This is a genomic window from Flavobacterium sp. ASV13 (assembly GCF_000745775.1).
Lineage (GTDB): Bacteria > Bacteroidota > Bacteroidia > Flavobacteriales > Flavobacteriaceae > Flavobacterium.
In genome coordinates this window covers 1-57,671 of the sequence record NZ_KN050752.1, presented here as the reverse complement: position 1 = coordinate 57,671, position 57,671 = coordinate 1, and the positions used below count along the sequence as shown (strand labels likewise).

Here is a 57,671-nt window from a genome sequence, read left to right as displayed (position 1 = left end):
TTTTAGAAAATATACATTTCATAAAACCACGATACGGCAACCATTCTTTTTTGTCATATAGCACCGCTTTATCTAAATAAGGCATTCCAATTTCGTACTTTTTACATTTAAAATATGGCATCGCTTTCTGTTGCCACAAATAAGCAACCGTACTGTCTTTTTTCAAACCTTGGTCTAAACAATCTTGCCATTCAGTCATTTCAATAATATAATTATGTTGTTCAGCACATTTCGTCAAATATGTGGCGATAATCGCGTCTTGTGCCTTATTAGTAGAAACTTGCCCAAATGACAAAAAAGTAAAAAGGAAACTAAATCCAAGAATAGTGTTTTTCAAAATTGTGGTTTTTATGTTTATTTATTTCGAAAGAAAATCACCCTAAATAACGATTTTATAAATGGAATTTTAGGACATTTCAAGATTACTTTAAAATCTTCAATTAAAGAAGTTTCTTCATCTAAAAATTTAAAAATCAAAGCTGGATTTCCTTTTTTGAATAAGGAAGAAAAAATAGAGCATCCCAATTCGTTATTCCGATACAGAATATCTAAAAGCAGTAAATCATAAAACCAAAAACGGCTTCTTTTATGAAAATCCTTCATTTTCAAACTTTCGTTTTGAAGAAATTCAATCAATTGTGAAGATTTTTTATCCGAGTTTCTAAAAGTATAACCCGTACTCGCTTTTGTCCAACCGCCGGCAGTTCCAATATTTAAAACTTTTTTGGTATTCTTTTTCCAAAAAGGATAACTTGTCATTGGTATGCTTCCTTGCTCTTTTTCTATAATTTCAAATTGATTTATTCCGAGTTTCTCCAAATAAAGTTGAATCTCATTTTCATATTCTTCTTTCGAAAGAAATTTTTCTGAGAACAAAGTATATTCCACTAAAGCTTCGGATTTTGAAGTTGGCAAAACATACATAAATCTTGTATTACCTTTTTGTTCTACCGAAAAATCCATGAAAGTGGCTTGTTCCGGATTGAAAATCTCAATTTCCGTTTTCACAAACCAACCCAAAAAATGTTGTTGCAAAACAGGATATTTCGTTTGACTTTCGGCGAAAGCCTTTGTATAAATACTGTTGAATAAATAATTACAAGTATATCTATTTTCTTCTGTTCCAACAAAAACATGAGTTTCGAGTTCATTGATATCGGTTACTTTTTCATTTAGAAAAGTAATATTCGGCTGATTTGAAATCTTCTCAAAAACGAAATTATAAAAATCTAAACCATTGATTTTATTGTATGAATAAGGTTTTAGCTCTAAATCACGTTTGAAATTTTCATTGGCAAACAGAGCCGAATCCCATTTTTTGGAGATAATCGAATTCCAAATGGATTGTTCTTTTTCCCAAAAACTCCAAGTTCTGTCATTGGTTTTCTTTGAATCTTTATCGAGCAATAAAATTGACTTATCTGAGAATTTGCCCGATAAAACCATTTTATAAACGGTCATTAAAGAAGCCAATCCTGTGCCGGTAAAAATGTAATCGAAATGTTTGATTTGTGAAGAATTCATTCTCAAAAATAAGGAATTTTATTTTTCCAGTTTTTCTAAAAGAATTTTAAAATCATTTGCACTCAAATAGATATTATATTGAAAAATGATTTCGTTTTTCTCATTCAAAACACATAAAGTCGGATATGTAATTTGATTATTAATTGTTCCGAGTTGTAAAGCCAGTTCATGAACGCCGACATTATTTCCGGAAGGCTGAAATTTAAAAACGTGATTATTAAACGAAATATCTCGTTTTTCCTCGGCATTAAAATCAATGAAATAGAAATCAGAATTTAATTTTTGAATGATTTCCTGATTTTTGAATGTTGTCGCTTTCATTCTTTGGCAAAACTGACACCAATCGGTATGGATGAAAACGATTATTTTTCGTTTTTGAATTTGCTGTAAGCGATCAATTTCTTCAAAAGAATTGCTTTTCAGCTGACAGAAACCTGTTGCTGAAATCCCGAAGAAGAAGATTAATAGAAATAGCTTTTTCATTTTGTTTTGTTTTTTCTGCCACTGATTGCACAGATTAAAAGGATTTTTTTTACTCGCACTAAACTGGACTGAAGTCCAGCTCTACAATATGAATCGAGCCAATGGCTCTTTAAGTTCCAGCGGAACGAACTATTTTGTAGGGCTGGACTTCAGTCCAGTTTAAATGTGAATTGCATTATTTTATTTACCTCAAAGTATATCGCAATCCCAAAAACCCACGAATAGTTTGATTTTGCCCATAAACATAAGTCGTGTCAAAAGTCAAACCATACGGATTATCAGGCGTTACCAAAACTTTTCCGGCCGAATCGTATTGTACATTTTTATCAAAAGGATCATTTGTTCTCGAAATCAAAAACGGATTCTTTTGCATTGGTGTAAAATTCAGCAAATTTTTGATTCCGCCATAAAGTTCAAAATTCTTCCAACCCGTAAAGGTAAACTGAATATTCTGAATACTGTACCAAGGCGAATTCGGACTTCGCGGATCTGTTTCGCTCAGCAAAGGCAATTTCATCGGACTGTAAACATTTCCGGTATAATCAATTCCTAAATTCCACGGCTGTATTTTGTATGAAACACTCCAGGTTGCCGTAAAATTCTCCGTCAGAAAAGGTCTTTCAGCAATTCCGTTTTGAACATTTTTATTGTTTAAAACCGTTGCTCCGACAATAAACTTTAATCCGGAAGGAAAATTAAGATCAACATTCGTACTAATTCCCTGACTCAAAGCATATCCGTCGATATTATCATAAATAATCTTGTTTGGATCACTTTCGTAGTCTGAAATGATTTTGTTGCTAAAACGGGTATAAAAAGCCGTTGTTTCGATGCCCATAAAAGTTCCGTTACCAAAATTAATTTTCTGAATATAATTCAGATTCACATTTACAGATTGTTCCGGTTTCAAATCATTCGCAATTATAACATCTCTGGAACCTGTTAGCGCAGCGTGATCTTCGGTAAATAAATTCACCACCCGAAATCCGGTTCCGGCATTTAATCTGAAAATCGTGTTTTCATTGGCTTTGAATCTATACGCAAATCTTGGCGTAAAAATAGAACCGTGAATCGAATTGTAATCATAACGCATTCCAAGCAAAACCTGGCTTTTTGGAGAAAATGTAATTTCGTCTTGAATAAAAATTCCAGGAAGCCAAGTACTTTCGGCTTCTTTGGTTGCCGTTGTGTTGTCGTCATAATAAGAATATCGGCTGGCGATTCCGGCCAATAAATCATTTCGACCTATTTTTTTATCCCAAGTCAATTGCAGAAAACCAATTTTCTGATTCGCGATATACGAAGTCGTTCCGTAACGGCTGTCTTGATAATGCACATTTCCAGAGAACGAAAGCATCAATTTTTCTTCAAATGGCAACTGATAACTTCCAATTAATTCGGCTCTTTTGGTGTAAATACTTTCGCCGTAGATTTCATCGCCTCCGCGGAATTTCTTTTCCCAGTGCACATCTCCGCCCCAACGATCTTCGTACATTCCGCGTACCGCGACCGTAAAAAGCCGATTGTTATTTCGCAGAAAACTCCATTTATTAAAAACCGAAATTCGGTCAGAAAGTGTCACATCCGTAAAATTGTCTTTGTCTTTATCTATAACCTGATTGTAATTGAAATAATTCAATCCCAAAAGTGCGTTGGTTTTTTTCCCGACATTAAACTTCATTCCCAAATCAAGATTGTTTTCGAAATAAGTCGTCGTAAAATAATCCGCAGAAAACATTGGAGCGTTTGTTGGATTTTTAGTTATAATGTTGATCAAACCGCCAACCGCTTCACTTCCGTAAAGAGACGAAGCTGGACCTTTTACGATTTCAATTCTTTCGACCAAAGAATTCGGAATTCCGGATAAACCATAAACTGTCGAAAGACTGCTGACAATTGGCATTCCGTCAATTAAAATCAAAGTATAAGGACCTTCCAATCCGTTAATATGAATATCGCCCGTGTTGCAGACACCGCAATTCAACTGAGGCCGAACGCCATTCACATTTTGTAACGCATCGTAAATACTTGGCGTCGGATTTTTTTTGAAGAAAACCGGCGAATAAACCTCAACCGGAACGGCACTTTCTAAACGTTTTACAGGTTTTAAAGTTCCGGAAACTACAACTTCATTCAATTCATTTTGGTCTTCGGTCAATTCAAAATCAAGATTGAGATTTTGATTTTCTAAAACCGAAATTTTTTGAGTTATTGGTTTGAATCCAGTCGAGGTCACATGAATTTTATAATTTCCTTTTGGAACATTTTCTAATTTATAAAATCCAACTGAATCGGTTTGAGTTTTAAAGTTTGTATTTAATAAACTGACATTAATTTCCTGTCCACTAGGAATTAATCCGTCAATTTTTCCCGATATATTTTGCGAATAAAGGCGTGTAGCAGAAATTATTAATATTGTCAAAAATAAATATTTCATTCTTATAAAATTAAATTTAGACAAAACTAAAAATTAAATTCGACAAATATTGTTTCTAATTACAATAATTTTAAACGGATTGAATTCAATGTATTAGATTTTTGTTTTTAATAGGTATAAAAACAAAGTCACAAGGTTGTTTTTATTAAATGTTTGAATTATTTAATCTCGCAAAGACGCGAAGTCGCAAAGAGAAATTAAACCATATAAGCTATATAAGATAATTTAAGCTTGTTTTAAAATGAACTTATATAGCTTATATGGTTTAGAAAAAAAACTTTGCGACTTCGCGACTTTGCGAGAAATTTTCAGCGCATTGCTAAAAATCTTCATCAATAAGATCTTTATTTATAACCGCTCCGGCGAAGGAACCAGTAGAAACCGCAATAGCAACAGATCGCATTTGCGTTGTGCAATCGCCACTAGCATAAATTCCTGGAATATTTGTTTTTTGCATCGCATCGACTTTTACGAAACCTTGCTCGTTTATATCGCAACCCAAATCGGCTGGCAACGAGCAATGTTGCTCAAATGGTGGTTTGCTATAAATCGCCTTCACTTCTATTTTTTCTTTATTTCTGAAAATAATATTTGAAACATATCCGTCTTTATGTTCAAACGAATCTATTTCATCTTCAAAAATTGAAATACCTTTTTTATTCAGAATTTGAGTTTGTTCCAAAGTCAAAGTCGATTTTCCATTTGTGCATAATCGCAAATCTTTTGTCCAGTTTGAGATTAATTTTGCGTATTCAAAAGCCATTTCGCCATTGGCAATGATCGCTGTTTTCTCGTTTTTCACTTCATAACCATGACAATACGGGCAATGCAAAACCGAAATTCCCCAGCAATCTGCAAAACCATTTATATCTGGAAACAAATCTTTGACGCCACTTGCAAACAAGATTTTTCTGGAATTAAAAACTTCACCAGATTCGGTTGAAACTTCAAATCCATTTTCTTTTTTGATTGCTTTTACTGCAAGACCGTTATAAAAATGAATTGTTTTATAAAGATCAACTTGTAATTTGGCTTTCGCCGAAATAACAGCAGGCTTTTCACCATCTTGTGTAATAAAATTATGAGAATGCGGCGTTTGTCTGTTGCAAGGCAAACCGCTGTCAATAATCAAAACCTGACGAAGCGAACGTCCTAAACTCATAGAAGCTGAAAGTCCGCTATAGCTTCCGCCAATGATAATCACTTCAAAATCCTTCTGTTTCATTTTGATCGTTTTTAATGATTTTGTTTTTTGTGCAAATTGTAATTCAATAAATGTCCAATGATCATTCCGATTCCTCCGAAGTAAATTAGATCAAGATGCATTTCAAATATTATTTCACTCAAAATACTGATCCAAATTAAACTCATCGAAACAACCAAAATTGAAGACACTAAAAGCGACGATTTTTTCATAATTTTGATTATTGCAAATAAACCAAAAGAAGCAAAAATCAAATCGATTATTGGGTTATGAATTAGCCCTAAAGGAAGGATTGTTAGAACAGGAAAAATCAAACAATGAACGAGGCAAAATGTCGCGCTTGAAATTCCTAAAATATCGTAAAAAGATGTTGTCGTTTTCTTCATATTTTGTAGATTTGCTTAATGCAATTTAGTTGCAAATATATCGCAATTTTATCAATTGCAATATTGTTGCGATAAAATTTTTAATTTAATAAAATGAAAACTACACGTAACACTACAGCAAAGACGGCCGTTTTAGAGGTTTTTGAAAAATCCAGAACCGCGCTCTCACACACCGAAATTCAAAAACAATTGAACGACGTATGCGATCGCGTCACCATTTATAGAATCCTCGACCGTCTGGTTAACGACGATATCGTGCACAAAATTTCGAACCTTGACGGAACGGTAAAATATGCAAAATGCAATCATTCTAACCAGCGTGTCCACATACATAATCATGCTCATTTTAGCTGTGAAAACTGTCATGAAATTACGTGTCTCGAAAATGTAAAACCAAGTTACATTATGCCTCATAATTATAAAGTGAAGGAGATTAATTTTACCTTATCAGGATTATGCCCAAATTGTTTAAATTCTAACATCTAAGTTTTAGACTCGCCTAAAAATATTGTTCAGCGAATATAATTTTTACCTATATTTGTTAAAACAACATTTTTTAAAATGACCAAATCTTTAGAAGAAGTAAACCAATCGGTTGCTACAGAACATAAAAAAACAGGATTCAGGAAAATATTAGCCTTTTTAGGCCCCGCATACTTAGTCAGCGTTGGTTATATGGATCCAGGAAACTGGGCAACAGATATCGCCGGCGGAAGTCAGTTTGGTTATACGCTTGTCTGGGTTTTATTGATGAGCAACTTAATGGCTTTGCTTTTGCAAAGTTTAAGCGCCCGCCTTGGAATCGTAACACAACGCGATTTGGCGCAAGCTTCGAGAGAAACTTACTCTAAATACATCAACTACATTCTATACTTTCTGGCGGAAATTGCCATTGCCGCCTGTGATTTGGCAGAAGTTCTCGGAATGGCGATCGGAATTAATCTTTTGTTCGGAATTCCGCTTCTTGAAGGTGTTTTAATTACCGTTCTGGATACTTTCCTTCTTTTATTCTTAATCAATAAAGGAATTCGCAAAATGGAAGCGTTTATAATTGTTTTGGTCGCAATTATTGGGTTTTCTTTTATTTTCGAAATGATTTTTGCACAACCCGAAGTTCCAAAAATCCTTGCCGGACTTATTCCTTCTATCCCAAATTCGGCTGCTTTATATATTGCAATCGGGATTATTGGTGCAACGGTAATGCCTCACAATCTTTATCTACATTCTTCTTTGGTGCAAACCAGAAAATTTGACCGAACTCCAGCGGGTATTAAACAGGCCTTAAAATACAATTTTATAGATTCAACTATTGCGCTAAACCTGGCATTCTTTGTTAATGCTGCCATCTTAATTCTCGCGGCCGCAACCTTTCACAAAAACGGAATGTTTGAAGTTGCAGAGATTCAGGATGCTCACAAATTTCTTGAACCTTTATTAGGAAACAAATGGGCTCCTCGACTATTTGCAATTGCTTTGATCGCTGCAGGACAAAGTTCAACCGTCACCGGAACACTTGCAGGACAAATTGTAATGGAAGGATATTTACATTTAAGAATTCAGCCTTGGGTCCGTCGAATTATAACACGTTTAATTGCAATTGTTCCCGCTTTAATCGTGATTTACATTTATGGCGAAAGCGTAACGGGAAAATTGTTGATTTTAAGCCAGGTTATTCTGAGCCTTCAATTGGGATTTGCGATTATTCCGCTTATTCATTTTGTGAGCGACAAATCAAAAATGAATGGTTTTCATATTTCAAAAACCACGCAGATCGTTTCTTGGATTATTGCCGCAATCATTGTTTCTTTAAACGCAAAATTAGTTTACGACGAAATTACTTCATGGCTTGAAAGTTCAAACCATCCAACAGTACTTTGGCTAACTGTTGTTCCGCTTGCTTTTGCTTTTGCTGGATTATTGCTTTATATCGTTTTCAAACCTTTTATTGCAAAAGCCAAAGCAAAAACTGTCAATCATTCTCCGCATAATCTAAAACTTCAGTTTACACCAAAAGAAAGCCAAAGCATTAAAAATATTGCGGTTTCTGTCGATTTTTCTAAAGCTGATGAAGCAGCGTTAAACAAAGCTTTTGAATTAGGAGGAAGTGACGCTAAATACACGCTTATTCATATTGTCGAAACTGTTGGCGCTTTAATGTACGGTGTGCATGTACACGACCATGAAACCACAGTTGATGAAAAGCTCCTTTTAGAATACAAAAAAATGCTTTCAGAAAAAGGATTCAATATTGAAACCGAACTTGGTTTTGGAAAACCCAACAAAGTAATTCCGAAAATAATAAACGAAGGCAACTTTGATATTTTAGTAATGGGAACCCACGGCCACACAGGATTAAAAGATATTCTTTTTGGCACAACCGTAGACAAATTGAGACATAAAATTTCAATACCTTTGTTGATTGTTAAATGAAGTTGCTGAGATGCTAAGGTTCTAAGATTCTAAGGTTTTTTACAAAAATCTTAAAAGAAAACTTAGAACCTTAGCATCTTAGAACCTTAGAACCTCAAAAGAAATGACTTTTTCAGAAGAAAACTACTTAAAATCGATATATCACCTTACAGCAGCTTTGGAAACTGAAGTCAGCACGAATGCTATAGCTGAAATCATGGAAACTAAAGCTTCCTCTGTAACTGATATGCTTAAAAAGCTGGCAGAAAAAGATTTGGTAAACTATAAAAAATACCAAGGCGTTTCTTTGACGGAAAACGGAAAACTAGCGGCCAAAATGATTGTTAGAAAACACCGTTTATGGGAAGTGTTTTTAGTTGAAAAACTAAATTTCAGCTGGGATGAAGTTCACGATATTGCTGAACAATTGGAACACATCAAATCAGAACAATTGATTAATCGTTTAGATGATTTTCTGGGAAATCCTACTGAAGATCCACACGGCGACCCGATTCCAGATGCGAATGGCCGAATCATTAAAATTGAAAAACAGCTTTTATCTGAATTAGAAGAAAACCAAACCGGTGTTTGTGTTGGTGTTAAAGACACTTCATCAGAATTTTTGAAATATCTGGACAAACAAGGAATTGCTTTGGGCTCTAAAATCGAATTTCTATCTAAAGAATCTTTTGATTTATCGGTAAAAATTAAGGTTGATGGAAGGGAATTATCTATTTCAAATAAAATTGCCTCTAATTTGTTTGTGAAGCTGGTTTAATTATAGAAAATAAAAAAGAGCCAAAACTGTTTTAAAATAGTTTTGGCTCTTTTTTTATTCATTTTGCCTTCTAAACAATTCCTTTCTCAATCATCTCCAGCATAACCGGCGATGCATTTTTAAATGTCGGCGGCTGTTCAATAATACTTCCTGCGTTCTTTTTATTTACTTTGAAAGTAAGATCGTTTTCTGTTGTAAAAAGTAAAGCAGTCAAAAAAGGATTTTTTATATAAGTACCAAGAATCAATAAAGCTTCATCTAAAGTATGAATGCTTTCAATTTCTTCTGTTTTATATCGAGTCGTCAGGGAAATTGAGAATGTGTTATCTTCATTCAAAACCAATCTGAAATAGATGTTTTTGATTTCGGTATCACCCATAGTTTTGGCCAAAGTTAATTTTGCGAAAGTTCCGGCTTGAATACTTTCTTTAACTCGTTCACAAAAAAGGGCAAATATTGGTTCGTACATTTTTTTTAAGGTGCTAAGGTTCTGAGATGCTGAGTGACTAAGGTTTTACAATCTTTGTCTCTAATTTTAACCGCAAAGGTCGCAAAGATTTACGCAAGGTTCGCTAAGTTTTTAAATTTTCTTGTGTGCTTTGCGTAATCCCTTGCGACCTTTGCGGTTAAGAAAAATTATTTTCCTGTAAATTCAGCTTTACGTTTTTCTAAAAATGCTGTGGTTCCTTCTTTAAAATCCTGCGTTCCGAAACATTTTCCGAAAGATTTTATTTCCGTATCAAAACCGTTTTTGCCATCTTCGAAATTAGCATTGATTGCTTTTATGGCTTTTGCAATAGCAAACGGTGCATTTTTTATGATTTTTTGAGCAATTACAGTTGTAAACAACAATAATTCTGCTTGTGGCACAACATAATTTACTAAACCGTATTGTTTTGCTTCTTCTGCAGAAATCATCGCCGCTGTCATTATCATTTCCATTGCACGGCCTTTTCCAACTAATTGTGGCAAACGCTGTGTTCCTCCGTAACCTGGAATCAATCCTAAAGTAACTTCTGGCAATCCCATTTTTGCATTATCTGAAGCGACTCTAAAATGACAAGCCATTGCTAATTCTAATCCGCCTCCAAGCGCGAAACCATTTACGGCTGCAATAACAGGTTTTTTAAGGTTTTCGATAAAATCGAACAAAGTTTCCTGACCTTCGGCCGCTAATTGCGCACCTTCAACAACAGTATAATTTGCAAATTCTGAAATATCAGCTCCAGCAACAAAAGCTTTTTCGCCACTTCCGGTTAAAATTATAGCGCGAACTTCTTCATTTTTACTTAATAATTTGATTGCTTTACTCAAATCGCTAATTGTTTCCTTATTTAAAGCATTCAGTTTTGCTGGTCTGTTAATCGTAATGGTTGCAACTCTCTCCTCTATTGCAACTAAAATATTTTCGTAATTCATGACGCTGATTTTATGAGTTTGTAATAGGCAAAGAAACTCTAAAAGTGGTTCCTTTTCCGTATGTTGATTCAAAGGTAATTGTTCCTTTATAATTTTCTATGATGTTTTTGATAATTCCGAGACCAAGTCCCATTCCGCTGGTTTTGGTGGTGAATTTTGGTTCGAAAATTCGGCCAATATCTTGTTTTTGAATTCCGATTCCGTTGTCTTTCACGGCGATTTCAACATTGTTGTTTCTTCTTTTTACCGTAACAACAATTGATTTTTGAAACTGACTTTCAGAAATTGCCTGAGTTGCATTTTTAACCAAATTGGTAATCACACGAATTAATTGTGTACGATCCATGGTAGAAATGATTTCTTCTTCATCACTTTCAAAAGAAATATAATCTTCATTGAAAATATCCAAAGCTAATTCAACAACCTCAACAACATTCAAGGTTTCGTTTTGCTGTGCCGGCATCGAAGCAAAGTTCGAAAATGCTGAAGCGACAGCCGTCATCGTATCAATCTGCTGAATTAAGGTTTCGGAATAATCATTCATCTTCTGTTTAACGTCAGGAGCGCTTGGATCAAATTTTCTTTGAAAACTCTGCACTGTTAAACGCATTGGCGTAAGCGGATTTTTAATTTCGTGCGCGACTTGTTTCGCCATTTCGCGCCAGGCTTCTTCACGTTCGCTTTGCGCTAATTTAATCGCACTCGTTTCGAGTTTATCCACCATTCCGTTATACGCTTTAATCAGGAAATTGACTTCTTTGCTATTGGCTTCCAGAACAATTTTTTCGTTTTTCTGATCCAGATTGGTTTCTTCCAAACGATCTGAAATCGTTTTTAACGATTTTGTAATGTAAGTGGAAAGGAAATATGCTAATCCAAAAGCTACAATCAGCATAAAAGAATAGACCTGACTTAAGCGAATTAAGAAGGTATTCAACTCATTATCATAATAACCGTCATCTTCTAAATAAGGAAGATTTAGAATTCCGAGTGGTTTGAATTTTTCGTCTTTAATTAAACTGTATGAAGATCGGTTTTTAACTCCGTCTATAGTTTTAATGTCTACAAATCGTTTTTCAATCGAAGAACGGACCAATTTCAAAATATATTCCGGAATTGGAGGCGGTGCTTTATCTACAGCAAAAGACTCTTTTGAAGATTTTAAAAGTTTTCCGTCAAGACTGTAAATATTGATTTCGATTTTATGAATCTGAGCTAATTCGTGGATTTTATCTTTAAAAATCAAATCCAGATTTTGGGTTTTTAGTGGATAAGTTGTAGTCGAAAGCACATAATTGATATGTTCTTTTACCGCATTTTCTTTTCGTTCTAAACGTTCCTGATGATATTCTTTTGCTTCAGTCTTAAACTGAATAATCGAAATCGAAGCCAATAAAAAAGATGCCACAACAATCAATACAATCATCGACAGGAAAATCCTGGTACGAAGCGATAGCATTGACATTTTGAAGTTGTTTAGCATAGTTTTTGTTTTGTTTGTTTCAGGTTTCAAGTTTCAGGTTCGTCGCGGTTGGCAACTTGAAACCTGAAACTTGAAACTAAAAAAACTATTTCTTCTCACGAATACGTTTGTAAAAACGGAATCCCAACATAATTAAAACCGAAAATAAAACAATTCCGATTACACCGAAAATCCAGTTGATGGCGCTTTTTAAAACTACTAAAAAGACAACGGCAAATAAAATAATCGTTGCACCTTCATTCCACAAACGCATAAAATTATTGGAATATTTTACCTCATCATTTTGCAATTGTTTAAAAATCTGATGGCATTTTCCGTGATATAAATATAAAAGAAAAACGAAACACAATTTTACATGCATCCACGGCATTTTGATCCAAATATGACCAGCGTCTGTAAAAAACAGCATCCAGAAAGCAAAAATACTTGCCAAAACCGCCGACGGCCATGTAATAATGTACCACAAACGATAGGCCATTATTTTGTATTGCGCCTGAAGAATTTCTTTTTCGGGCGAAAGTTTTTCATTTGCTTCGATTTGGTAAACAAACAAACGCACAATATAAAACAACCCCGCAAACCAAGTAATTACAAAAATTAAGTGCAGTGATTTTAGATAGTTATAATATTCCATAAAGTCTTTTTTCTTTACTCTTGCCTCTTTCTTCTATTTAGCCCAATCATTAATCCAGTTAGAAACCGTCTGGCACCATTCATCATCATCATTCAAACATGGAATTGCCAAGAACTCTTCGCCACCTTTTCCTTCAAAATCTTCTTTGGCGCGCATGGCGATTTCTTCTAAAGTTTCTAAACAATCTGAAACGAAAGCTGGTGTTACAACTGCTAATTTCTTGATTCCTTTTGCAGGCATGTTATCAATTTCAACATCTGTATAAGGTTCTAACCATTTGTCTCCCGCTAAACGCGATTGAAATGTCAGACTGTATTTATCTTCGGGAAGTCCCAATAATTTCACAACTTGTCTTGTTGTTTCGTAACATTGGTGACGGTAGCAGAATTCATGCGCCGGAGATGGCGTGTTACAGCAAGAACCGTCAATTTTACAATGCGATTTTGTTACGTCGGTTTTGCGAATATGACGTTCTGGAATTCCGTGGTAAGAAAACAATAAATGATCGTAATCAAAACCAACTAAATGTTTCTGAATAGAATCAGCCAAATTCTTTATATAATCCGGTTTATTGTAAAATGCCGGAACATCTGTAAATTTCATGTGAGGGAATTTCTTCTTGCGAATTTCTTCGGCCTTTACTAAAATAGTTAAAGTTGAAGCCATCGCATATTGCGGATATAATGGAAAAAGCATTACATCTGTAACTCCTTTATCGCTCAATTCTTGAAGTCCTTTTTCTATTGTCATGCTTCCGTAACGCATCGCTAAAGAAACTGGAACATTTACAAGAGGCTGAACCTTTTTCTGCATTCTTTCAGACAATACTACTAAAGGAGAACCTTCATCCCACCAAATTTTTGCGTAAGCGTGTGCCGATTCTTCTGGTCTTTTTCTTAAAATAACACCACGAACCAATAATGCTCTCAATAAATACGGAACGTCGATCACGTATTTATCCATTAAAAATTCATCTAAATAAGGTTTTACATCTTTTGGAGTTGGACTTTCTGGAGACCCAAGATTTACTAATAATACGCCTTTCATGTTTTTTGCTTTTGGCTTTAAGTGCTAGACTTTAAGCTTTTTATTTGTTTTTAAAATTTCGTCAAAAGTATGATTTGAAACTTTTTAGAAATATGATAATTATTACTTTTTAATTATTGTAGAATATTTAAAATCGATTTGGATAATTCGTGAAATTTTTCACGCAGATTTACACAGATTTAAGCAGATTAAATTCGTGAATTGCTTCGCCTGTTCGCTATCGCTCGGGTCGTGGCTAAAAAAAACTTACACATTCGCATTAATCGACATCAAATACTTCTTTGGAGTTGTGGCAAACTTTTTCTTGAACGCCGCAATAAAATGACTTCCGGTACTGTAGCCAATTTTAAGACCAACTTCGTTTACATTATAAGAACCGCTGTCTAAAAGTTTTCGAGCAAAATCCATTTTGTAATCGAAAAGGAAACCGTAAACCGTGTCACCATAAATTTGTTTGAAACCCATTTTAAGTTTCTTCAAATTCAAACCAATTTCATCTGCCAATTCTTGTAATCCTGGCGGTTCGGCCATATTGGCGATAATGATTTCTTTTGCTCTTCGGATTTTTAGCACGTTGTCTTCATCAATTAAAAACGGACATTGTTCTGCGTTTGGATCTTCGGTTCTATTAAAATATAAACTCAATAATTCATATCCTTTTCCTTTATAATAAAGGTTTTTTATAGATGGATGAAGATTATAATGAAACAACTGACTCAAAACAATCGCCATTGACGGACTGATATTTCCTTCGTTATAATACTTTTTGTCCTTATTATCAGGACTTAAAAACGTAATATAATCGGCTTCAGCAGAAAATAACGCGTGAAATTTTTTGATCGAAACAATTACCGAAATCACCCACGAGTTTGGGGCCAATTCTAAATTAAGCGGTAATTCTTTCTGTGGATTGTATAAAAGCAACGATTTTTCTTCCTTTAAATCCAAAGCATAAGAACCTTGATTGAACAAGAATTTAGCATTGCCTTTTATCCCGAAGTGGAACTGTATCAGACCAGTACCTATTTCATGCTGCGCATAAAATGGCTCTAAACTGTCATTTTGAAAACGGATCAGCGTAAAGTCGTCTTCAATTTTTATAACTTCTTGAGAACTCATAGCGATATTTTTTTTTTACTAAAATCAAAACTAACGCAAAATCTTATTTAGAATCACTCTAAACTAATCACTTGAAATGAGTTGATTTTGCTACAAAAATAGTCCTTTTTACTCAAAAACACCTATTTAGGTTCAAAAAAACATACAGCGACATAAAAAGTACTTTTAGCGTTATTTTTATCGATGGTATAGTAATAATTTTGTTGCACTTTTATGAAAGTGAATTTATGGAAAACAATAACGTACCGAAACACCTTTATTTTTACTCAGTTGGTCTGAGTTATAAAAAAGCTGATGCTGAGGTCAGAGGTCAATTTAGTTTGGATGCAGTTGCGAAGACTCGTTTACTGGAACAAGCTAAAAACGAAGGAATAGAAAGTTTATTAGTTACTTCAACCTGCAACAGAACCGAAATTTACGGTTTTGCAGAACATCCATTTCAATTAATAAAATTGATTTGCGATAATAGCAACGGCTCTGTTGACGCTTTTCAAAGAGTTGGTTTCGTTTACAAAAATCAGGAAGCAATCAATCACTTATTTCGTGTAGGAACTGGTTTAGACAGTCAGATTTTAGGTGATTTCGAAATTATATCCCAAATTAAAACGTCTTTTATCCATTCAAAATCTTTAGGTCTGGCGAATGCTTTTTTGGAAAGATTAGTGAATGCGGTAATTCAGGCTAGCAAAAGAATTAAAACGGAAACAGAAATCAGTTCTGGTGCTACTTCGGTTTCTTTTGCATCGGTACAATATATTCTAAAAAATGTTGAAGATATCAGCAACAAAAATATTTTACTTTTTGGAACTGGAAAAATCGGAAGAAATACTTGTGAAAATTTAGTAAAACATACTAAAAATGAACATATTACTTTAATCAACAGAACGAAAGACAAAGCTGAGAAATTGGCCGGAAAATTAAATCTGATTGTTAAAGATTATTCTGAATTACACTTAGAACTTCAAAAAGCCGATGTTGTCGTTGTAGCAACAGGCGCACAAAACCCAACAGTTGACAAAGCAATCTTGAATCTTAAAAAACCTTTGTTAATTCTGGATTTATCTATTCCAAAAAACGTTCATGAAAATGTTGAGGAATTAGAAGGTGTAACGTTGATTCACATGGATTATTTGTCGCAATTGACAGATGAAACTTTGGAAAACAGAAAATTACACATTCCGGCAGCTGAAGCCATCATAGAGGAAATCAAAGAAGAATTTGTTATTTGGATGAAAGGCAGAAAATTTGCTCCAACAATTAATGCCTTAAAAGAAAAACTAAACGCGATCAAAGCTTCGGAATTGGATTTCCAAAGCAAAAAAATCGCTGATTTTAATGAAGAACAAGCTGAAATCATCAGTAATAGAATCATTCAGAAAATCACTACTCATTTTGCAAATCATTTAAAAGACGACGATACCATGGTCGATGAAAGCATCGAATGGATCGAGAAAGTCTTCAAAATAAAAGCATCTTAAATTTTACCATTAAGGCATTAAGAGAATTAAGTCAATCTTTGTCGAAGAAAATTAAGCCAAGCTATTTTTGAACACGAAGCTTAATTAACTTAATCTCTTAATAGTAAAAACAATAATACGTTCTATGACAAAAAAAGAGGTTACGCAATTGGCTTATGAAATTACAGGTTTTGCTATAAAAGTGCACAAAGCTTTGGGACCTGGACTTTTAGAAAGCATATATGAGAAGTGCCTTAAATATGAATTAGAACGAAACGGATATGATGTAAAACAACAATTATCTGTTAAAATCGATTATTACGATCTTGAATTTGAATCTGATTTACGAATCGATTTACTAGTCAATGACTGTGTTGTTGTTGAATTAAAAGCAATAGAAAACCTATTGCCGATTCACGAAGCACAATTATTGACATATATGAAATTATTACAAAGACCTCAAGGACTATTAATAAATTTCAACACAACAAACATTACAAAATCAATGAAACCTCTTGTGAATGATTATTTCACAAGATTAATAGATTAAATAAAATTTTGAACCATTAAGATATTAAGAAAGTTAAGCTTAATATTCTCTGACAAAGAAAAGCTTAATAACCTTAATATCTTAATGGTAAAAAAGAAAAAAAATGGCTGAAAAAACAATCAGAATTGGAACTCGCGATAGCGAATTAGCACTTTGGCAGGCACATACTGTCGAGAAAAAACTAAACGATTTAGGTTATAAAACTTCAATTGTTGCAGTTAAATCTCAAGGCGATATTATTCTCGATAAACCACTTTACGAACTCGGAATTACAGGAATTTTCACAAAAACCTTAGATATTGCTATGATTAACGGTGATATTGATATTGCCGTGCATTCGATGAAAGACGTTCCGACTGCTTTACCAAAAGGAATTGTTCAGGCTGCGGTTTTGGAAAGAGCCAATGTTTTAGACATTTTAGTACTTAAAGGCAATCCTGATTTCGCGAACCCAAGTACGATTGCGACAGGAAGTTTACGTCGCCAGGCGCTTTGGTACAATAAATATCCAAATCATACGGTGGTTGATTTACGTGGAAACGTGAATACGCGCATGCAAAAATTACAGGATAATGATTGGGACGGAGCTGTTTTTGCGGCAGCAGGTTTGGAAAGAATCAACTTAAAACCTGAAAATTATATCAATTTAGATTGGATGATTCCCGCGCCGGCTCAAGGAGCAATGCTTGTTGTGGCAATGGAAAATGACAATTACACTTTAGATGCACTTTCGCAATTAAACCATATTGAAACTGAAATTTGTACTTACATTGAGCGTCAGTTTTTGAGAACTTTAGAAGGCGGATGTACAGCACCAATTGGAGCTTTGGTAACGTATAATGAAGACGAAGATACTTTACATTTTCAAGGTGTTTTACTTTCTGTTGATGGAAAACAAAAATTGGAAATCAACAAAACGGTTGATATTTCAGAATGGAAAAAATTAGGCTTCAACTCTGCTCAGGAAATTTTGAATAATGGAGGAACGGAATTAATGCAGAAAATCAAAGAATCCCTGAAGAAATAATGGCAAATCCAGTTCAAATAGTATCTACTAAAATATTATCACCTCTTCATAAGCAAGAGTTGATGAAATATGGCGTCGAAGTAATCGAAGCCGATTTCATCAAAACTGAAAACAAAGCTTTCGAATTAAAAGACCTCAACGAAAGTTTAATTTTTACAAGTCAGAATGCTGTTCATAGTGTTTTATCAGATCCAAAATCAGAAGAGCTAAAAAAGAAAAACGTGTACTGCGTTGGACTTAAAACCAAAACTTTATTGACAGATAACGGATTTAATGTTGTGGCTTACACAGGTTATGCATCTGATTTGGCAGAAATTATCACTTTAATTTATGGAAATGAAAGTTATACTTTTTTCAGCGGGAATTTAAGAAGAGATACTTTGCCAGAAGCTTTAAAAGAAAACGGAATTAAATTCAATGAAATTCAGGTTTATGAAACTACGCTTCAGCCTCAGAAAATAAAAGCAAATCCTGAAGCGATTTTGTTTTTTAGTCCGTCTGGAGTTAAAAGTTATCTGAAAGACAATACTATAAACAAACAAATCTGCTTTTGTATTGGCGAAACCACCGCAGAAGCTTTATCAAAAATCACAAAAAATATCATCATCGCAGATCAGCCTACAATTGAAGACGTGATCGAAGATGTAATTCAAGAATACAAATAAAAAACCTTTGCAACTTTGTCACTTTGCGACTTTGCAACTAAAATAAAAACTCATGTTAAAAAACGACCTATTTTTAAAAGCATTAAAAGGAGAAACAGTTCAGCGTCCGCCGGTTTGGATGATGCGTCAGGCAGGAAGATATTTACCTGAATTTAGAGAACTGCGTGATAAATATGATTTTTTTACGCGTTGCGAAACTCCAGAATTAGCTGCTGAAATTACAGTTCAGCCAATTCGCAGAATTGCTCCGGATGCTGCCATTTTATTTTCGGATATTTTAGTTGTACCGCGTGCAATGGGAATTCACGTAGAATTGAAAGATAATTTGGGTCCGATTATTCCAGATCCAATTCGTACAATGGAGCAAGTAAATCAGGTTTTTGTTCCAGATGTAAATGAAACTTTAGGTTACGTTTTCGATGCTGTGAAATTGACTAAAGAAATGTTGAATGATGAGGTTCCGTTAATTGGTTTCGCAGGTTCGCCTTGGACAATTTTCTGTTATGCTGTTGAAGGAAAAGGTTCTAAAAGTTTTGATACTGCAAAAGGATTCTGCTTTTCAAACCCAGTTGCGGCGCATACTTTATTGCAAAAAATCACAGATACAACAATTTTATACTTAAAAGAAAAAGTAAAATCAGGAGTAAATGCCGTTCAGATTTTTGATTCTTGGGGAGGAATGCTTTCTCCTGTTGATTATCAGGAATTTTCATGGAAATACATCAACCAGATTGTTGACGCATTAGCTGAAATTACTCCAGTTATTGTTTTCGGAAAAGGCTGTTGGTTTGCTCTTGGCGATATGGGTAAAAGTAAAGCTTCTGCATTAGGAGTTGATTGGACTTGTTCGGCTAGAAATGCTCGTTATTTGTCTGGTGGAAATATTACTTTGCAAGGAAACTTTGATCCGTCAAGATTGCTTTCTCCAATTCCGACTATCAAGAAAATGGTTCACGAAATGATCGACGAGTTTGGAAAAGATAAATATATCGTAAATTTAGGTCACGGAATTTTACCAAATATCCCTGTAGATCACGCAAAAGCGTTTATTGACGCGGTTAAGGAATACGGAAATTAAGTATCCCGTTTCGATTGGCATTCCTGCAAGGTTTTCAAAACCTTGTAGGTCTAAAAGTTATTTTTAAATTTACAGTAAAAACCTACAGTAGATTATAAAAGAATGAAACTTGAAGTATTGCAAAAAGATTGTTACTATCATATTTATAATCGAGGAATTAATGGAACAAATATTTTTGAAAATGATGCTAATAAACTTTATTTCTTAAACCAATTAGCAAAATATTTGGAGGATAAAATTTCCATTTTTGCTTATTGTTTGATGAACAATCATTTTCACTTGGTTATTCGATTAAATACTGAAGAAAAAGACGTTACACAAGCATTTTCAAACTTATTTAATTCTTATGCAAAGGCGTTTAATAAATATACCAACAGAACAGGAAGTTTATTCGAAAAGCACTTTAAAAGAATAAATTTAAAAGATGAAAATTATTTAAAACGATTGATTGTTTATGTTCATTTAAATCCGAGACATCATTTTGATTTAGATTTTGAAGACTTTAAGTTTTCGTCTTTTCGAGCTTTTGTAACTAATCGGGAAACAAAAATAGAACGAGATGAAGTTTTGACTTTATTTGGAGATTTCGAAAATTTCATCTTTTGTCATAATCAGAAAAATGAGTTTCTAAATGAAACTTATACTTTTGAATAATTCAGGTCTATCCTGCAAGGTTTCCAAAACCTTGTAGGCTTATATTTTTATAATATCGGAATTTAAAATATAATAAGAAATACCTACAAGGTTTTGGAAACCTTGCAGGAAAACTAAAAAACATGCTCAACAAAGGTTTAAGAGACGAAGAAAAAATCAGAATTGATAACGTTCTTAAAACGTTACGAACTCTCATTTTTGTACCTTATCCTTTGAATGCTTTACAAAAAACGGAAATTGAAAATCAACTCAAAGAATTCGGATTAAACCTTAAAAATTTAATTGATTTTTCGAATGAAGATTTAATTACTTTCTTGATTCGTTTTTCCTTTGATTGGGAGCAATTAGAACAATTTGCCGATATTTTAGTCGAATTTTCTAAAACTGAAAACTATAATTTAGATAATAAGGCTTTGGCCGTTTATCAATATATTCAGGCAGAAAGCAAAGTTTTTTCTTTCGGAATCAATACTAAAATTGCTTCTCTAAAAAACAAATAAAAATGAGTTTTACAGATTGGAAAACAGACCGAATTGAAAATATTCTTCCTAAAGAGTTTTATAAACTGATTGATAAGAATAAAAATCACATTGGAAAAACTTTCCCTGTAACGCTAGCTAATTCTGACTCACCAGAAAAAGCAGAAAATTTTATCTCCGTTAATAAAGACAAGGAAAGAAATAGTGAAGGATATTATTTCTTCGCCCGAGATATAAAAACAAATAATCTAATTGGTTATTTGTGTGTAAAAACTATTGATTACCGCATTTCAAAATGTGAATTAGGTTATTTTATTGACGAAGATTTTCAAGGAAAAGGAATTACATCCAAAATGGTTTCTGATGCACTTGATTTTTGTTTCAATGAATTGAAAATGAACAAAGTTTTTATATGTACTTCAGAAGTAAACATAGCAAGCCAGCGAATTGCATTAAAACATAATTTTAAACAAGAAGGAATTTTAAGAGACGAATTTAGAAACGGTGATGGCACCTTACAGAACACCGTTTACTTCGGATTACTTAAATCAGAATATAATTTACAATGAAAGACAAATTTTACGCATACATACAACAATTACAAGACCAAATCTGCGCTGGACTAGAAGCTGTTGACGGAACAACGAAATTCCGTGAAGATCTTTGGAAACGTCCGGAAGGCGGCGGCGGAAGAACACGTGTTATTGAAAACGGAAATGTTTTCGAAAAAGGTGGTGTAAACATTTCTGCCGTTCATGGAAAACTTCCAGAAACGATGCAAAAGATGTTTAATGTTGGCGAAGCCGATTTTTTTGCGTGCGGATTAAGTTTGGTTTTACATCCAAAAAACCCAATGACTCCAACAGTTCACGCGAATTGGCGTTATTTTGAAATGTATGACGAATCTGGAAAAGTAATCGAACAATGGTTTGGTGGCGGACAAGATTTAACGCCTTATTATTTGTTTGAAGAAGATGCGAAACATTTTCATCAAACTTGTAAAACGGCTTGCGACAAACACAATCCCGAGTTTTATCCGAAATACAAAAAACAGTGTGATTCGTATTTCTGGAATGCACATAGAAATGAAGCTCGAGGAATTGGAGGTTTATTTTTTGATTATTGCAAAGCAAATGAATCAATGTCAATGGAAAATTGGTATAACTTTGTAACTGAGGTTGGTAATAGTTTCCTTGAAGCTTATGTTCCAATTGTAGAAAGAAGAAAAAATTTAGCATATACGCCAGAAAACAGAAACTGGCAGGAAATCCGTCGTGGCCGTTATGTCGAGTTTAATCTGGTTCATGACAAAGGAACTTTATTCGGATTAAAAACGAATGGAAGAATCGAAAGTATTTTAATGAGTTTGCCTCCGCATGTGCAATGGGTTTACGATCATCATGCAGAAGCAGGAAGCGAAGAAGAGAAATTGGTAAATGTGTTAGAAAACCCACGCGAATGGATGTAAAACTGATTTATATAGCGTTTTTTGCAAGTGTTTTTGGGTGTTTCGCTCAAAATGACACTTTGCAAAATCCCTATTTTAAATCCTATAATGATAAAATTACGGCCAGTGTTTATTATTTAGACACTTCAAATAGTTTTCAGATTACATCAGATAATCAGGATCCGAAGATATATTTTGATCTTATTCCCAATCGCAAAGAGCAAATCGGTTTTAGTTTAAATTACAAGATTATTGATATTACGATTGGTTTTGCTCCGAAATTTCTTGGTGGAAATACGGGAGATTCCCATTCTAAAAATTTTAATTTCAACACCCGTTTTTATTATAAAAAATGGATGCAGTCCTTAACTTTTATCAATCAAAAAGGGTTTTATGTCAGTGATGATAATTTTACTGCACAAATGCCCAATATGCGAAGTACAAAAATTGGCGGATCGACTTCCTATGTTTTTAATGACAAATTCTCATTTAAAGCATTGGTAAACCAAAACGAATGGCAAACCAAAAGTTCCGGAAGTTTTATTCCGAATTTTTCTTTTTATTACACGAACATAGACCTAAATACGCCCGATACAACACCTGGAGATATTTACGGATTTACTTTAACGCCTTCTTACTTTTATAATTTTGTAATAAGTGATCGCGTTTTAATTGGAGCAGGGATTGGTTTGGGTGCCGGAATTAATGATGTTGACGGAGATACCTCAGCGTTATATCAAGCCGATCTAAATTTAAAATTAGCTTATAATCAAGATCGTTTCTTTGCTTTTGCCAGTCTCAATGCGGTAACCTTTGATCAGGACGAAAAAGTAGATCCGAGATTGAATGATAATATTGTGACTTTAAAAATTTCTGCAGGTTATCGATTTGATCCTCCAAAAAAGATAAAAGAAGTATACGACAAGGCAAATGAGAAAATAGGTCTTTAAAAAGGCTTCAAAATAGCAAAAACAAGCATAAGCAGGGATTTCTAATAATTAAAAATCATTATTATGGAAAAGACAGATGTAAAAACGGCACAATTAAATCGTATGCATTCCGGAAAAGGCTTTATCGCCGCACTTGATCAAAGTGGCGGAAGTACTCCAAAAGCTTTAGCACAATATGGTGTACAGGAAAGCAGTTACACGAATGATGAAGAAATGTACACACTTGTTCATGAAATGCGAACAAGAATTATAAAGAGTCCAGCTTTCGACAGTCAATATATTCTCGGGGCAATTTTGTTCGAAAATACAATGGACCGCAAAATCGACGGACAATGGACGGCTGATTATTTATGGGAAAAGAAAAACATCGTTCCGTTTCTAAAAGTAGACAAAGGACTTGCTGATCTTTCAAACGGAGTTCAAATCATGAAGCCGATTTCTAATTTAGATGAATTACTGACAAGAGCTGTAGAACGAAATGTTTTTGGAACTAAAATGCGTTCAGTAATTAAAGAAGCAAATCCAGCCGGAATTCGAGAGGTTGTTGAACAACAATTTGCAGTTGGTTTACAAATTTTCGAAAAAGGATTAATTCCGATTATCGAACCGGAAGTTGATATTTATAGTTCAGATAAAGAAAAATCAGAAGAAATCTTAAAAGAAGAAATCTTAAAAGCACTTAACAAACTTGATAAAGATGTAAAAGTGATGCTGAAGCTTTCGATTCCAACCGTGAATAATTTCTATAGTGATTTAATGGCTGACTCACATGTAGTTCGTGTCGTTGCGCTATCAGGAGGTTATTCTCGTGATGAGGCCAATGAAAAGTTGTCACAAAATCACGGATTGATTGCCAGTTTCTCAAGAGCATTATCGGAAGGACTTTCAGCCGGACAATCTGATACCGATTTTAATAACGAGTTAAGTAGCACAATTAAAGAAATTTACAAAGCTTCAATTACATAAAAGCTTTAGAAAATAAAACACAAAAAATGAATATTTTCAGGATAAAACCTGAAACTTTAAACTTTAAACAAATTAAAATGTTCCCATTACAAAGAAACCGCCGTTTAAGAACTAATGAATCTATTCGTTCTTTAGTTCGCGAAACAAGTTTAAGTCCGCAGGATTTTATGCTTCCAATGTTTGTTGCCGAAGGAAAAGACATAAAATCTGCCATTCCATCAATGCCTGGAATTTATCGTCATTCGTTGGATAACACAATCAAAGAAGTAAAAGAAGCTTGGGATTTAGGAATCAAAGCGGTAAATATTTACGTAAAAGTAAGCGACAATTTAAAAGACAATAAAGGTACCGAGGCTTGGAATAAAGATGGTTTGATGCAACAAACAATCCGTGCAATTAAAGATGCAGTTCCGGAAATGATTGTAATGCCTGATGTGGCTTTAGATCCGTATTCCATTTATGGTCACGACGGAATTATCGAAAACGGTCAATTAATCAACGATGCAACTGTTGACGCCTTAACAAGAATGAGTTTAAGCCATGCTGAAGCCGGAGCCGATTTTGTAGCGCCAAGCGACATGATGGACGGACGAGTTTTGGCAATTAGAAAAGCTTTGGAACAAAACGGCCATCATAATGTTGGCATTATGAGTTACAGTGCAAAATATGCTTCTGCATTTTACGGACCGTTCCGAGATGCGTTAGATTCTGCTCCGGTAGATTCACAAAATATCCCAAAAGACAAGAAGACGTATCAAATGGATTATGCGAATAGAATTGAAGGAATTCGCGAAGCATTATTAGACGTTGAAGAAGGTGCAGACATCGTAATGGTAAAACCGGGAATGGCTTATTTGGATATCGTTCGTGAGGTAAAAAATGCCGTTCATGTGCCAGTTGCGGTTTACCAAGTATCTGGTGAGTACGCAATGGTAAAGGCCGCAGCAGAAAGAGGGTGGCTTGATCATGATAAAATTATGATAGAGCAACTTTATTGCATTAAGCGTGCGGGGGCTAGTATTATCTCAACTTATTTTGCAAAAGAAGCTGCAGTAATTTTAAATAAATAAAATGAAAAAAGCAGTATTCTTAGCAGCCGTTTTAGCATTTGCTTCATGCAAAAAAGAGAGTCAGGAACCTTTCGGAAAGTCATCTGAAAGTACAACAGAAACTTCTTCCGAAGGCGAATCGGCGAAAGCCACAACTCCAGTTGATTTAGGAAAAGAAATTTTTGAAGGAAGAGGAAATTGCACTTCTTGTCATCAGCCTGATCAAAAAGTTATTGGTCCAAGCATTCAGGAAATAGCAAAAATTTACAAAGACAAAAAAGGTGACATTGCCACTTTCTTAAAAGGAAACGCAGATCCAATTGTTGATCCGAGTCAATTTGCTGTAATGCAGACTAATTTTGCAGTAACCAAAGAAATGTCTGATGAGGAATTAAAAGCTATAGAAGCTTATATTTACAGTTATTCAAAATAACTTGATCTTATCATAAAATGAAAAACGACGCTTATTATAGCGTCGTTTTTTATTTATACAGTTTTTCGCAAAAGTTAAATCTTGAAGTTAATTGATACTGATGACATACTGTTGTCACAACTCGGATTTAATTTTGGGTCATCAACCAATAAATTTAAACATAATGTACAATCAAGAATTCAATGTAATCGGGATTTCAATTAGAACAACAAATGAAAATGGGCAATCAGCAAAAGATATTCCGGCACTTTGGAACAATTTTTTATCAGAATCCATTGCAGAGAAAATTCCAAACAAAATTTCGCAAGATATCATTTGCATTTATACCGATTACGAAAAAGATCACACTAGACCTTATACCACAATTTTAGGCTGTGTGGTAGACAATCTGAATAGTATTCCCGAAGAAATGACGGGAATAACAATTCCAAATTCTAACTATGAAAAATTCACACCAAAAGGGAATTTGGCAGATGGAATTGTCTATAACGAATGGCTAAAAATCTGGGAATTAAATCTGGGACGAACTTTTACGAGCGATTTTGAAGTTTATGGTGCAAAAGCTCAAAATCCTGAAAATGCTGAGGTTGACATTTATATTGCTATTAAATAATAAAAAAAAACGGCGCTGATTCAGCGCCGTTTTAATATTTATAAGATTACCAGATTTTAACCCTTTTCTCTGGTTCAAGATACATAGCATCTCCTGGTTTAATTCCGAAAGCTTGGTAAAAAGCATCTAAGTTTTTAATTGGCACAACCGCTCTGTACATTCCTGGAGAGTGCGGATCTGTTTTAACTTGGCTCTTAATTGCTTCATCTCTAGATTTTGTTCTCCAAACAGTAGCCCAAGAAATAAAGAAACGCTGTTCTGGAGTAAATCCGTCAATTAATCCTGGATTTCCGTTTGCTTTCAAATATAATTGTAAACCATCGTAAGCAGCATTTGTTCCTCCTAAATCTCCAATGTTTTCACCCAAAGTAAATTTACCATCAACGTGAATTCCTGGCAATGGCTCTAAAGCACTGTATTGCGCAGCAAGATCTCCTCCAAGAGCAGTAAATTGCTTTAAATCATCAGCTGTCCACCAGTCAACTAAATTTCCATCTGCATTGTAACGAGCACCAGAATCATCAAAACCGTGAGAGATTTCATGTCCAATAACTGCTCCAATTCCACCATAATTTACAGCAGCATCAGCTTGGTAATTGTAGAAAGGTGGCTGTAAAATCGCCGCTGGGAAAACAATCTCGTTATAAGATGGGTTGAAATAAGCATTAACTGTTTGCGGAGACATACCCCACTCTGTTTTATCAACTGGTTTTCCAAGTTTAGATAAATTGTCGGCGTAAGCCCATTTTGAAATATTTTTCATATTATCAAAATACGTTCCGCCTTCTTTAACATCTTTAAGCTCTAATTTTGAATAATCTTTCCATTTGTCTGGATATCCAATTTTAACCGTTAATTTTTTTAATTTTTCAATAGCTTTAACTTTAGTTTCAGCAGACATCCAAGGCAACGCATTGATTCTGTTTTCATAAGCCAACATTACATTAGCAATCATGTCTTTTGCTTTTGCTTTTGCTTCAGCAGGGAATAATTTCTCTACATAAAGTTTTCCTAAAGCTTCACCAGTTGCTCCGTTGATTACTTGCAAAGCAACTTCCTCACGTGGACGTTGTTTTAAAGCTCCAGTTAATGTTTTTCCGTAGAAATCAAAGTTTGCATTTTCGATATCTGTAGTCAAAGTTGAAGCAGCTCTGTTTAATAAAGACCATTTTAAATACTCTTTCCAAGCTTCTACTTTCTTTTCAGTAAAAGTCTTTTCTAAAGCGATCATGTAACGAGGCTGTGCCACATTTACAGTATCTAATTTTGCCATTCCAATTCCTGTGAAATATTTTTCCCATTGAATTGATGGTGTATTCTTTTTCAAATCAGCAACAGCTGTCGGATTGTATTGTTTTCTTCTGTCTCTTCTTTCAACACGATCCAATCTTGGAGCAGACATTTCAACCTCTAGAGCCAAAATTTGTTTTGCACTTTCTTTTGCTTTAGCAGGAGATTCTCCAATGTACTGCATCATACGAGCAACGTGAACTTCGTATTTTTCACGTTTTTCTTTAGAATCTTTATCATCTGAATTGTAGTAATCTTTATCAGATAGACCAAGAGTTCCAGGCCCTAAAGTCACAGAATTTTTATTACTGTTTTTTGCATCAGCACTAACATATACTCCAAAGAAACCTGATCCGCCAGAAAGTTGCATTTCAGTAATGTAGTTTTGAAGATCCGAAACATTTTTAATAGCGTCGATTTTCTTCAAATAAGGCTGAAGTTGTGTAACTCCTCTTTTATTTCTTCCAACAGTATCCATGATAGTGTTAAATAAAGCGATTGCTTTACCTTGGTCAGTATTTGATTTATACTTCGGGTTTTTCGAAGCTTCTTTCAAAATAGCAAGTGAATTCTCGTCTGTCTTTTGACGCAATTCATTAAAACTTCCCCATGAATTTCTATCACTAGGAATTTCAGTTTTGTCTAACCAAGCTCCGTTTACATAACGAAAAAAGTCCTGGCTTGGACTTACTTTGGTATCCATATTGGCAATATTGATACCTGGTTCTTTTGGTTTTGCATCTTGAGCTTGAACTGCTGTTATCGTTAACATTGCAGAAACTACACAAAACATTGGTTTAGTAAGCTTTTTAATCATTATAATTTATTGTTTTAGTATATATACAAACATATTGTTATTATTTTGAATACTATGTTAAAATTTTCCAATAATTAAAACTCTTCTTTAATATTAAATTTCCGAATAGAATACAGCTAAAAATTTCATCAATAATTTGTGAGATTTATACTCAATTTTTGGAATTGTTTTTGGAATATTTGTCAAAAGAAAAATCATCAAAGTGAAAGCAAAAATTCAGAATGCAGTTTCAGGAAAAGTTGACGCAATTGGACTTCCAATTTTAGCTTTATGCTGGGTAAGTTTTGGTTGGGGAACAACCTGGCTTGCATCAAAAGAAGGTGTAAAACATATGCCAGCACTTCAACTGGCCATGATTCGTCAGTTTTTAGCCGGACTAATCTATGTTGGTTATTTTATTTTGAAAAAAGAACCTTGGCCAAAAGGCAAACAGTGGATAACCATTTTGATTCTTGCCTTCTTGAATTTTGTTTGCAGCAATGGTTTAAGTACTTGGGGTGTGAAATACATCAGCAGCGGACTTGGTGCAATAATCAGTGCTATTTTTCCAATTTGGATTATCATTATTAACTTTTTCAATGGCGAAAGAGTTGCAAAACTTGCCATAACAGGAATTTTAATCAGTTTTGGTGGTATCTGTATTATTTTCATTGATCATTTAACTGACTTTTTCAAACCCGATTTTCAATTCGGAATCCTTTTGACGGTTATTTCAACCATCACATGGGCGTTTGGAATTTTGTTTATTAAGAAGAAAGCAGCAAGCTTTAATCCTTATTTCAGTTTAGGTCTTCAAATGTTGATTTCTAGTTTCATACTTTACGGAATTACTGAGCCTTTGGAGATGAATATTTCGCTTGCCAAAATTCCAACCACTTCATGGTGGGCAATTGGCTATCTTGTAATCATTGGTTCCGTATTAACTTTCATTGCTTTCATCTATACACTGCAGCATCTTCCAACAGAAATCAGCAGTATTTATGTTTACATTAATCCGATTATAGCTATGGTTTTAGGCTTTTTTATTTTTGGAGAAATGCTGACACAAGCTATAATTATTGGCAGTGTGGTTACTTTGTCAGGAATATATCTCGTGAACAAATCCATCCGAAAAAACAAAGCTTAAATGAAATTCTAATAAGCTGTTAAAAAGCTTTAAGAGTAAGTATTTTAAAATGCTCTTTTTGTATTTTTGCGCCAAATTATTTTTATGAAATCGCTTCTATATAAATACCGCAAATTCTTTATTGTTTTAATTGTATTTTCGGTTGTTACGATATCCTTATTTTATTCGGCTTTAAAACCACAAAAAACACTTCCAATTTACAATCCGTCTGATGTAAATCCAGAATTAGTTGACAGTACGATTCAATATAAAAGCAAATATCACACAATTGCTGATTTTTCGTTCGTAAACCAAAATGGCGATACGATCACTCAAAAAAATTACGAAGGAAAAATCTATGTTGCCGATTTCTTTTTTACAACTTGCGGTTCTATTTGTCCAAAAATGTCAACCAATTTAGTTGATGTTCAGAAAGCAGTTTTAAACAACCCAAAAGTAATGCTGCTTTCACACACGGTATTTCCTGAAGTCGACAGCGTTTCAGTTTTAAAAGAATATGCCATAAAATATGGTGTTGTAGACAGCAAATGGAATTTGGTTACCGGCGACAAAAAAGAGATTTACACAATGGCCAGAAAATCTTATTTAGCAGTGAAACTTGGCCGACCAGATCAATTGTATGATATGGTTCATACGGAGAATTTCGTTTTGGTTGATCAAAAAAGACGTGTTCGCGGTTTTTATGATGGAACTAACAAAGAAGAAATCAAACGTCTTTTAGAAGACATCGATTTCTTGTGTAAAGAGTAAAATCCCTTAATTTTAGAAAGATTTAGCATATTCAAAAGTGTTAAATACCTTGAAATAAAGAATTATTGCCTACTTTTGCAATCTAAACTCAATCTAAATAAGCTTGCAAAATACAATTCACACTCTGAAAAAAGGCGAGAAAGCCATTATCAAAGATTTTGATATCGATCTTATTCCTCTAAAATTATTAGAAATGGGTTGTTTGCCGGGAAGTGAAGTCGAATTATTACAAATTGCTCCTTTTGGAGATCCATTATATTTAGATATTAACGGTTCGCACGTTGCGATTCGTATCGAAACAGCTCGTGAAATTGAAGTTGAACTTATCAAAAGCAATTTATAATGAGTGTTCAAAATATTAATGTTGCCCTTATCGGAAATCCAAATACGGGAAAAACCTCGGTTTTCAATCAACTGACTGGTTTAAATCAGCAAGTTGGGAATTATCCCGGAATTACGGTTGAGAAAAAAATGGGATTTTGCAAACTTCCCCATAACATCAAAGCCAATATTTTAGACTTACCAGGAACGTATAGTTTGAATGCCAGTTCAATGGACGAAAGCGTAGTTATTGAACTTTTGCTAAATAAAAACGACAAATTATATCCGGATGTTGCCGTTGTGGTGACAGATGTCGAAAATCTGAAAAGAAATTTACTGATTTACACTCAAATAAAAGACCTTGAAATTCCGACGATTTTAGTGATAAACATGTCCGATCGTATGGAAAGAAAAGGAATTTCATTAGATATTCCGTTTTTAGAAGAAAAATTAAAAACTAAAATTGCTCTCGTAAGTTCTCGAAAAGGTTTAGGAATTGATGCTTTAAAGGAATTAATTGTTTCGTACAAAACCATTCCGCATGAACCTTGCCTTAACGCTTCGGTAATTGACGAAGAATATTTCAAAAAACTCCAACACGCATTTCCGAATCAATTGTTGTACAAACTTTGGCTTGTAATTACACAGGATGTCAATTTTTCGAATTTGGACAGAAATGAAATCAGAAGCACTTTTACCAAATCACATTCTGAATTAAAACGTCTTCAGCAAAAAGAAACTATCAAACGTTATCAGTTTATCAACGACGTTTTAAAAGAAGGATTAAAAGTCGATGCATCAATGGCAAAAGACATTCGTGCAAAACTGGATCGCGTTTTAACGCACAAAGTTTGGGGCTACGTTATTTTCTTTGCGATTTTATTTTTGATTTTCCAATCGATATTCAGCTGGTCAACTATTCCTATGGATTTCATTGACAGCACTTTTGCATCTTTAAGCGCTTGGGCTGCCGAAACATTACCAAGTGGCATTTTAACCGATTTACTTTCGCAGGGAATTATTCCGGGAATTGGCGGCGTTATTATTTTTATTCCACAAATTGCCTTTTTATTCTTGTTCATTTCAATTTTAGAAGAAAGCGGTTATATGAGCCGTGTTGTTTTTTTAATGGATAAAATAATGCGCAAGTTTGGGCTTTCAGGAAAAAGTGTTGTGCCTTTGATTTCAGGAACAGCCTGTGCCATTCCGGCAATTATGGCAACCCGAAATATTGAAAACTGGAAAGAACGTCTTATTACAATCTTGGTAACGCCATTCACAACTTGTTCAGCAAGATTACCTGTTTATGCTATTATTATTTCGCTGGTAATTCCGAGTACACGCGTTTTTGGAATATTGAATCTTCAAGGATTAACCTTAATGTTTCTCTATATTCTTGGATTTGCAACTGCAATTCTATCCGCTTATATTTTGAATAAAGTTTTGAAATTAGAATCAAAAACGTATTTCGTAGTCGAAATGCCAAGTTATAAATTACCTCTTTTTAAAAATGTCGGAATCAATGTTGTGGAGAAAACCAAAGCATTTATTGTGGGCGCCGGGAAAATCATTTTAGCCATTTCTGTTATTTTATGGTTTTTGGCTTCTTATGGTCCAGGAAAAGATTTTAATGAAGCCGAAAGCATTGTGAAAGAAAAATTTGCAGAAACTACACTAAACGAAGTTCAGTTTGAAAATGAAGTCGCTTCGCAAAAACTAGAGAACTCTTATATCGGACTAATGGGAAGAGCAATCGAGCCAGCAATTGCGCCTTTAGGCTACGATTGGAAAATCGGGATTGCATTAATCAGTTCATTTGCAGCGAGAGAAGTTTTTGTTGGAACACTTGCCACCATCTACAGCGTTGGTGATACGGACAACGAATCGACTATAAAAAGCAAAATGCAACAGGAAATTCATCCTGAAACAGGTCAAAAAGTATTTAATTTTGCAACCGGAATTTCATTATTGCTGTTTTATGCCTTTGCAATGCAGTGTGCAAGTACATTAGCCATTACAAAAAAAGAAACCAACTCGTGGAAATGGCCGGCAATGCAACTGGTATTTATGAGTGGACTTGCCTATTTTACTGCTTTAATCGCATATCAACTATTAAAATAAAGCGTCATGATTCAAGAAATTATAGCTTTCGCCATATTAGGATTTGCCATTGCATTTCTTATTAAGAAATTCTTCTGGAACTCTAAAAAGAAAAAAGACTGCGGAGATGGAAATTGTGGATGTTCTTAAAAAAGATAATGACATCCTAACATTCTAGAGAAATTTCAAAAAGCTTCACGAGATTAAAATTCTTTGTGAAGCTTTTTTGTTTTTCATAAAGCTTTTCTAAAATAAAAAATGTCTTATTTTAATGATTTTAAAGCTTTTAGTGTGCATTTATAATGAATGGTAAATTTATTTTTACATCAATAAAACTACATTAAAATGACAAACTTTGAAAAAGAAGAAATTGTAAGAGACAACAGAGTTGCTAGATTATTATGGTTTTCTTTTGGATTTTTGTGCGCTTTCGGGATAATGTGCCTTTTAAAATTCAAATTATAAATCAATATTAAAAGTTCTTGTAATTAAAATAGAATCTCATTTAAAACAAAAAAGCAACTTCAGAATTTGAAGTTGCTTTTTTGTTTATTTGAAATGAATTCTCTCTCGAAAACTATTTTACTCCTTCCCACTCGGCATAAAATTGGGCTAGAAAGGTTTCCATAAAATAATGTCTTTGAGCTGCAATTTCTTTGCCTTTTTCCGTATTCATTTTGTCTTTCAAAAGTAAAAGCTTTTCGTAGAAATGATTAATAGTTGGAGCATTGTTCTTTTTATATTCCTCTTTTGTCATGTTAGTTATTGGAGCAATTTCAGGATTGTATAAAGCTCTGTTTTTAAATCCGCCATAATTAAACGCTCTCGCAACGCCAATAGCTCCTATTGCATCCAAACGATCCGCATCTTGAACAATATCTAATTCGACAGAAGAAAACTTCTTTTCAAAATTTCCGCCTTTATAAGAGATATTTTCAATAATATTTACAACATGCTGAATTATGTCTTCTGAAACATTTTCTGTTTCTAAAAACGCACGTGCTGTCTTTGGACCAATGGTTTCGTCGCCGTTATGAAATTTGCTATCGGCAATATCATGCAATAAAGCACCAAGCTGTACAATTGTAATATCACAATCTGTATCTTTTGCAATTAGCAAAGCATTTTTATAAACACGTTCAATATGAAACCAATCATGTCCGCCTTCAGCATCGTTTAATTTTTCTTTTACAAAAGCAATTGTTTTGTTTATTAAGGATGTATTCATAAGTGCATTTTGAAATTTTTGAGCCCTTTTAAAGCCTTTTGTTTTATTCGAGATAAACTGCTTTAATAAGATCTTAATTGGTATTTTATAAAAAATGTTGATTGCAAAAAGCTGGTAAGCCTCTAACAATCAACATATGTTTTATGTTTTATTTTAAATCGCAACTTTGTTGCAATTAATAAAATCTACATTAAAAACTTTAAAATTAAAGTCTAGCTGGCTCTACCCATTTGAAGATATGACCTTCAGCAGGAATTACCAATCTTTCAGAAATTTTAGCCATACGTCCTGGTAATTTCATTAGATAATCACGCGCTTTTTCGGCTTCATCAGTCAAATTAGAAATTTTATCAATTTCCCATTTAGTGATCAATTTTTGCATAATGTCAACGTAATCATTTGCAGTGTAAACACCAATACGTTGCGCTGAATCTGAAAACTGCTCAAATGCAGAGCTGATTTTTTGACCAGATTCTCTTAAAAAGTGCGCTGGCATAACGATTTTTTGCTTCATCATGTATTGAAAAGCAAGCATCATTTCGCTTGGATCAACCTGAAAAATTCTAGTAACAAACTCGCTGTATGCATGATGATGACGCATTTCGTCGCCCGCAATCATTTTACACATTTTAGACAACTTGTTATCACCAAATTTCTTCGCCATCTGTGCTACTCTATTATGCGATACGTAAGTTGCTAATTCCTGAAAACTAGTGTACACAAAATTTTTGTATGGGTCAGTTCCAGTTCCAATATCAAACCCGTCGTTGATTAAATGCTGTGTTGTCATTTCGATTTCACGCATGTTCACACGACCAGACAAATACAAGTATTTATTTAAAAGATCTCCGTGGCGATTTTCTTCTCCAGTCCATTGTCTGATCCATTTTGACCATCCATTTCCGCCGTTTTCAATCTGATCTATTCCTTCTACATCCATTAACCATGATTCATACGTAGGCAAAGCTTCCTCAGTGATGGTATCACCAACAAGCGTAACCCAGAAATCATATGGTAATTCTTTAGCAATTTCACGCAATTCTTTAACCTCTTCAAAGAAATTTTCTCCTTCAGAATTAGGCAAGAAATCTGACGGCTGCCAAATTTTTTCCACTGGAATTAAATACTGTTCAACGAAGCTATCCACGTTTTTTTCCAAAAACTGCATTACTTCTAATCTAATGTTTTTTATAGACATTACTTATTTTTGATTTGGGATTTAAGTTTCAGCACTTTGGCTAAAAACAAAAATCTATTTATACTCGTTTACTCCTTCTACAACTGCCTTTTCAGTCAAAGCCATTAATTCGGCAAAATCATAATCTTTTACCGCCATTGCTTTGTGAGCTGTAAAAGTCAGATTGTTTCCTAAACCTACAGGAAACATTCCATAGCGAACCATTTTCCATGAATTATTAATACTCACCGGCACAACATAAGCTGATGGTGCGTATTTACATAAGATTTTTAAACCGCTTTGGGCAAATTCTTTAGGCTTTCCAGTCTTGCTGCGGGTTCCTTCCGGAAAAATAACTGCCGATCTGGTATTTTTTTCGATATATTCAGACAAGCCTTTGATTACAGGAATAGCTTGTTTAGGGTCTTTACGGTCAATAAGCACTGATCCACCATGTTTCAAATTGAAAGAAACACTTGGAATACCGCTTCCTAACTCTTTCTTACTTACAAATTTACAATGAAAACGTCTAAAGTACCAAATCATTGTAACGATATCGTACATACTTTGGTGATTGGCAACAAAAATAATTGGAACTCCTGTCGGAATATCTTCTACTCCCGTCACTTTATACGTTGTTCCAACAAGATTTGTACATCTTAAAAGCCAAAAGTTCAAATAATCCACACTTTTTTTGTGCGCCTGATATCCAAAAACATTTAAGCAAAACCATTGTATCGGATGAAAAACCACCAAACACAATCCAAAACATAAATAGTAAATAACAGATATTGGGTACGAAATTATCTTTTGCATGCCTGAAAAATTAATTGCCAAAAGTAGTAAATATATTTTTAGCCTTATAAAAATTGAAAACAATAACTGTTTTTCTCGTTTAATTGTACCTTTGCCGTAAAATTTGCAAATTTTTTCTGAACTAAATGAGCTTTACTTACCCTAAAAATGAACGCTTAAAAAGCAAAACGACAATTGGATTACTATTTTCTGAAGGGAAATCGGTGTCAAAATATCCGCTCCGTTTGGTTTATCGTGAAGCGGAAGAAAATTCAGAAGAAAAAATCAAACTTGGTGTTTCGGTTTCTAAGAAATATTTCAAAAAAGCCGTTGACCGAAATTACTTCAAAAGAGTGTTGCGAGAAACGTATCGATTGAACAAGCATTTGCTTTTGGATCAATTGAATCAGCCGTATTCCATCATGTTTTTTTATCAGACAAAAGACAAATTATCGTATCAGGAAATCAACACCAAAACGATTCAGTTATTTGAGAAATTTTTGCTTCAAATCAATAAAACTCCAGATTCTGAACAGAAAATCGAATCGTAAATTTCAAAACATAAGATTATTAATCAAATTAGACAAAAAAATCGTAGTTTTAGCTCTAAATTGAAATTTTATGCGTCATATTTTCATTTTATCTTTTTTGTTTCTAATTCTTTTTGGATGTAGTAAATCTTCGGATTCTGCAGAAGAAAATTATGCTATTCAAACTGTACAAATGCCTGCAAAAGCAGAAAATGTTGCTTATGACAAAAAGCTAAGTCCGAACGATGCTCCACCGCCACCTCCGCCTCCAATCAAGGAAAAAATCGAACAAAAAATAATAAAAGAAGCGACTTTAAAATTTGAAACCGATAATTTAGAAAATTCTTTCAGTCAAATTCAGCAAGCTGTTGCGAATAGTAAAGCTAGAATCATAAACGATTCTGAAGGAAAAGACTTTGGATCTATTTTTAGAAATCTTACTGTAAAAGTACCAAGCCAGAATTTTGACCGTTTTATAAGTGATATTTCTAAAGGTGTTTCTTATTTTGAGGTTAAAAATATCTCCGCCGAAGACGTTACAGAACAATACATTGATCTGACTTCCAGATTGAAAACAAAGAAAAAACTTGAGGAACGTTATCTTGAAATTTTAAAAAAAGCGAACAAAGTCAGTGAAATTTTAGAAATTGAAGAACAAATCTCAACAATTCGCGAAGAAATTGAATCTAAAGAAGGTCAACTAAAATATCTGGAAAGCAGAGTTTCTGAAAGTACTGTTACCATTGAATTTTACAAAACAATTGCCGAAAAAGAAGGCATCAAAATATCTTACGGTTCCAAACTATGGGAAGCAATTAAATCAGGATTTTTTACTTTATCCGATTTATTACTTTCGTTATTAAGTGCTTGGCCGTTTGTCATATTATTTTGTTTGTTTGCCTATTTTATTAGAAGAAGATTAAAAAGAAGAAAAAAAGCATAATCATGTACCCATATTTAAAAAAGAAGTTCGTCATACCAACCGTTGCGGCGGGATTATTATTTATTGGAACCAGTTTCAAAGAAGATTTTTTTGAAATTGCGAAACAAATAGAAATCTTCACGACTTTATTCAAGGCCGTTAATACAAATTATGTTGACGAAACCAATCCGGGCGATTTGATGGACAAAGCCATTAAAAGCATGTTGGGAAGTTTGGATCCTTACACCGTTTACTTTAACGAACAGGATGTTGTGAATTTCAAAATCAACAATACTGGGGAATATACTGGAATTGGCGCTTTGATTTCCAGAAAAAAAGACCGTTTGATTGTTCGCGAACCGTACAAAAATTATCCAGCAGACAAAGCGGGATTAAAAGCGGGCGACGAAATTATTCAAATTGGTGATGTTTTGATAGCAGATTATAAAGATGATGCTTCTCAATTAATGAAGGGAACCAAGAATACCAAAATCCAAATCAAATACCTTCGTCAGGGAAAAACCAATACAACAGAATTGGTTTTGGATGAAGTTGATATTAAATCGGTTCCGTTTTACGGAAAAATTGATAACAAAACAGGTTACATTGTTCTTTCTCACTTTAGCAGAAAAGCTGCTGCTGAAGTAAAAGACGCTTTGGAGAAATTAAAAGCAGATGGAGCAACTCAAATTGTATTAGATTTAAGAGGAAATCCGGGAGGTTTATTAAACGAAGCGATTGATATCTGTAATTTATTTGTTCCGAAAAACGAAGTGATTGTTACAACAAAATCAAGAATTGAAAAACACAATAACACCTATAAAACGACTAAAGAACCAGTAGATACTGAAATTCCACTAGCAATTTTGGTTAATGGAAGAAGTGCATCCGCATCTGAAATTGTTTCCGGAGCATTACAGGATTTGGATCGTGCCGTGATTTTAGGAAGCCGCAGTTTTGGTAAAGGATTGGTTCAACGTTCTGTTGATCTGACTTACGGAACACAATTGAAAGTTACTATTTCCCGCTACTACACTCCTTCAGGACGTTGTATTCAGGCTTTAGATTATGCGCATAAAGACAAAAATGGTGTTGCTCAAAGAACGGAAGCAAAAAACTTTAACGCTTTTAAAACCAGAAAAGGAAGAACGGTTTATGATGGCGGAGGTGTTTTGCCTGACATTGAATTGGACGAAACCAAAATGAGTCCGATAACGAGTGCATTATTGAAAAACGACGGTATTTTTGACTATGCAACGACTTATTATTATAAAAACCCAAATCTTGGCGATAAAATTCCGGTTCTGACTGATGCTGACTATGCAGGTTTCAAACAATATTTAAAAACCAATAAAATCAGTTTTGACACCGAAACTGAAGTTGCTTTGAAGAATACACTAGCAGCAGCAAAAAATGAAAAAATCGACGAAACAATTGCTCCTGAATACCAACAATTACTGGCAGCATTAGAAAAAAGTGAAACTACACTTTTAGACAAAAACCAAAAGGAAATCAGAAATTTAATTCAGGAAGAACTCATCAAAAGATATCAATATCAAGAAGGTTTATATCAATTTTATTTAAAAAACAATTCAGAAATTAAGAAAGCGGTCAGCGTTTTAAATAATCAAACTGAGTACAAAACGATTTTAAAAATGTAAAAATGAAATGAAACTTTGTTTAGCCCTATTTCTGTTTATTATTTACAATTTATCGGCACAGCAAAAACCTATCAAAACCATCTATTTTGAGTTTGACAAATATGATCTAACTCCTCTACAAACCGAAGTTGTAATTAATTTCATTAAAAGTATTGACACGGCAAAAGTCGAGTCAATACAAATCTACGGATACTGCGATGATCGCGGTACAGACGAATATAATTTTAGATTATCGAACAATCGTGCCAATACGATTCAAAATCTGTTGACATCTGCAGGATTCAATCAAAGCAAAATTGTAATTCTAGAAGGAAAAGGCCGTATTGTAGTACGACCTGATACTGTCGAAAACCTTCATGAAACCCGCACCCGAAATCGACGGGTTGATTTGATAGTAGTAAAACGAAACAGTTTTGGAAAAGGCATTTACACTTCTTTTAAAGACAATTTAAAAGTTGGCGACAAAATCTATTTAGAAAGTATATTATTCGATATTGGAAGTTCAGTATTAACCTCAACTTCAAAAAAAGAATTGGACAAAATTGCTGAGAAACTTCTTCATCAAAAAAGTATACAATTTGAAATAAGAGGTCACGTTTGCTGCACACCCGATTTATACGAAGACGGAATTGACAAAGCCACCAAAGAAAGAAGACTTTCATGGAACCGCGCCAAAACCGTTTTTAATTATCTAAGCTCTAAAAAAGTATCTAAAAACCGAATGACTTATCAAGGTTGCGGCAATAAATATCCGCTAGGAAAAGGAGATAAATATGACCGTAGAGTTGAGTTTTTGATTACGAAGATTTAAATCGTTTAAATAAAAAAAAACTTCATTTTACTTAAAGTAATACTTTAAAAAAAACTGTTATTAAATTATTTTTTAGATAATTATAAAAACATTTTATCGAAAAAATAATTAACGCAACTTTTTTGCATTAAATGTTTTTGCGCTAAAATTCTTAACCACGAATCATTTCAATATGTTCAATATCATCTTCTAAATACATTTCGCTAGTTTGTACAAATCCGTGACTTTCGTAGAACTTTTTAAGATAAAGCTGAGCACCAATTGTAATTTGATCTTTGCCAAAATTTTGTTTAATAGCTTTAATTGACTCACGCATTAAATCATGTCCCCATTTTCTATCACGATAATTGGCATCGACAACTACTCGCCCAATCGATGCATTATCAAAACTGATTCCGGCATCAAATAAACGCGTGTAAGCAACAATTTTGCCATCAAATTCACCAATTAAATGCAAACCTTTCTTGTCTTTGCCGTCAAGGTCCAAATAAACGCAGTTTTGCTCCACTACAAAGATTTCACTTCGTAGTTTTAGTAAATCATATAGTTCGTTAACCGTTAATGCCTCAAAAGGCTTTATTTTCCATTTTAATTCCATTATCCATTATTGTTGTAGTCGAAAAGACGAAATTAGTTTAAAAAAAGAAATTCCAATCACAAACTGTAATTGGAATTTCTTTAAATGAGAAAATATCGTTTTATTTCTTCTTCGAAATAATTTCCATGCTTTTATATTCGGCACCGTTTTTCATATCATACATTTCGAATTTTCTAGTTGTCGGATCAACAATAGTATAAACTTCACGATAGGGAGTTTTTTTCCCCTTTACAGGATCTACAGTTTCTCCTTTTAATTCGATTGTTTTTGAGCTTTCGTCATATTTACCATAAGCCACCATCATTCCGGTTCCCATATTGTCAATAAAAGTATTCGTAAATTCTTTAGTGGCATTATTATATGCTAATGTTCCTTTTCCTTCAAAAGGAGCTCCCATAATAGTACCTTTATAATCAGTTTCTTGATAACGCCCGCCGAAAAGCATTTTTACGGTTGCTATTGAAGTTGCTTTTTCAGGTTTCCCATTTGGTTCATACCAAAAAGTCATATCACAAGTCCATGTTCCAACTTCCTCTGTCATTATTTTATGAGGCTCTCCGGGAGTTGCATACGCTTGCCATGCTTTTATCTGGGTTGCAGAATCTACAGGTGCTTCAGCTTCAGTAATTGGTTCTTCGGTTTTAATACTGTCTGAATCCTTTGTTGTTACTGTTTCTGTTTTTACTTCTTTTTTACAAGAAATAAAACTTAATATCAATATTACTAATATTCCGGCTACATTTTTCATAAGTATTTGTTTTTATGTTTGTTACAAACAAATTTAATGAAAAACATTTAGTTTCAAGTTTCAGGTTTCAGGTTTCACTAAACGAAAAGCTTAATTTTAACACACAGATAGAACATGAAACCTGAAACTTGAAACCAAAAAAACTACTTTTTATCAATCTTAACTGATTTAATAATCGCTTCTAAGTCCAACATTAAATCGCGTTCCTGATTGGAAGGCGAATAACAAAAACCTTCAATCACTAAAATCCGATTATATTTTTCATCAATAATGGCGTAATTAATAAAAGGTCCGGCCATAAAATCATTTCTCATTTCCCAGCTTCCTTTCGTTTCATAGGCTTTTTTTCCGTCCAAAAGTGTTGATGTAAAATAAGGTGCATAAGCTTCACCGGTAATCATTCGGGTATTTGGTTCTCTACCCTTTATGTATGCACCGACAGAGTCTCGCATTTTTATAATATCACCAACTATATTTGATTTTTTAAAGGATCGAAGCGGAACCTGATAAACAAGCAAACTTGTATTACCGCTTATAATGTTCTTCTTAAGCCAAATAAAATTCTTTTTATGAAGCATGTATTCGTAACCAACAGGAATTTCAAGCGTGGCATGGAATTTATTTTTGATAATAGCCTGATTTAGTAATGATTTGCTATTATCCTGTTGAATTTTTTCAATTTCAGCATCACGGATAATTTTTATCATTTGAGCTGAATTCAATTCAATACTGCAAATAATATCATCTACTGATTTTCCGTAAATACGAAAAGTATTGTGTGGGAGTTTTTTGCTTCGAATGATTTCGAACTTGTCGGTTGCTGCTTTTTTAACAACAATTATACTTCTACTATCGGTAACAAAACCTTCGAGTAAGCGTGCTGGATATTGATTGATTGTAAAGAGAGGCTCTTCCTGAGTCAATCCCCAAACAGGAGAAGCAAATTTATTTCTGATGGTGTCGCCAACCTCACCGTACCACAACTGGTCATCTATGATAACCGAAATTGTGTTAGTTTTACCTGATACAGGTTGGGATTGTTTATCGTTTTTAAGACATGAGATCAATAAAAACGGCACTAATAGAAATAAAAAAAGGGTTTTATTCATTTTTTTAATTTATGAAATAAAACCCAAATTTAGATGATTTTTTTATTATCCGTTTATTTTAAGTTTCATTCCGGGTTTAATATCTCCATCTTTAATACCATTCCATTTTTTAATATCTGAAATTGTAACTCCAGGATATTTTTTAGAAATGCTGTAAAGAGAATCTCCTTTTTTAACGTAATAATCTTCACTGATTTTTTTAGATGCTGCACCTTTTTTGAACGATTCAATAGAAATATTCGACGCGATAGCAGTATTTACATTTGCAGTTTCTTCAATTGCAGGAACTTCTTTAGAAATCACTAAAGTTTTTCCTAAACCAATATTGTTTGAAGTAAGACCATTAAGTTCTTTTAACTCCGCAATAGTCGTACCGAATTTTTTTGCAATGCTTCCTAAATTATCTCCAGCCGCTACAACATATTCCTGTGGTGTAGCAACTTTTTCTTTATCATCAGCAGCTGCAATTGCTTCTTCAGACTTTTTCTCTACAGCAGGAATTACTTTTACATCTTTTGAAATCTTAGATGTATCAACATCCGATTTGATTTTCAATGTTCTTCCTAAAGCAACATTATTTGATTTTAATCCATTCCATTTCTTTAAATCGGCGAGATTTACATCGTATTTTTCTGCAATTGCTCCTAAATTATCACCTTTCTGAACTTCATAAAATTGGAAATCCGAATTTGTTTTCTGAGATTGCAATCTTACTTTCGGTGCCACTTTCAAAGCCAATTTTGCTGGCATTGTGCGTACCGTCGACATATAATCAACATAAGCATAAATTTGCTTTTCGTTAGAAACAAAAGTCGCAATTTTATCTTTCGGAAGACGAAGGCAATGTTGTTCACCTTGATAAAAAGGCACAACATTTAATTTATAAGAAGGATTTAAAAGCTGAATTTGAGATTGAGGCATATCAAGCAAATCGGCGATTTGTTTGAAAGTCATTTCTTTTTTAATGTTCAGCGTATCTGTTTCGAAGTTTTTGACAACAGCTCTTTCTGGGTTGATTCCATGTTCTTTATGATATTCAAAAAGATACATTGTTGCATAAAATGCCGGAACATAACCTTGCGTTTCTTTTGGAAGATTACTGCGAATATCCCAATATTTTGTTTTTCCATCAGAGCGACGAATGGCTTTAGTAACGTTTCCAGGTCCTGAATTATAAGATGCTAAAACAAGTTCCCAATCATTAAAAACCTCAAACATTTTGGTAAAATAATCGCTTGCTGCAGCTGTAGATTTCATTGGGTCGCTACGCTCATCAACATAAGAATCGATTTTTAAAGCGTATTGTTTTCCTGTGCCATACATGAACTGCCAAAGTCCTGTGGCGCCCATTTTAGAAACTGCTTTAGGATTTAAAGCAGATTCTACAACGGCTAAATATTTGATTTCTAAAGGAACATTATTCTTTGCGAACGATTCCTCAAAAATTGGAAAGTAATATTCTGATAAAGCCATTAATCGAGAAAACGATTTTTTACGATTCTTAAGAAATGACTTTATTAAGTTTTCTAAACCTTGATTGTATTCTATATTAAACGGAGATTTTTCGTTCATCGCCTGCAAACGCTGTTTTAGCAATTCTGTTGGCAATTCCTGATCAACTGTTACATCCGAATTAATGGTTTGAATATCTTTTGATAGATCATCATAAATATCAAGACTTGTTAATTCTTTCATCCAAAGACTGTCTGCTTTTGCAGCCACGTCATTTTTTTTGAATGTGCTTTTAACCGAATCGAGATACGATAATTTTACTTCTGGCTTTACTTCTACTTCTGATGATGCAGATTGCTGTGCAAACATTGACATTGAACATAGAACTCCGACTATTAAAGATATTTTCCGTACAATCATATAACATTTTTTTAAAATCTTATAAATCAATAAATTATAAGAGACGTATTTTTGCAAAACTAAAAAGTTTAGTGTTTAAAAATACGCAAAAAAATGTTAATTGTGATATTTTATTCTAAAATTGCTGCAATTCCAGGTAAAACTTTACCCTCAAGCATCTCTAGCATAGCTCCACCACCTGTTGAAACGTAACTCATTTTATCTTCAAAACCGAATTGTTTTACAGCAGCAACAGAATCTCCGCCTCCTACTAATGAAAACGCACCGTTTTCTGTAGCTTCAGCGATATAATCACCTAAAGCGATTGTTCCTTTTGAGAAAGTTTCCATTTCAAAAACTCCTAATGGACCATTCCATAAAATAGTTTTAGACTCTAAAATTACTTTTTTGAAGTTCTCTAAAGATTTTGGACCTGCATCAAGACCTTGCCATCCGTCAGGAATTGCTGTTACATCAACAACCTGAGTGTTTGCAGTGTTTGAGAAATCATCTGCAGCAATTACGTCAACTGGAATGTGAACCTGAACACCTTTTTCTTTAGCTAATCTTAAAATTTCAAGAGCTAAATCTTGTTTGTCATCTTCGCAGATTGATTCACCAATTTTTCCACCTTGAGCTTTAACAAAAGTAAAAGTCATACCTCCACCGATAATCATGTGATCCACTTTATCTAAGATATTTTCGATAACCGTAATTTTTGAAGAAACTTTAGAACCTCCAAGAACAGCTGTTACAGGCTTTTCGCTGTTTTTCAAAACTTTATTTAAACTGTCAATTTCTTTAGCCAATAATGTTCCGAAACATTTTTCAGTTGGGAAAAACTGAGCAATAATTGTAGTCGAAGCGTGTGCTCTGTGTGCAGTTCCAAAAGCGTCGTTTACATAAATATCTCCAAGTGAAGCCAATTCTTTTGCGAAAGCAACATCTCCAGCTTCTTCTTCTGCGTGGAAACGTAAATTTTCTAATAAAAGAACTTCTCCTGGTTTTAAATCTTTTGCAGCAGTTTGAGCTGGTTCTCCAACACAGTTTTCAGCAAATTTCACTTGAACTCCTAAAATTTCAGAAGCTGTTTTTAAAATATGTTTTAATGAGTATTTTTCTTCAGCACCTTTTGGTCTTCCTAAATGTGACATTAAAATTACACTTCCGCCTTGCGCTAAAATAGCGTCAATTGTAGGTTTCGCAGCTTCAATACGTGTTGCATCAGTTACATTGAAATTTTCATCTAAAGGGACATTAAAATCAACACGAATAATTGCTTTTTTATTTTTAAAATCGAAATCGTTTAAAGTTTTCATTTGACTAGTTTTTTAATTTTTTTGAAAGAACAACAAATATAGAACTTTTGGAGTACTAATAAATTCGGATATACTAAAAAATCGATAATTAAAAGAACGAAAACGTTATAATTTCACAAATAAATTGGTTTATTAAATATTAAACACAATTTTAAATGCAAATTTTACATCTTCTTTTATATAAAAAAACCTTTCCTGTCTACAGACTGACAGAAAAGGCAAAAAATGAAACGAATAATTTCTGTTTTTTTATGCTTACTATTTATTTTGGAGAAAACAGATCGATAAATTCTTTTGAACAGGAAACATGATAGTTTCGAATTCGTTAGTTTCTTCTATATTTTTAGAAACCAGATAATTTCCTTCGACAATTCCGAAATAAGTTAATAAAGGCGAATAAAAAGTAATTCCGATTTTATGTTTTGATGAATCTGAAGTATCTGTATTGATAATATCCAGCTGATAATTGATAAATGGAAAATATGCATTTCCGAGAACATCTGTAACACGATGAAAATTGCCTTTTAACTGTTCGACATAACCACTTGCTGCAATTCCGGTTAAAAAATGCAATTTCTCTGCTTTTCCATTTTCGGCTAATAATTCACGGAAAGTATTTTTTGGACTTGTTTCAGAATTAAACTGCTGACTTTGCATTTGGTATTCTTTGAAAGTATCTTCGAAAACATACTTGTCCCAAAGAAAAGTCGAAGAAGAATCAATAACAATTCGATAAGCGAGTTTTATTTTCTTGATTTCCATTTTCTTAATTTACTTATCCAAAGGAACTTCCATAACTAATAAAACAGCATTTTCAGATAATGCTTCCCATTCAATAGTTCCAACTTTTTTAATTCCTAAACCGTCTTTTGCTTCTAAAAGTCGGTTTTCAATTTCGAAAGCGCCATGAATAACAAAAACAAAAACACCATTTTCAGCATTTCTCAAAGCAAAAAAACCTTCTTTTCTTCCATCATAAACACCGATGAAACCAATTGCTCTTTCAATTTCGAATAAATTATTCAGTTTATTATGAGCATTTAAATCTACCTTATATTGCTGAAAATAATTTTTGAAATATTGTTTTCCCATCTGAAAATCAATTTCGAGGTAACTAACATTCTCTTCTTTATAAGGATTAAATATTTCTATTTCCAAATCATCGTCTGCGGCTAAGACTCTAATTTGATCGACACGTAGAAACTCCTCATTACCGATATTATCCTTATATTCAATTCCGCCGAATAGTGGCAGAATAATAACATTCGTATTTGAACTAACAAATCTTGTGATATGTTGTTGGGGGGCTAATATCACTTCGTTAAGGATTTTTAAAGATCCGAATCCGTTTCTGGATAAATCCTGATAATTTTCGAAGTTAAAAGTTGAAAAACGGTTGTGTTTCGGAGAATTGAAAGCACCTCGAAAATCTGACTTATAAATTTGAGCTGGTATTTGAACTATCATTATAACTTAATTTTAAAACTAGGACGCCACATTAATTGTATGCGTTAAAACAAAACCATCACTTACGCTTCCGGTTACAGTTGACATTTCGTTTGCCACTGAATCAGAGAAAACGTTATCAGATGCATTATTAGTATAACCACTCAAACCTTTTGTATAACCATTTTGCGTTGATGCGTTGACTAGCGCGACCGCACTGCTTGATCCTTCAGGAAAAGCAATTTGCGTAACCAACAACGATGTTCCGCTTGAGTTGTAAATATGAACATGAATATGCGTCGCGCGGCCAGAATACCAACCTGGGAAAATTGAAGTAAAAGTGACCAGACCATTTTCGTCAGTTGTTTGCCTTCCTCTTAAAAAATGCACCGAAGTGTAATTTACAGATTGCATTGAAGTTCCGCCATATTCAGAATAATAACCGTCTTTATCACAATGCCAAATGTCTACAATAGCATCTTTTAAAGCAGCACAATTTGCTTTTGTGTTTTTGATTGTAATTTTAATAGTAAAACCAACGCCGGTTCTGTCCATTACAATATTTGATTTTACTAAAGATGATGGCGTAATTGTTGGAAAAGGTCCGGCTGTTTCTGAAGGACTAACAGAACAATCGCCAGAAGATGATCCTGAACCAGAAGAAGAACCTGAGTCCGTTGAGGAATCAGACACATCATCTTTACTGCATGAGTTGATAATAGGAATTGCCAAAGATGAAATTCCGATTAAACCCAAACCTCTTAAAAACTCTTTTCTTTTCATTGCTTTTTGTTTTAAATGTTATACCAATAGAATGATTAACAGTTCTTTTCGAGTAAAATTATTCGAAATTAAAGCGTTGGAAAATGTTTGAGGTAAACCACAAAATTTATGAGGTAAACGGAGAAAATATATTTTTTTGTAGTAAAAATAAGTCGATTATACTATTCTTACTATTTGGAAAATGGCACACGGATGACACTGATTTAAGCGGATAAAACGGATTTTATATTATTATCCGTGAAAATCCGTTTTATCCGCGTTATCTGTGTACCATTAAATTAGCCATATTTTTATTTTTGATCTAGAAGTGCAAAAAAAGCTTCTTCGTAACTGGCGCTAACTGGAATTTCGGCCTGATCTATAAAAATGACTTTGTTTCTAATTTTCTCAATTTTAGAAACTGGAACAATAAACGATCGATGCACCCGAATAAATTCGGTTTCAGGCAATTTTTGAAGGATTGCTTTTAATGTCATTCTTGCGACAACTGTTTTTTGATTCTGAATATGAATTTTCAGATAATCATCTAAACCTTCGATATATAAAATATCTGAAAACAGGATTTTTATCAAACTATAATCTGCACGAATGAAAAGATGTTGTTGTTCAATATTTTGATTTTGTAGTTTCCATTGTGAAAAAGCTTTTTCAGTCGCTTGCTGGAAACGGGAAAGTGAAATTGGTTTTAAAAGATAATCTGTTGCGCTAAGTGTAAAGCCTTCAACAGCAAATTCAGAATAAGCTGTTGTAAAAATGACCATTGTTTTGTGAGGCAGTTTTTTGTAAAAATCCAAACCAGAAATTGACGGCATATTGATATCCAAAAACAATAAATCAACGGGATATTTCTTTAGATATTTAAACGCTTCATCTGATCTTGTAAAAACTTTATCCAATTCTACATAATCAATAGTGTCGCATAAACTCTGAAGAATTTCTAATGCCAAAGGCTCGTCATCTAATGCAATTGCTTTTATCATCCTACTTTTATAGATAGATTTACAACGTATTTTTCTGGAGTATCTTGTATTTTAAGCTGATGTTTATTTGGGTAAACCAACTTTAATCTTTCAATTGTATTCTGAAGTCCAATTCCAGATTCAGACTGTATTGAAAAAGTCTTTTTATTAGAAACCAATAAAGTCAGTTGTTCCTCTTTTATATCAATACTGATAGAAATTTCAGAAGTTTGATCTGGGTTTACACCATATTTAAATGCATTCTCAATGAAAGAGATTAAAATTAAAGGTGTGATTTGTTTTCCAATAGTATTTCCTGTGACTTTATAATCTACAATAACGGTATTGCCCAAACGTGTTTTTTGGAGTGAAATAAAATTATTGATGTAGTTGATTTCTTTGGTCAAATCAATAACTTCATCGTTAGAATTGGTCATGATATAACGCATTAACTCTGAAAGCTGCACGACTGCATCTGGCGTTTTATCGTCTTTTTTTAATGCCAATGCGTAAATGCTGTTTAAAGTATTAAATAAAAAATGCGGATTGATTTGCGCTTTTAGAAATGCCAATTCCGATTTTACTTTCTCTTTTTCAACACTCTGCAATCTTCCTGTGATAGCAAAAAGTAGACTTGATATTACGCCAATTAAATAAACCAAAGCGGTATGTCCATACTGTGTTGGCGGACCGCCTACAAAATCAAAAGGCATTTCTTTAACCATCGAAGGGGGCGGAGGAAATTTTTCTGGAAACAAACCAGGATTGTGTTCAAAATGCTCCGAAGGATTTCTAAAATCTAAAAAATTTCGGGCAGGATGATCTAAAGTGGTTGATATCCAAAGAAAAAAAAGAAGAAATCCGATGATGATGGAATAGTATATGAACTTCTTTTCGGAAAAATAGAATTTCGGAATTAAGTAGTAATAGTTAAAATAGAAAAAGCAGAGTAATGTAAAATAGATAAAAAAGTAAATACGATCATGCGCATTGGTGTATAAATGCGGCAATGAAAAAATCGTATTTGTCGATGTGAAGGCATACGGCAAAAATAAAAAAGCGAGGCACAAAACAATGTGTTTCGCGTAAAGTGAAAATTTAGCTTTCATAAATCAAATTTGATTTGTCATTTTGACGATGCAAATTGATACTATTCAAATTTAATGTTATTGTAAGTTTATTTCAAATTATTGCGGTAAAAACACATAATGTTGCGACTCGCTTTGTAATAATGGCTTCTTTAGCCTAAGAAATGGTTTTGTTCTTATTAATCGTGAACTGGACTCTGCGTACAAGGACAGTTACTGATAGCCTGCAAGAAATCAAAACCTATGGTTACTACGTGAGTACCTGTATTATAATTTCCTAAATCGTTGAACATAACCTGATAGGAATATCCGAAGTAAAATCTAGACTTCATAAAACCAGCCATTGGTCCGACAGATAATGGTTTTGGGAACTGGTCGTTTAACATACGGTATGAAACTCCGATCCAATAATAATCTTCATAACGATTGTAACGTCTGTATTTGAAGTTGAAATCGGTTGTAGAACGTTTATCACTTGCAAAATATTGATAGAAGATAGATGGTTCATATTCGATTCGTCTATTTTCTCCGTCGTTAAAAACATATCCTGTATACACCTGATAGTTTGAAAGCAGATTTGGCTCTACTCCACGATATTTATCAACGTTTTTCTTCAATACGTTATTCGCATTAAAACTCAAATAGAAGTTTTTATTACGATACAAAGCACTAATGTCAAAGTTATTATTTCCCGTATAACGATTATCTGTTACCGAAGGATCCAGGATTGGATGTTCAATCGTATTGTTAAATTCATCAATATCAATTCTGAAACTGTTGAAGTTATACGAAATACCAAAAGACAAATATTGCTTAGAATAATAATCCAAAATCAAGTGATGCGCAAAGGAAACCTTAGCACCCGTTTGTCTTGTGTATCCATTTTTATCATTGTAAATCGAGATTCCAACACCCGAACGATCCAGGATTCTAAAATCAGCATATAAAGACTGGTTTTCAGGCGCATCTTTAATTCCGACCCACTGCGTCAAACCATTCGCTCTAATTCGAAGATTATCTCCAATACCAGCATAAGCAGGTGAAAGTACAAATGGGTTATCAGCTAAATACTGGGTAAACACCGGTAGGTTTAACTCTTGGCTGTAACTTGTTGTTACAGCCATGAGTACTAGGGATAAAATAAACTTTTTCATTGTAATAATTTTTTTAGATAACATCATTGGGGCTCAAATTTTGTTATCTGTATAAAGTGAAATGTCCAACAAACTCTCTTGCATCTTTCTCGTCATTTAGTTTAAGAACATACCAGTAATCACCTGAAGGCAATTCCTCTCCATTGTATCTTCCGTCCCATTTTTGACCATAGTGATATTTAGCAATTACACGACCGTATCTGTCGAAGATTGAGAATTCAAGGTTGTTGTAAATATTAGTACAACCAGGTCCCCAAGTATCGTAAACACCATCTCCGTTAGGCGTAAAGTAATTATCTAAACAAACATCAACATATATCGCTGGAACTGTAATAGTCGACGTACAACCATTTTGATCTCTAACAACTACTACATAATCACCAGATTTGTAGATTTTGTATGTGTTAGAAGATGTGAACGGTTCTCCGTTGAAGCTATACTCATATCCTGGTGCTCCACCTGTTGCCGTTACTGAAATGATATTCATTTCAGGTTTACCTGCAGATAAAGCAAGTTTTAATGGCTGAACAGCTTTGATTTGGAAACTTGCTGTTGGCACTTCACAACCGTTAGTATGTCTAGCCGTTACGTAGTGATTACCTGGAGCAAGATTTCTAAAGATGTTGCTTGGTTGATAAGCACCTGTTCCGTCAAGTTGGTAATCAACATCAGCAAGGTTCGTTATGCTCTTATCAACAGTGATCGTCACCATATTAGCTGCTTTATTGTCAACACAGTCATAATTTACTTCAGCTGTTGGATTCAGAACAACTGGCAATGGCATGTTAATCGCAAGTAAGTTCATACATCCTGCTGCATCTGTAAAGTAAACTGTATGTGTACCACCAGTTAAGTTAGTAAAGTCAAATATCGTCTGACCTGCTGCACCTGCAGTAAATGGACCTTTTTCATTATCCAGACTTACTTTATATGGAGCAGTACCACCTAAAATTTCAACACTAAATGCACCGTCTTTGTCACCAACACATACTTCAGGAATCATAGAGTTTGGAACTTCTTTTCCTCTCAATAATTCTGGCTGTGTAATTGTGAAAGTGTATACCTCGTTACATCCGTTTGCATCGATTGCTGTTACTGTATACTGACCAACCGCTAAGTTCTCAAATACATTTTTAGTATCGTATTGATCAGAGTCTGGAGAAATAGAGTATTTGTATGCTCCAGTTCCACCAGTTGCAGTGATTACCATTTTACCATTGCTTTCACCAAAACAGCTCACATTTGTTTGAGCAAAATCAACTCTAAATGGAGTTTGAGGCTCAATAATTTCAAATGCCGCACTCACTTTACTACAATCTCCACTTTGTACACCTACTCTGTAGAAACCTACTGGCAAGTCTAAGAATGTACCATTGTTTTGTGCTGCACGTACGATATTTGTACCTGTAGTTCCGCTATACAATGTATAAACATAGTTTCCTAAACCACCTTCTGCCTGAGCAATCAAGATCGCTGTTGCATCACCTTTACATCTTACAATTGCACTAGAAACATCTAGACCAACAGTTAAAGGAATCAATGGAGCAACAGTAATACCATTTGTTGCAAATCCTGTACAACCGTTAGCATCTTTAATAATGTAGCTATAAACTCCCGGAGCAACATTAAATGTAACTGAAGAAGTGAATGTTCCTAAAACTGTAGTTCCATTTAAACTATAAGTATAAGGAGCTTTTCCTCCAACAGCACTTAATGTAAGCTGTGCTTGTGTAGTACAAGTTTCAATCTTAGATTGGATTAAAGTTCCTTCTACAATTGTAGGTTCGTTAATCACAATCTGAGCAGATGTAGCAGAACAACTAAATCCGTCTGTAACAGTTACTGTGTAAGTTCCTGCACCTAATCCTGCAAATACAGGGCTTGATTGTGGACCTTCAACACTAATAGGGGTATCAGAAATCTTATTTAATGTGTACATATAATTACTTCCCTGACCTCCTGTTGGAAGAGCTACAGTAATTACTGCACTCTTATCTCCATGACAAGACAACATTGTTGTGCTTGCTGTTGGGTTTACCACAATTGGTGCTGGATTAACAAGTGTTGCTGTTGTTGTAGCAATACATCCTTTTGCATCTCTCACATTGATTGTATAAGCACCAGCTGTTAAACCTGTAAATACATTCTCTGTAGAGTACGTTTTGCTTACTGGACCAACTAGCTCATATTCATAAGTCATATCATATCCACCAGAAGCTGCAACTGAAATTGTTCCGTCATTGTTTCCAGCAGCACATGTAATTGGCGATTGTGTTTTCGTAATCGCTAATGGAGCTATTGGTTGTTTAATGCTGAATACAGTACTTACTGTACATTGTGGACCAGTAGCACTAGTTAATGTAGCTGTTACTGTATATTGTCCCGCTGTTAATCCAGTAATTGTAACAGGACCTGCAGTTGAAGAAGTTCCTGAACTTGGTACTGGACCAGTTATTGTGTATGTAAATGCTCCTGCATCATTTGTTGGAATCAATAAAGTGTCAACAAACAATAAGTCTACACTTCCATCAGCTGTTCCGTAGCATATTTCACCACTTATTGGAGTAGCTTTGATTATGAAAGTATTAGGATCATATATGTAATGATAATCTTTAATTGTACATCCAGTTGCTGGGTTAAATACAGTTATTTCATATTTTCCAATCGCTAATCCAGAGAATAATCCTGTTGGATTTGTCTGATTGAATACAGTGCCTTCTATACCTTTAAGCGTATAAACTAATCCTGTTGGAGTTCCTCCTGTTGCAGTAACAGAAACCTGAATAGTTTCATTTGCAACACAAGTAATTGGCGTCACTACAGCAACATTTAAGTCATCCATAGTAATAAATGGTGCAATTGTAATTGGAGTCGTAGAAGATCCTATGCAACCATTGCTGTCAAATACTCTAACAGTATAAGAACCACCTGCAAGATCAGTTTCATTGTAAACATTAGAACTGCTGCTTTGAACTACAGTTCCGTTTTTACTGAACTCATAAAGAACATAAGGACCTGTACCACCTGTCACAGAATTAACTGTAATACTAGCAAAGTTAGTTGTGTTTGTACCTGTTGTACATACAAATGATGTAACAGCTGGCGCATTAACCACAACTGGTGCTGGTTGTATAATTCTTGTATCTGCTTGAGCATTACAACCTCTTCCAGAAGTTACTCTTACGGTATAATCACCTGGTAAAAGATTATCAAAAACATTCTCTTCTTGAGGTCCTCTACTTACAGCTACATTTCCAATAGTTGTTCCTGTTAACGTGTAAGTATAAACTGGGTTGTCATTTACGCCTGGAGCGTTTGGAGCTAAATGAACAATGATTAGTCCATTAGAATCACCATTACACTTAACATCGTATTTCTCTAAACTAAGACCTGTAATAAGTGTTGCTGCTTTCATTTCAACAGTAACAACATCTTTACATCCAGTTGTTAAATCTTCAACTGTAATTGTATGAGAACCAGCAGCCATATTGTTGAATGTTGCTGTTGTTCCTGCAATTACCGGAATATAAGCTCCAGAAGTGTATTTATAGTTTCCAGAACCACCTGTCGCTTTCGCTACAATTCTTCCGTCAGGGAAATCACAACTTGGTAATTTCTGAACATCTAATTGTAAGTCAAGAGCTCCACTGATTACAACAGCACCTGTTACAGTAGTTGTACATCCGTTGGCATCTTTAACCGTAATATCATAAGAACCTGAAGAGTTCACACTGAATGTTGGACTTGCTTGGAAGCCACCACCAATGCTGTATTCAAATGGTCCAACTCCTGAAGTCACAGTAACTGTGAAATCGTAAGTTCCAGTTGCACTTGGACATTGGCTAGCAACATTTGCTGTAATACCACTTGGAAGTGGAGCAGTTGAAATATTTTGTGTTTTAACTAAAGTTGTACATCCGTTAAAATCTTTCACATAAACATCCCAAGCTAAAACAGTTCCGTTATTAGTATCAACAACAATTTTGTTATCAGTACTGTAAACTGTTGGAGCAGCAGTTCCACTTGCAACAGCAGCATAACTATAAGCTGGAGTACCTCCAGTTGCAGTTACTGTGATAGTTGCATTTTTATTATTACAAGTAATATTTGTAGCGGCCATTGTAAAGTTCAATGCAGCAGCTGGCTGGTTAACGATGAAGTTAGAAACATTATCTGTACATCCTGATGTATTATCAGTAACTGTGAATGTGTAACTAGCTGCAGTTAATCCAGTGTAAGTCACTACATCACCTGTTTGCGTGAATGTTCCGTTATTTGGAGACAATGCAAATGTATAATTAGCCGGAGCGATATAATTGCTGATTGTAAAGGCAATAGATCCTGTTGTACCAGCATTACATAATACATCGCTCAATAATTGAGCATCTACACTGATTTCGCTTGCTTTTTTAACTTCAATTGAATTTAAAGTGCTACATCCATTAAAATCAGTAACTTTTATTACATAAGTTCCTGGCAATAGACCAGCGAAACTTCCTGTTGCATTTGAAGTAGCTGAACCTGTTGGTTGAGTAATCGCATAGTTAAATGGCGCAACACCTCCAACGATATTACTAACTGTCACAGTCGCAACACCTCCAACTGTATTACAGTAAATTGGCGTAGCCGAAAGATCGAATTTAGTTGGTGGATTATATCCAGGAACTGTTACAGATCCTGATACTCTACATCCATTAAAATCAACTACAACATAATTAATCGTAGATGCTGCGTTCACAATATGAGTAGGAGAAGCTCCAAAACTCACACCATTATCAAAACTATAGCTATAAGGTCCTGTACCATCATGAGCTGTAAGCGTAACTGATGCATCTTTTGCAGTGTTAGAAGGATCACATCCAAATGGTGAAACAACATTTGTAGCTGTTAAAACAACTGGGTCTGTGATATCAACATTAACTGCAGCTGAAGAACATCCTTTAGCATCCATAACAGCAATTGCATAAGTTCCTCTGCCTAATCCAGCAAAAATATTAGAGTTAACAAAAGTTCCTCCGTTAATGCTGTATTTGTACGGTGCAACACCATTCGAAGCTGTTACCGTGATACTTCCGTTCAAATCACCTTGACATAATGCATTTACTGCCGAAGTTGCAAATGTTGGAATAGTAAGCGGCGTTACTACTACCGGAACAGAAACTGCCTCACAAGTTACAGCATCTTTTACTCTGAAAGTATAAGTTCCTGCTGTACTAGTTACAAATGGCAATGCTGTAACTGGGTTATAAACACCACTGTTATTAAGATCATATTCGAAAGCATATGTTCCTGCACCTGTACCTTGCGTTGCTGTCAATGTAATTGTTGCATCGTTTGTAGTACAGTTTAAATCTTGAGTAAGAGTTGCTTGTATCAACAATTCTTGTCTTAATACATAAGTAGCTTTTGCCACACAACCATTACCATCTTTAATAAAGAATTCGTAAGTACCTGGAGCATTTAACGTAAAGTTAGGACTAGCGTAATAACCGTTACCGATACTATACATTGGTGGCGTTGCAATTGCTGGATCGGTTGTTCCTGTAATTGTAATTGGAACTGGTCCACCAGTGTAGCAATATACATTAGCATTAGGATTAATAGTTGGTGCCTGATGTTTCGTAATTGTAACAAGTACTTTATCAGAGCAAATCAAGTTTGCATCCTGAACATACACATCCCAATCATTTGATCCTAAATCATCATAAGCTAACACTGTACTATTGCTAGTTGAAAAGTCTGCTGCTGTTGGCGTAACCCCAGCTTTAACAAATGCATATTTGTATACTGGAGTTCCTCCTGTTGCTTGAACAGTAACGATAGAACCTAGGTAACAATTTGCTGCAGTTTTAGACACTAAAGCAACATCTAAAACAGCTGGCTGAGCAACATCGATTATTGCTGTAGCCGTACAACCTGTAATAGCATCTGTCACTGTAAGTGTATACGTATTAGCTGGTAAATTAGTTACTGTAATAACATCACCTACCTGAGTTGCTGTACCTAAAGCTGGACTTAATGAATATGTAAATCCACCTGCTTTGTTTTCAACTGTAAATTTAATTGAACCGTCAGTACCACCATTACAAGACACATTTTTAATTAATGAACTTGCAACTGTAATATTTGTTACCGGCGCAACAGTGTATGACTCATTATAAGTACAACCATTTGCATCTGTAATCTGGAATACATAAGTATCTGGATCTAAGTTTGCAAATGTTGTAGATCCTTGTTTAGCTCTTACAATAGGAGACAAAATCTCGTATTGGAATGGTCCAACCCCACCTGTATGACCTGTAATGTCAACTGTTCCTTTCACTAAACATGTTACTGGAACCGTTGTTGCGAATGTCAAGTCTGTTGGAGGGTTCAATGCTGGTACATTAACACCATTTGTGATAGTGAATGTACAACCATTTGCATCCTTAACGATTACATCAAATGTAATTCCAGCAAACGTCTCATATGTATTCGTTCCTGAGAAGCTTGTTCCATTGTCATAACTGTACTGATACGGAGATGTTCCTCCTGATGGAGTTACCGTAACAACCGCTTTTGATGGAGCATTGCCTGCCGTACATAATAAAGCTGTCGTAATCGTTGAACTCGCCGTCAATGGAGTCGGTTGAGCAATGGTTACCGGAACCGGTACTGCAATGATACATCCTTTGGCATCTTTAACTTCAACAGTATAATTAGTTGCTGCTGATAAGTTAGAGAAGATGTTTCCATCCTGATAAGCCGTAAGGATTGTTCCTCCTTGTGATAATTGATATTTGTATGGAGCAATTCCG

General features: G+C 34.2%; 54 protein-coding genes (1 of these 54 running past the window's edge). 26 read left to right on the top strand and 28 right to left on the bottom strand.

Annotated elements, in window-relative coordinates; genetic code table 11:
* From GQ47_RS20855 to GQ47_RS20830, 6 genes are all read right to left on the bottom strand, one after another.
* On the bottom strand, positions 1-337 hold the 5' portion of the coding sequence (locus tag GQ47_RS20855; protein ID WP_035652674.1) for a tetratricopeptide repeat protein. 461 nt of this gene lie to the left of the window's left edge; only the first 337 of its 798 coding nucleotides appear in the window; it begins with the start codon at positions 335-337; its stop codon lies beyond the left edge, outside the window.
* Between the two features lie 17 nt (positions 338-354).
* Entirely contained in the window at positions 355-1,524 is a 1,170-nt protein-coding gene (locus tag GQ47_RS20850) for a lycopene cyclase family protein (RefSeq protein WP_035652671.1), read from the bottom strand.
* Between the two features lie 18 nt (positions 1,525-1,542).
* The gene (locus GQ47_RS20845; protein ID WP_035652668.1) at positions 1,543-2,007 is read right to left on the bottom strand and encodes a thioredoxin family protein; all 465 of its coding nucleotides are present in this window, start codon (positions 2,005-2,007) and stop codon (positions 1,543-1,545) included.
* Positions 2,008-2,191: 184 nt separating this feature from the next.
* Entirely contained in the window at positions 2,192-4,444 is a 2,253-nt protein-coding gene (locus GQ47_RS20840; RefSeq protein ID WP_035652666.1) for a TonB-dependent receptor, read from the bottom strand.
* Between the two features lie 319 nt (positions 4,445-4,763).
* Positions 4,764-5,669 carry an NAD(P)/FAD-dependent oxidoreductase gene (locus GQ47_RS20835; protein ID WP_035652663.1) on the bottom strand — a complete coding sequence of 302 codons (906 nt, stop codon included), beginning with the start codon at positions 5,667-5,669 and terminating at the stop codon, positions 4,764-4,766.
* Between the two features lie 11 nt (positions 5,670-5,680).
* The gene (locus GQ47_RS20830; protein WP_035652662.1) at positions 5,681-6,034 is read right to left on the bottom strand and encodes a MerC domain-containing protein; all 354 of its coding nucleotides are present in this window, start codon (positions 6,032-6,034) and stop codon (positions 5,681-5,683) included.
* A 93-nt stretch (positions 6,035-6,127) separates the two neighbouring features.
* On the opposite strand from GQ47_RS20830, the gene GQ47_RS23360 reads away from it, so the two are divergent.
* From GQ47_RS23360 to GQ47_RS20815, 3 genes are all read left to right on the top strand, one after another.
* On the top strand, positions 6,128-6,520 hold the full coding sequence (locus GQ47_RS23360) for a Fur family transcriptional regulator (RefSeq protein WP_081909399.1): 393 nt from the start codon (positions 6,128-6,130) through the stop codon (positions 6,518-6,520).
* A 75-nt stretch (positions 6,521-6,595) separates the two neighbouring features.
* Positions 6,596-8,464 carry an Nramp family divalent metal transporter gene (locus GQ47_RS20820; protein WP_035652655.1) on the top strand — a complete coding sequence of 623 codons (1,869 nt, stop codon included), beginning with the start codon at positions 6,596-6,598 and terminating at the stop codon, positions 8,462-8,464.
* Between the two features lie 103 nt (positions 8,465-8,567).
* The gene (locus GQ47_RS20815; RefSeq protein ID WP_035652653.1) at positions 8,568-9,221 is read left to right on the top strand and encodes a metal-dependent transcriptional regulator; all 654 of its coding nucleotides are present in this window, start codon (positions 8,568-8,570) and stop codon (positions 9,219-9,221) included.
* Between the two features lie 70 nt (positions 9,222-9,291).
* On the opposite strand, the gene GQ47_RS20810 is transcribed toward GQ47_RS20815, so the two are convergent.
* From GQ47_RS20810 to GQ47_RS20785, 6 genes are all read right to left on the bottom strand, one after another.
* The gene (locus GQ47_RS20810) at positions 9,292-9,690 is read right to left on the bottom strand and encodes a hypothetical protein (RefSeq protein ID WP_035652651.1); all 399 of its coding nucleotides are present in this window, start codon (positions 9,688-9,690) and stop codon (positions 9,292-9,294) included.
* 167 nt (positions 9,691-9,857) lie between these two features.
* On the bottom strand, positions 9,858-10,640 hold the full coding sequence (locus GQ47_RS20805) for an enoyl-CoA hydratase/isomerase family protein (protein ID WP_035652648.1): 783 nt from the start codon (positions 10,638-10,640) through the stop codon (positions 9,858-9,860).
* A 10-nt stretch (positions 10,641-10,650) separates the two neighbouring features.
* Positions 10,651-12,066 carry an ATP-binding protein gene (locus GQ47_RS20800; protein ID WP_081909398.1) on the bottom strand — a complete coding sequence of 472 codons (1,416 nt, stop codon included), beginning with the start codon at positions 12,064-12,066 and terminating at the stop codon, positions 10,651-10,653.
* 142 nt (positions 12,067-12,208) lie between these two features.
* Entirely contained in the window at positions 12,209-12,757 is a 549-nt protein-coding gene (locus GQ47_RS20795) for a CopD family protein (protein ID WP_035652646.1), read from the bottom strand.
* A 33-nt stretch (positions 12,758-12,790) separates the two neighbouring features.
* Positions 12,791-13,804, bottom strand: a complete 1,014-nt coding sequence (hemH, locus tag GQ47_RS20790; RefSeq protein WP_035652645.1) for a ferrochelatase — start codon at positions 13,802-13,804, stop codon at positions 12,791-12,793.
* A 246-nt stretch (positions 13,805-14,050) separates the two neighbouring features.
* Positions 14,051-14,923, bottom strand: a complete 873-nt coding sequence (locus GQ47_RS20785) for a helix-turn-helix domain-containing protein (protein ID WP_035652643.1) — start codon at positions 14,921-14,923, stop codon at positions 14,051-14,053.
* Between the two features lie 227 nt (positions 14,924-15,150).
* On the opposite strand from GQ47_RS20785, the gene hemA reads away from it, so the two are divergent.
* From hemA to GQ47_RS20715, 14 genes are all read left to right on the top strand, one after another.
* On the top strand, positions 15,151-16,401 hold the full coding sequence (gene hemA / locus GQ47_RS20780; RefSeq protein WP_035652641.1) for a glutamyl-tRNA reductase: 1,251 nt from the start codon (positions 15,151-15,153) through the stop codon (positions 16,399-16,401).
* A gap of 124 nt (positions 16,402-16,525) precedes the next feature.
* Positions 16,526-16,930 carry a GxxExxY protein gene (locus tag GQ47_RS20775; RefSeq protein WP_035652639.1) on the top strand — a complete coding sequence of 135 codons (405 nt, stop codon included), beginning with the start codon at positions 16,526-16,528 and terminating at the stop codon, positions 16,928-16,930.
* 103 nt (positions 16,931-17,033) lie between these two features.
* Positions 17,034-17,957: a hydroxymethylbilane synthase gene (hemC, locus tag GQ47_RS20770; protein WP_035652637.1), complete on the top strand. Its 924-nt coding sequence runs from the start codon at positions 17,034-17,036 to the stop codon at positions 17,955-17,957.
* On the top strand, positions 17,957-18,622 hold the full coding sequence (locus GQ47_RS20765) for a uroporphyrinogen-III synthase (protein ID WP_035652635.1): 666 nt from the start codon (positions 17,957-17,959) through the stop codon (positions 18,620-18,622). Before hemC ends, GQ47_RS20765 begins: the two co-directional genes overlap by 1 nt.
* 52 nt (positions 18,623-18,674) lie before the next feature.
* Positions 18,675-19,700 (top strand): uroporphyrinogen decarboxylase, encoded by a 1,026-nt coding sequence (hemE, locus tag GQ47_RS20760; RefSeq protein ID WP_035652633.1) that lies wholly within the window; start codon positions 18,675-18,677, stop codon positions 19,698-19,700.
* A 102-nt stretch (positions 19,701-19,802) separates the two neighbouring features.
* Positions 19,803-20,354, top strand: coding sequence for a transposase (locus GQ47_RS20755; protein ID WP_035652631.1), 552 nt, complete (start codon positions 19,803-19,805; stop codon positions 20,352-20,354).
* A gap of 122 nt (positions 20,355-20,476) precedes the next feature.
* Complete coding sequence (locus GQ47_RS20750) at positions 20,477-20,854, top strand: hypothetical protein (RefSeq protein ID WP_035652628.1); 378 nt, start codon at positions 20,477-20,479, stop codon at positions 20,852-20,854.
* Between the two features lie 2 nt (positions 20,855-20,856).
* Positions 20,857-21,402, top strand: a complete 546-nt coding sequence (locus GQ47_RS20745) for a GNAT family N-acetyltransferase (protein ID WP_035652626.1) — start codon at positions 20,857-20,859, stop codon at positions 21,400-21,402.
* Positions 21,399-22,301 carry an oxygen-dependent coproporphyrinogen oxidase gene (hemF, locus tag GQ47_RS20740; protein WP_035652623.1) on the top strand — a complete coding sequence of 301 codons (903 nt, stop codon included), beginning with the start codon at positions 21,399-21,401 and terminating at the stop codon, positions 22,299-22,301. The genes GQ47_RS20745 and hemF overlap by 4 nt, the downstream gene beginning before the upstream one ends.
* The gene (locus tag GQ47_RS20735) at positions 22,292-23,230 is read left to right on the top strand and encodes a DUF4421 family protein (RefSeq protein ID WP_035652620.1); all 939 of its coding nucleotides are present in this window, start codon (positions 22,292-22,294) and stop codon (positions 23,228-23,230) included. Before hemF ends, GQ47_RS20735 begins: the two co-directional genes overlap by 10 nt.
* Positions 23,231-23,293: 63 nt before the next feature.
* Positions 23,294-24,196, top strand: coding sequence for a fructose bisphosphate aldolase (locus tag GQ47_RS20730; RefSeq protein ID WP_035652617.1), 903 nt, complete (start codon positions 23,294-23,296; stop codon positions 24,194-24,196).
* 77 nt (positions 24,197-24,273) lie between these two features.
* Positions 24,274-25,266, top strand: coding sequence for a porphobilinogen synthase (gene hemB, locus GQ47_RS20725; protein WP_035653487.1), 993 nt, complete (start codon positions 24,274-24,276; stop codon positions 25,264-25,266).
* 1 nt (position 25,267) lies between these two features.
* Positions 25,268-25,678 (top strand): c-type cytochrome, encoded by a 411-nt coding sequence (locus GQ47_RS20720; RefSeq protein WP_035652614.1) that lies wholly within the window; start codon positions 25,268-25,270, stop codon positions 25,676-25,678.
* A gap of 163 nt (positions 25,679-25,841) precedes the next feature.
* On the top strand, positions 25,842-26,291 hold the full coding sequence (locus tag GQ47_RS20715) for a GyrI-like domain-containing protein (protein WP_035652611.1): 450 nt from the start codon (positions 25,842-25,844) through the stop codon (positions 26,289-26,291).
* A gap of 46 nt (positions 26,292-26,337) precedes the next feature.
* Here GQ47_RS20715 and GQ47_RS20710 read toward each other — a convergent pair whose 3' ends face one another.
* Positions 26,338-28,398: a M13 family metallopeptidase gene (locus tag GQ47_RS20710; protein ID WP_035652609.1), complete on the bottom strand. Its 2,061-nt coding sequence runs from the start codon at positions 28,396-28,398 to the stop codon at positions 26,338-26,340.
* A gap of 202 nt (positions 28,399-28,600) precedes the next feature.
* Here GQ47_RS20710 and GQ47_RS20705 point away from each other — a divergent pair, with 202 nt between their 5' ends.
* The 5 genes from GQ47_RS20705 to GQ47_RS23505 all read left to right on the top strand — a co-directional run bounded on the left by GQ47_RS20705 (position 28,601) and on the right by GQ47_RS23505 (position 32,845).
* Positions 28,601-29,524, top strand: a complete 924-nt coding sequence (locus GQ47_RS20705) for a DMT family transporter (RefSeq protein ID WP_035652606.1) — start codon at positions 28,601-28,603, stop codon at positions 29,522-29,524.
* An 84-nt stretch (positions 29,525-29,608) separates the two neighbouring features.
* Positions 29,609-30,274, top strand: a complete 666-nt coding sequence (locus tag GQ47_RS20700; RefSeq protein ID WP_035652604.1) for an SCO family protein — start codon at positions 29,609-29,611, stop codon at positions 30,272-30,274.
* Between the two features lie 103 nt (positions 30,275-30,377).
* Complete coding sequence (locus tag GQ47_RS20695; RefSeq protein ID WP_035652602.1) at positions 30,378-30,617, top strand: FeoA family protein; 240 nt, start codon at positions 30,378-30,380, stop codon at positions 30,615-30,617.
* Positions 30,617-32,716, top strand: a complete 2,100-nt coding sequence (gene feoB / locus GQ47_RS20690; RefSeq protein WP_035652601.1) for a ferrous iron transport protein B — start codon at positions 30,617-30,619, stop codon at positions 32,714-32,716. Before GQ47_RS20695 ends, feoB begins: the two co-directional genes overlap by 1 nt.
* Positions 32,717-32,722: 6 nt before the next feature.
* Positions 32,723-32,845, top strand: coding sequence for a FeoB-associated Cys-rich membrane protein (locus tag GQ47_RS23505; RefSeq protein ID WP_152561069.1), 123 nt, complete (start codon positions 32,723-32,725; stop codon positions 32,843-32,845).
* Between the two features lie 427 nt (positions 32,846-33,272).
* Here the strand turns inward: GQ47_RS23505 and GQ47_RS20685 are convergent, their stop codons facing one another.
* The 3 genes from GQ47_RS20685 to GQ47_RS20675 all read right to left on the bottom strand — a co-directional run bounded on the left by GQ47_RS20685 (position 33,273) and on the right by GQ47_RS20675 (position 35,916).
* Entirely contained in the window at positions 33,273-33,923 is a 651-nt protein-coding gene (locus GQ47_RS20685) for an HD domain-containing protein (RefSeq protein WP_035653485.1), read from the bottom strand.
* Between the two features lie 205 nt (positions 33,924-34,128).
* Positions 34,129-35,121, bottom strand: coding sequence for an acyl-ACP desaturase (locus GQ47_RS20680; protein WP_035652599.1), 993 nt, complete (start codon positions 35,119-35,121; stop codon positions 34,129-34,131).
* A 54-nt stretch (positions 35,122-35,175) separates the two neighbouring features.
* Positions 35,176-35,916, bottom strand: coding sequence for a lysophospholipid acyltransferase family protein (locus GQ47_RS20675; RefSeq protein WP_035653482.1), 741 nt, complete (start codon positions 35,914-35,916; stop codon positions 35,176-35,178).
* Between the two features lie 125 nt (positions 35,917-36,041).
* On the opposite strand from GQ47_RS20675, the gene rnpA reads away from it, so the two are divergent.
* The 4 genes from rnpA to GQ47_RS20655 all read left to right on the top strand — a co-directional run bounded on the left by rnpA (position 36,042) and on the right by GQ47_RS20655 (position 39,819).
* Positions 36,042-36,446, top strand: a complete 405-nt coding sequence (rnpA, locus tag GQ47_RS20670) for a ribonuclease P protein component (protein ID WP_035652597.1) — start codon at positions 36,042-36,044, stop codon at positions 36,444-36,446.
* A 70-nt stretch (positions 36,447-36,516) separates the two neighbouring features.
* Entirely contained in the window at positions 36,517-37,368 is an 852-nt protein-coding gene (locus GQ47_RS20665) for a DUF4349 domain-containing protein (RefSeq protein ID WP_035652594.1), read from the top strand.
* Positions 37,369-37,370: 2 nt separating this feature from the next.
* Positions 37,371-39,008 (top strand): S41 family peptidase, encoded by a 1,638-nt coding sequence (locus GQ47_RS20660; protein ID WP_035652592.1) that lies wholly within the window; start codon positions 37,371-37,373, stop codon positions 39,006-39,008.
* A gap of 7 nt (positions 39,009-39,015) precedes the next feature.
* Positions 39,016-39,819, top strand: a complete 804-nt coding sequence (locus tag GQ47_RS20655) for an OmpA family protein (protein ID WP_035652590.1) — start codon at positions 39,016-39,018, stop codon at positions 39,817-39,819.
* Positions 39,820-39,970: 151 nt separating this feature from the next.
* Here the strand turns inward: GQ47_RS20655 and GQ47_RS20650 are convergent, their stop codons facing one another.
* The 12 genes from GQ47_RS20650 to GQ47_RS20595 form a co-directional block, all read right to left on the bottom strand.
* The gene (locus tag GQ47_RS20650) at positions 39,971-40,417 is read right to left on the bottom strand and encodes a GNAT family N-acetyltransferase (protein ID WP_035652587.1); all 447 of its coding nucleotides are present in this window, start codon (positions 40,415-40,417) and stop codon (positions 39,971-39,973) included.
* A gap of 100 nt (positions 40,418-40,517) precedes the next feature.
* Complete coding sequence (locus tag GQ47_RS20645) at positions 40,518-41,165, bottom strand: DUF1579 domain-containing protein (RefSeq protein WP_035652581.1); 648 nt, start codon at positions 41,163-41,165, stop codon at positions 40,518-40,520.
* Between the two features lie 143 nt (positions 41,166-41,308).
* Positions 41,309-42,274 carry a DUF4837 family protein gene (locus tag GQ47_RS20640; protein WP_035652579.1) on the bottom strand — a complete coding sequence of 322 codons (966 nt, stop codon included), beginning with the start codon at positions 42,272-42,274 and terminating at the stop codon, positions 41,309-41,311.
* 45 nt (positions 42,275-42,319) lie between these two features.
* Positions 42,320-44,146, bottom strand: a complete 1,827-nt coding sequence (locus tag GQ47_RS20635) for a LysM peptidoglycan-binding domain-containing protein (RefSeq protein ID WP_035653479.1) — start codon at positions 44,144-44,146, stop codon at positions 42,320-42,322.
* Positions 44,147-44,256: 110 nt separating this feature from the next.
* Positions 44,257-45,444 carry a phosphoglycerate kinase gene (gene pgk, locus GQ47_RS20630; RefSeq protein ID WP_035652577.1) on the bottom strand — a complete coding sequence of 396 codons (1,188 nt, stop codon included), beginning with the start codon at positions 45,442-45,444 and terminating at the stop codon, positions 44,257-44,259.
* Between the two features lie 258 nt (positions 45,445-45,702).
* Positions 45,703-46,206, bottom strand: a complete 504-nt coding sequence (locus GQ47_RS20625) for a hypothetical protein (protein ID WP_051951700.1) — start codon at positions 46,204-46,206, stop codon at positions 45,703-45,705.
* Between the two features lie 9 nt (positions 46,207-46,215).
* A complete protein-coding gene (locus GQ47_RS20620; RefSeq protein WP_035652574.1) occupies positions 46,216-46,911 on the bottom strand; it encodes a pirin family protein in 696 nt (231 codons plus the stop codon).
* A gap of 18 nt (positions 46,912-46,929) precedes the next feature.
* Positions 46,930-47,673 carry a dioxygenase family protein gene (locus GQ47_RS20615; RefSeq protein WP_035652571.1) on the bottom strand — a complete coding sequence of 248 codons (744 nt, stop codon included), beginning with the start codon at positions 47,671-47,673 and terminating at the stop codon, positions 46,930-46,932.
* 290 nt (positions 47,674-47,963) lie between these two features.
* Complete coding sequence (locus GQ47_RS20610; protein WP_035652570.1) at positions 47,964-48,653, bottom strand: LytR/AlgR family response regulator transcription factor; 690 nt, start codon at positions 48,651-48,653, stop codon at positions 47,964-47,966.
* Positions 48,650-49,741: a sensor histidine kinase gene (locus GQ47_RS20605; protein ID WP_035652569.1), complete on the bottom strand. Its 1,092-nt coding sequence runs from the start codon at positions 49,739-49,741 to the stop codon at positions 48,650-48,652. The genes GQ47_RS20610 and GQ47_RS20605 overlap by 4 nt, the downstream gene beginning before the upstream one ends.
* 158 nt (positions 49,742-49,899) lie before the next feature.
* Complete coding sequence (locus GQ47_RS20600; RefSeq protein ID WP_035653473.1) at positions 49,900-50,874, bottom strand: PorP/SprF family type IX secretion system membrane protein; 975 nt, start codon at positions 50,872-50,874, stop codon at positions 49,900-49,902.
* 43 nt (positions 50,875-50,917) lie between these two features.
* Positions 50,918-57,671, bottom strand: a 6,754-nt coding sequence (locus GQ47_RS20595) for a T9SS type B sorting domain-containing protein (RefSeq protein ID WP_035652566.1), incomplete at its 5' end; no start/stop codon positions are given.

Bases quoted from the DNA above. Each gene is read 5' to 3' on its own strand.
- GQ47_RS20815 (WP_035652653.1), top strand. From the start codon at position 8,568: ATGACTTTTTCAGAAGAAAACTACTTAAAATCGATATATCACCTTACA.
- GQ47_RS20795 (WP_035652646.1), bottom strand. From the start codon at position 12,757: ATGGAATATTATAACTATCTAAAATCACTGCACTTAATTTTTGTAATT.
- GQ47_RS20715 (WP_035652611.1), top strand. From the start codon at position 25,842: ATGTACAATCAAGAATTCAATGTAATCGGGATTTCAATTAGAACAACA.
- GQ47_RS20615 (WP_035652571.1), bottom strand. From the start codon at position 47,673: ATGAAAAGAAAAGAGTTTTTAAGAGGTTTGGGTTTAATCGGAATTTCA.
- GQ47_RS20735 (WP_035652620.1), top strand. From the start codon at position 22,292: ATGGATGTAAAACTGATTTATATAGCGTTTTTTGCAAGTGTTTTTGGG.
- GQ47_RS20810 (WP_035652651.1), bottom strand. From the start codon at position 9,690: ATGTACGAACCAATATTTGCCCTTTTTTGTGAACGAGTTAAAGAAAGT.
- GQ47_RS20730 (WP_035652617.1), top strand. From the start codon at position 23,294: ATGGAAAAGACAGATGTAAAAACGGCACAATTAAATCGTATGCATTCC.
- GQ47_RS20765 (WP_035652635.1), top strand. From the start codon at position 17,957: ATGGCAAATCCAGTTCAAATAGTATCTACTAAAATATTATCACCTCTT.
- hemF (WP_035652623.1), top strand. From the start codon at position 21,399: ATGAAAGACAAATTTTACGCATACATACAACAATTACAAGACCAAATC.
- GQ47_RS23505 (WP_152561069.1), top strand. From the start codon at position 32,723: ATGATTCAAGAAATTATAGCTTTCGCCATATTAGGATTTGCCATTGCA.
- GQ47_RS20680 (WP_035652599.1), bottom strand. From the start codon at position 35,121: ATGTCTATAAAAAACATTAGATTAGAAGTAATGCAGTTTTTGGAAAAA.
- GQ47_RS20850 (WP_035652671.1), bottom strand. From the start codon at position 1,524: ATGAATTCTTCACAAATCAAACATTTCGATTACATTTTTACCGGCACA.
- pgk (WP_035652577.1), bottom strand. From the start codon at position 45,444: ATGAAAACTTTAAACGATTTCGATTTTAAAAATAAAAAAGCAATTATT.
- GQ47_RS20840 (WP_035652666.1), bottom strand. From the start codon at position 4,444: ATGAAATATTTATTTTTGACAATATTAATAATTTCTGCTACACGCCTT.
- hemH (WP_035652645.1), bottom strand. From the start codon at position 13,804: ATGAAAGGCGTATTATTAGTAAATCTTGGGTCTCCAGAAAGTCCAACT.
- GQ47_RS20660 (WP_035652592.1), top strand. From the start codon at position 37,371: ATGTACCCATATTTAAAAAAGAAGTTCGTCATACCAACCGTTGCGGCG.
- GQ47_RS20700 (WP_035652604.1), top strand. From the start codon at position 29,609: ATGAAATCGCTTCTATATAAATACCGCAAATTCTTTATTGTTTTAATT.
- GQ47_RS20830 (WP_035652662.1), bottom strand. From the start codon at position 6,034: ATGAAGAAAACGACAACATCTTTTTACGATATTTTAGGAATTTCAAGC.
- GQ47_RS20835 (WP_035652663.1), bottom strand. From the start codon at position 5,669: ATGAAACAGAAGGATTTTGAAGTGATTATCATTGGCGGAAGCTATAGC.
- GQ47_RS20655 (WP_035652590.1), top strand. From the start codon at position 39,016: ATGAAACTTTGTTTAGCCCTATTTCTGTTTATTATTTACAATTTATCG.
- GQ47_RS20785 (WP_035652643.1), bottom strand. From the start codon at position 14,923: ATGAGTTCTCAAGAAGTTATAAAAATTGAAGACGACTTTACGCTGATC.
- GQ47_RS20650 (WP_035652587.1), bottom strand. From the start codon at position 40,417: ATGGAATTAAAATGGAAAATAAAGCCTTTTGAGGCATTAACGGTTAAC.
- GQ47_RS20710 (WP_035652609.1), bottom strand. From the start codon at position 28,398: ATGATTAAAAAGCTTACTAAACCAATGTTTTGTGTAGTTTCTGCAATG.
- GQ47_RS20610 (WP_035652570.1), bottom strand. From the start codon at position 48,653: ATGATAAAAGCAATTGCATTAGATGACGAGCCTTTGGCATTAGAAATT.
- GQ47_RS20665 (WP_035652594.1), top strand. From the start codon at position 36,517: ATGCGTCATATTTTCATTTTATCTTTTTTGTTTCTAATTCTTTTTGGA.
- GQ47_RS20635 (WP_035653479.1), bottom strand. From the start codon at position 44,146: ATGATTGTACGGAAAATATCTTTAATAGTCGGAGTTCTATGTTCAATG.
- GQ47_RS20755 (WP_035652631.1), top strand. From the start codon at position 19,803: ATGAAACTTGAAGTATTGCAAAAAGATTGTTACTATCATATTTATAAT.
- GQ47_RS20645 (WP_035652581.1), bottom strand. From the start codon at position 41,165: ATGAAAAATGTAGCCGGAATATTAGTAATATTGATATTAAGTTTTATT.
- GQ47_RS20620 (WP_035652574.1), bottom strand. From the start codon at position 46,911: ATGATAGTTCAAATACCAGCTCAAATTTATAAGTCAGATTTTCGAGGT.
- GQ47_RS20805 (WP_035652648.1), bottom strand. From the start codon at position 10,640: ATGAATTACGAAAATATTTTAGTTGCAATAGAGGAGAGAGTTGCAACC.
- GQ47_RS20675 (WP_035653482.1), bottom strand. From the start codon at position 35,916: ATGCAAAAGATAATTTCGTACCCAATATCTGTTATTTACTATTTATGT.
- feoB (WP_035652601.1), top strand. From the start codon at position 30,617: ATGAGTGTTCAAAATATTAATGTTGCCCTTATCGGAAATCCAAATACG.
- GQ47_RS20720 (WP_035652614.1), top strand. From the start codon at position 25,268: ATGAAAAAAGCAGTATTCTTAGCAGCCGTTTTAGCATTTGCTTCATGC.
- GQ47_RS20845 (WP_035652668.1), bottom strand. From the start codon at position 2,007: ATGAAAAAGCTATTTCTATTAATCTTCTTCTTCGGGATTTCAGCAACA.
- GQ47_RS23360 (WP_081909399.1), top strand. From the start codon at position 6,128: ATGAAAACTACACGTAACACTACAGCAAAGACGGCCGTTTTAGAGGTT.
- GQ47_RS20640 (WP_035652579.1), bottom strand. From the start codon at position 42,274: ATGAATAAAACCCTTTTTTTATTTCTATTAGTGCCGTTTTTATTGATC.
- GQ47_RS20685 (WP_035653485.1), bottom strand. From the start codon at position 33,923: ATGAATACATCCTTAATAAACAAAACAATTGCTTTTGTAAAAGAAAAA.
- hemE (WP_035652633.1), top strand. From the start codon at position 18,675: ATGTTAAAAAACGACCTATTTTTAAAAGCATTAAAAGGAGAAACAGTT.
- GQ47_RS20820 (WP_035652655.1), top strand. From the start codon at position 6,596: ATGACCAAATCTTTAGAAGAAGTAAACCAATCGGTTGCTACAGAACAT.
- rnpA (WP_035652597.1), top strand. From the start codon at position 36,042: ATGAGCTTTACTTACCCTAAAAATGAACGCTTAAAAAGCAAAACGACA.
- GQ47_RS20800 (WP_081909398.1), bottom strand. From the start codon at position 12,066: ATGATTGTATTGATTGTTGTGGCATCTTTTTTATTGGCTTCGATTTCG.
- GQ47_RS20600 (WP_035653473.1), bottom strand. From the start codon at position 50,874: ATGAAAAAGTTTATTTTATCCCTAGTACTCATGGCTGTAACAACAAGT.
- GQ47_RS20605 (WP_035652569.1), bottom strand. From the start codon at position 49,741: ATGAAAGCTAAATTTTCACTTTACGCGAAACACATTGTTTTGTGCCTC.
- GQ47_RS20750 (WP_035652628.1), top strand. From the start codon at position 20,477: ATGCTCAACAAAGGTTTAAGAGACGAAGAAAAAATCAGAATTGATAAC.
- hemA (WP_035652641.1), top strand. From the start codon at position 15,151: ATGGAAAACAATAACGTACCGAAACACCTTTATTTTTACTCAGTTGGT.
- hemC (WP_035652637.1), top strand. From the start codon at position 17,034: ATGGCTGAAAAAACAATCAGAATTGGAACTCGCGATAGCGAATTAGCA.
- hemB (WP_035653487.1), top strand. From the start codon at position 24,274: ATGTTCCCATTACAAAGAAACCGCCGTTTAAGAACTAATGAATCTATT.
- GQ47_RS20625 (WP_051951700.1), bottom strand. From the start codon at position 46,206: ATGGAAATCAAGAAAATAAAACTCGCTTATCGAATTGTTATTGATTCT.
- GQ47_RS20745 (WP_035652626.1), top strand. From the start codon at position 20,857: ATGAGTTTTACAGATTGGAAAACAGACCGAATTGAAAATATTCTTCCT.
- GQ47_RS20775 (WP_035652639.1), top strand. From the start codon at position 16,526: ATGACAAAAAAAGAGGTTACGCAATTGGCTTATGAAATTACAGGTTTT.